The organism is Mycobacterium sp. MUNTM1 (assembly GCF_054660795.1).
Genome location: NZ_BAAGDE010000020.1, coordinates 57,672 through 98,044, shown reverse-complemented (window position 1 = coordinate 98,044; position 40,373 = coordinate 57,672). Strand labels below are relative to the sequence as shown.

At 64.1% G+C, this 40,373-nt stretch carries 37 protein-coding genes, 1 tRNA gene and 6 riboswitches (1 of these 44 only partly in view); of the genes, 23 read left to right on the top strand and 15 right to left on the bottom strand.

Going from position 1 to position 40,373, the window contains the following annotated elements:
• The first annotated feature begins 151 nt into the window (after positions 1 to 151).
• The 8 genes from ACYQ8K_RS13940 (at position 152) to ACYQ8K_RS13905 (ending at position 11,291) form a co-directional block, all read left to right on the top strand.
• Complete coding sequence (locus ACYQ8K_RS13940) at positions 152 to 1,258, top strand: AAA family ATPase (protein ID WP_036473621.1); 1,107 nt, start codon at positions 152 to 154, stop codon at positions 1,256 to 1,258.
• A complete protein-coding gene (locus ACYQ8K_RS13935; RefSeq protein ID WP_036473622.1) occupies positions 1,255 to 2,532 on the top strand; it encodes a vWA domain-containing protein in 1,278 nt (425 codons plus the stop codon). The genes ACYQ8K_RS13940 and ACYQ8K_RS13935 overlap by 4 nt, the downstream gene beginning before the upstream one ends.
• Before the next feature lie 193 nt (positions 2,533 to 2,725).
• Positions 2,726 to 3,943 carry a hypothetical protein gene (locus ACYQ8K_RS13930; RefSeq protein ID WP_036473623.1) on the top strand — a complete coding sequence of 406 codons (1,218 nt, stop codon included), beginning with the start codon at positions 2,726 to 2,728 and terminating at the stop codon, positions 3,941 to 3,943.
• Between the two features lies 1 nt (position 3,944).
• Positions 3,945 to 5,258, top strand: coding sequence for an AAA family ATPase (locus ACYQ8K_RS13925; RefSeq protein WP_036473624.1), 1,314 nt, complete (start codon positions 3,945 to 3,947; stop codon positions 5,256 to 5,258).
• 230 nt (positions 5,259 to 5,488) lie between these two features.
• Complete coding sequence (locus ACYQ8K_RS13920) at positions 5,489 to 7,216, top strand: TniQ family protein (RefSeq protein ID WP_459969811.1); 1,728 nt, start codon at positions 5,489 to 5,491, stop codon at positions 7,214 to 7,216.
• A 144-nt stretch (positions 7,217 to 7,360) separates the two neighbouring features.
• Positions 7,361 to 8,128: a TnsA-like heteromeric transposase endonuclease subunit gene (locus ACYQ8K_RS13915; RefSeq protein WP_459969809.1), complete on the top strand. Its 768-nt coding sequence runs from the start codon at positions 7,361 to 7,363 to the stop codon at positions 8,126 to 8,128.
• Positions 8,121 to 10,259, top strand: coding sequence for an integrase (locus ACYQ8K_RS13910; protein ID WP_459969807.1), 2,139 nt, complete (start codon positions 8,121 to 8,123; stop codon positions 10,257 to 10,259). Before ACYQ8K_RS13915 ends, ACYQ8K_RS13910 begins: the two co-directional genes overlap by 8 nt.
• A 3-nt stretch (positions 10,260 to 10,262) precedes the next feature.
• Positions 10,263 to 11,291 carry a TniB family NTP-binding protein gene (locus ACYQ8K_RS13905; protein WP_459969805.1) on the top strand — a complete coding sequence of 343 codons (1,029 nt, stop codon included), beginning with the start codon at positions 10,263 to 10,265 and terminating at the stop codon, positions 11,289 to 11,291.
• A gap of 227 nt (positions 11,292 to 11,518) precedes the next feature.
• Here the strand turns inward: ACYQ8K_RS13905 and ACYQ8K_RS13900 are convergent, their stop codons facing one another.
• The gene (locus ACYQ8K_RS13900) at positions 11,519 to 13,210 is read right to left on the bottom strand and encodes a TniQ family protein (protein WP_459969803.1); all 1,692 of its coding nucleotides are present in this window, start codon (positions 13,208 to 13,210) and stop codon (positions 11,519 to 11,521) included.
• A gap of 526 nt (positions 13,211 to 13,736) precedes the next feature.
• On the opposite strand from ACYQ8K_RS13900, the gene ACYQ8K_RS13895 reads away from it, so the two are divergent.
• Positions 13,737 to 13,997 (top strand): helix-turn-helix domain-containing protein, encoded by a 261-nt coding sequence (locus tag ACYQ8K_RS13895; protein ID WP_459969801.1) that lies wholly within the window; start codon positions 13,737 to 13,739, stop codon positions 13,995 to 13,997.
• A 640-nt stretch (positions 13,998 to 14,637) separates the two neighbouring features.
• Positions 14,638 to 14,862, top strand: coding sequence for a hypothetical protein (locus tag ACYQ8K_RS13890; protein WP_459969799.1), 225 nt, complete (start codon positions 14,638 to 14,640; stop codon positions 14,860 to 14,862).
• A gap of 91 nt (positions 14,863 to 14,953) precedes the next feature.
• Here ACYQ8K_RS13890 and ACYQ8K_RS13885 read toward each other — a convergent pair whose 3' ends face one another.
• On the bottom strand, positions 14,954 to 15,805 hold the full coding sequence (locus ACYQ8K_RS13885) for a hypothetical protein (protein WP_459969797.1): 852 nt from the start codon (positions 15,803 to 15,805) through the stop codon (positions 14,954 to 14,956).
• Between the two features lie 225 nt (positions 15,806 to 16,030).
• Here ACYQ8K_RS13885 and ACYQ8K_RS13880 point away from each other — a divergent pair, with 225 nt between their 5' ends.
• The 3 genes from ACYQ8K_RS13880 to ACYQ8K_RS13870 all read left to right on the top strand — a co-directional run bounded on the left by ACYQ8K_RS13880 (position 16,031) and on the right by ACYQ8K_RS13870 (position 18,261).
• Positions 16,031 to 17,428, top strand: coding sequence for an AAA family ATPase (locus tag ACYQ8K_RS13880; RefSeq protein ID WP_459969795.1), 1,398 nt, complete (start codon positions 16,031 to 16,033; stop codon positions 17,426 to 17,428).
• Positions 17,429 to 17,517: 89 nt separating this feature from the next.
• Positions 17,518 to 17,895 (top strand): DUF2188 domain-containing protein, encoded by a 378-nt coding sequence (locus tag ACYQ8K_RS13875; RefSeq protein WP_459969793.1) that lies wholly within the window; start codon positions 17,518 to 17,520, stop codon positions 17,893 to 17,895.
• A gap of 293 nt (positions 17,896 to 18,188) precedes the next feature.
• Positions 18,189 to 18,261 (top strand) — tRNA-Lys (locus ACYQ8K_RS13870).
• A 422-nt stretch (positions 18,262 to 18,683) separates the two neighbouring features.
• Here ACYQ8K_RS13870 and ACYQ8K_RS13865 read toward each other — a convergent pair.
• Positions 18,684 to 19,427: a hypothetical protein gene (locus tag ACYQ8K_RS13865; protein WP_459969791.1), complete on the bottom strand. Its 744-nt coding sequence runs from the start codon at positions 19,425 to 19,427 to the stop codon at positions 18,684 to 18,686.
• Positions 19,428 to 19,483: 56 nt separating this feature from the next.
• Between ACYQ8K_RS13865 and ACYQ8K_RS13860 the strand changes: the two genes are divergently transcribed.
• On the top strand, positions 19,484 to 20,071 hold the full coding sequence (locus ACYQ8K_RS13860; protein ID WP_459969789.1) for a helix-turn-helix domain-containing protein: 588 nt from the start codon (positions 19,484 to 19,486) through the stop codon (positions 20,069 to 20,071).
• A 425-nt stretch (positions 20,072 to 20,496) separates the two neighbouring features.
• On the opposite strand, the gene ACYQ8K_RS13855 is transcribed toward ACYQ8K_RS13860, so the two are convergent.
• Positions 20,497 to 20,826 (bottom strand): DUF3349 domain-containing protein, encoded by a 330-nt coding sequence (locus ACYQ8K_RS13855; RefSeq protein ID WP_459969787.1) that lies wholly within the window; start codon positions 20,824 to 20,826, stop codon positions 20,497 to 20,499.
• 239 nt (positions 20,827 to 21,065) lie between these two features.
• Positions 21,066 to 22,139, bottom strand: a complete 1,074-nt coding sequence (locus tag ACYQ8K_RS13850) for a DUF190 domain-containing protein (RefSeq protein WP_069401082.1) — start codon at positions 22,137 to 22,139, stop codon at positions 21,066 to 21,068.
• A gap of 211 nt (positions 22,140 to 22,350) precedes the next feature.
• Between ACYQ8K_RS13850 and eno the strand changes: the two genes are divergently transcribed.
• Positions 22,351 to 23,637 (top strand): phosphopyruvate hydratase, encoded by a 1,287-nt coding sequence (gene eno / locus ACYQ8K_RS13845; RefSeq protein WP_459969785.1) that lies wholly within the window; start codon positions 22,351 to 22,353, stop codon positions 23,635 to 23,637.
• Positions 23,638 to 23,647: 10 nt separating this feature from the next.
• Here the strand turns inward: eno and ACYQ8K_RS13840 are convergent, their stop codons facing one another.
• The 9 genes from ACYQ8K_RS13840 to ACYQ8K_RS13800 form a co-directional block, all read right to left on the bottom strand.
• Positions 23,648 to 25,573, bottom strand: a complete 1,926-nt coding sequence (locus tag ACYQ8K_RS13840) for a proton-conducting transporter transmembrane domain-containing protein (RefSeq protein ID WP_459969783.1) — start codon at positions 25,571 to 25,573, stop codon at positions 23,648 to 23,650.
• 101 nt (positions 25,574 to 25,674) lie between these two features.
• Positions 25,675 to 26,478, bottom strand: a complete 804-nt coding sequence (locus ACYQ8K_RS13835; RefSeq protein ID WP_459969781.1) for an NADH-quinone oxidoreductase subunit B family protein — start codon at positions 26,476 to 26,478, stop codon at positions 25,675 to 25,677.
• A complete protein-coding gene (locus tag ACYQ8K_RS13830; RefSeq protein ID WP_459969779.1) occupies positions 26,479 to 27,939 on the bottom strand; it encodes a hydrogenase large subunit in 1,461 nt (486 codons plus the stop codon).
• 56 nt (positions 27,940 to 27,995) lie between these two features.
• A complete protein-coding gene (locus tag ACYQ8K_RS13825) occupies positions 27,996 to 29,492 on the bottom strand; it encodes a proton-conducting transporter transmembrane domain-containing protein (protein WP_459969777.1) in 1,497 nt (498 codons plus the stop codon).
• A gap of 5 nt (positions 29,493 to 29,497) precedes the next feature.
• Positions 29,498 to 29,725 carry a hypothetical protein gene (locus tag ACYQ8K_RS13820; RefSeq protein ID WP_459969775.1) on the bottom strand — a complete coding sequence of 76 codons (228 nt, stop codon included), beginning with the start codon at positions 29,723 to 29,725 and terminating at the stop codon, positions 29,498 to 29,500.
• A 3-nt stretch (positions 29,726 to 29,728) separates the two neighbouring features.
• A complete protein-coding gene (locus tag ACYQ8K_RS13815; protein WP_069401089.1) occupies positions 29,729 to 30,412 on the bottom strand; it encodes a hydrogenase in 684 nt (227 codons plus the stop codon).
• Positions 30,412 to 31,332: a respiratory chain complex I subunit 1 family protein gene (locus ACYQ8K_RS13810; protein WP_232327095.1), complete on the bottom strand. Its 921-nt coding sequence runs from the start codon at positions 31,330 to 31,332 to the stop codon at positions 30,412 to 30,414. The genes ACYQ8K_RS13815 and ACYQ8K_RS13810 overlap by 1 nt, the downstream gene beginning before the upstream one ends.
• A 35-nt stretch (positions 31,333 to 31,367) precedes the next feature.
• A complete protein-coding gene (locus ACYQ8K_RS13805) occupies positions 31,368 to 31,826 on the bottom strand; it encodes an NUDIX hydrolase (protein ID WP_459969772.1) in 459 nt (152 codons plus the stop codon).
• Positions 31,827 to 31,887: 61 nt separating this feature from the next.
• Positions 31,888 to 31,964: riboswitch (Fluoride riboswitch) on the bottom strand.
• On the bottom strand, positions 31,964 to 32,839 hold the full coding sequence (locus ACYQ8K_RS13800; protein ID WP_459969770.1) for a metallophosphoesterase family protein: 876 nt from the start codon (positions 32,837 to 32,839) through the stop codon (positions 31,964 to 31,966). (Overlaps the previous riboswitch by 1 nt.)
• Positions 32,840 to 33,070: 231 nt before the next feature.
• A riboswitch (Fluoride riboswitch) is annotated at positions 33,071 to 33,144 on the top strand.
• Positions 33,145 to 33,170: 26 nt separating this feature from the next.
• Between ACYQ8K_RS13800 and ACYQ8K_RS13795 the strand changes: the two genes are divergently transcribed.
• Both ACYQ8K_RS13795 and ACYQ8K_RS13790 read left to right on the top strand, forming a co-directional pair.
• Positions 33,171 to 33,608 carry a universal stress protein gene (locus ACYQ8K_RS13795; RefSeq protein ID WP_069401091.1) on the top strand — a complete coding sequence of 146 codons (438 nt, stop codon included), beginning with the start codon at positions 33,171 to 33,173 and terminating at the stop codon, positions 33,606 to 33,608.
• On the top strand, positions 33,605 to 34,177 hold the full coding sequence (locus ACYQ8K_RS13790) for a histidine phosphatase family protein (RefSeq protein ID WP_459969768.1): 573 nt from the start codon (positions 33,605 to 33,607) through the stop codon (positions 34,175 to 34,177). Before ACYQ8K_RS13795 ends, ACYQ8K_RS13790 begins: the two co-directional genes overlap by 4 nt.
• On the opposite strand, the gene ACYQ8K_RS13785 is transcribed toward ACYQ8K_RS13790, so the two are convergent.
• Positions 34,156 to 34,494 (bottom strand): hypothetical protein, encoded by a 339-nt coding sequence (locus ACYQ8K_RS13785; RefSeq protein ID WP_459969766.1) that lies wholly within the window; start codon positions 34,492 to 34,494, stop codon positions 34,156 to 34,158. The genes ACYQ8K_RS13790 and ACYQ8K_RS13785 overlap by 22 nt on opposite strands.
• Positions 34,495 to 34,537: 43 nt before the next feature.
• A riboswitch (Fluoride riboswitch) is annotated at positions 34,538 to 34,599 on the bottom strand.
• 73 nt (positions 34,600 to 34,672) lie between these two features.
• A riboswitch (Fluoride riboswitch) is annotated at positions 34,673 to 34,733 on the top strand.
• Positions 34,734 to 35,197: 464 nt separating this feature from the next.
• On the opposite strand from ACYQ8K_RS13785, the gene ACYQ8K_RS13780 reads away from it, so the two are divergent.
• The 6 genes from ACYQ8K_RS13780 to ACYQ8K_RS13755 all read left to right on the top strand — a co-directional run.
• A complete protein-coding gene (locus ACYQ8K_RS13780; protein WP_069401093.1) occupies positions 35,198 to 35,497 on the top strand; it encodes a PE family protein in 300 nt (99 codons plus the stop codon).
• Positions 35,498 to 35,509: 12 nt separating this feature from the next.
• A complete protein-coding gene (locus ACYQ8K_RS13775; protein ID WP_459969764.1) occupies positions 35,510 to 36,202 on the top strand; it encodes a PPE family protein in 693 nt (230 codons plus the stop codon).
• Positions 36,203 to 36,219: 17 nt separating this feature from the next.
• Positions 36,220 to 36,281, top strand: a riboswitch (Fluoride riboswitch).
• A 549-nt stretch (positions 36,282 to 36,830) separates the two neighbouring features.
• Complete coding sequence (locus ACYQ8K_RS13770; protein ID WP_459969762.1) at positions 36,831 to 38,090, top strand: PPE family protein; 1,260 nt, start codon at positions 36,831 to 36,833, stop codon at positions 38,088 to 38,090.
• Between the two features lie 73 nt (positions 38,091 to 38,163).
• Complete coding sequence (locus ACYQ8K_RS13765; protein WP_459969760.1) at positions 38,164 to 39,570, top strand: PPE family protein; 1,407 nt, start codon at positions 38,164 to 38,166, stop codon at positions 39,568 to 39,570.
• 26 nt (positions 39,571 to 39,596) lie between these two features.
• Positions 39,597 to 39,923 (top strand): DUF732 domain-containing protein, encoded by a 327-nt coding sequence (locus ACYQ8K_RS13760; protein ID WP_459969758.1) that lies wholly within the window; start codon positions 39,597 to 39,599, stop codon positions 39,921 to 39,923.
• 51 nt (positions 39,924 to 39,974) lie between these two features.
• Positions 39,975 to 40,035: riboswitch (Fluoride riboswitch) on the top strand.
• Positions 40,036 to 40,067: 32 nt separating this feature from the next.
• Positions 40,068 to 40,373, top strand: partial view of a MutS-related protein gene (locus ACYQ8K_RS13755; protein WP_459969756.1) — the 5' portion only. Its footprint extends 1,227 nt past the window's final position; only the first 306 of its 1,533 coding nucleotides appear in the window; its start codon is at positions 40,068 to 40,070; its stop codon lies off the right edge, out of view.

The window sequence follows — 40,373 nt, the reverse complement described above, 5'->3', positions numbered from 1 at the left end:
AATCAGGAATCACCAAGATGTTCCGGTCGGTGGGCTCGCGCCGTCCGCGGACGCCCACTAAACCTAAATGTCGGTGGGTGCCGGTAGTGTTCTGTGATGTGAGGACAGGCCAGCAGGGCCAGTCCAATGCTCCCTAGGAGGGGATTCGGCTATGACCGATTTGGACACGACCGTCACGGTGATCGACGCTGCGGCCCGCGCTCATGTGCCGGTGCTGCTGTGGAGTGATCCAGGCATGGGCAAGAGTTCGGTGGTGCGGGCGTTGGCCGCTGCCGATGGCGTGCCAGTGGAGACGGTGATCGGATCGCAGCGTGAGCCAGTCGATATTGCCGGGTGGCCGGTAGTCACCGATGGGGCGGTGCAGACGCTCGCGCTGCCGGATTGGGCGCAGACGCTCATCGATGCCAGGGGCGGCTACCTGCTGCTCGACGAAATCAGCACGTGCAGTGCATCTGTGCAGGCCGCGATGTTGACGGTGGCGTTGGAGCGCATGGTGGGACGAACCAAGCTCCCCGATACGGTGCGAATTGTCGCAGCTGGGAACCCTCCGGACCGCAGCGCCGGTGGTGTCGATTTGACGCCGCCGATGGCGAATCGGTTCCTGCACATTGACTTTGAGCCGACTGCCGAGGAATGGCTGACCGGTATGCGGTCCTCGTTCGCTGCGCTGCCCGCCTCGCGCGGCATCGCCGCCGACGAACTGCGCCGCGCCGACGAGATTGGGGCCGTGTGCGCGTTCGTAGAGGCACGACCCGCGCTGCTGCACCAGTACCCCGACACCGACGAGGCTGCTGGGCGGGCGTGGCCGTCGCGGCGGTCCTGGGAGGCGATGGCGCGGGTGCTGGCGCATCTGCGCCGCGACGACACCGCCGCTATCAGCGCGGTCGCGCTGGGACTGGTCGGTGACGGCGCGGGCACTGAGTTCATGGAGTGGCGGGCCAGCATGGACTTGCCCGCTGTCGCGGACGTGATCGCAGACCCGAGCATCGTCGCCTGGGGGGCGGCCCGCCCCGATCAGGTGTGGGCGGTGCTGTCGGGTGTGGTGGCGTGGGCGTCGGGCAAGGGGACCAAGGATGCGTGGATGACCGCATGGGGGCCGCTGGTCGAGGCAGCAACCCATGGCGCTCCCGACGTGGCCGGGGCAGCGGCGCGCGCCCTGAGTGTGGCGATGCCTGCCGGTGCGAAGCCGCCAGCGGCGGCGCGCAAGTTCAAGGACGTGATGATCGCGGCGGGCCTTGACGTGGGGAGCGCGGCGTGACCGGGATTAGGGCGCTCTCCGCCGACGAGTGGCGGCGGCTGCGGCTGGCGCGGATGGCCGCGGTGGAGGCGATGCCGTACTTCGCGCGGGCACTGTTCGCGTTGTCGCCGGTGGCCGCGCCCGGTCTGGGCACTTTTGCCGTGGACCGGCACTGGCGTCTCTACCTGGACCCGATGATGCTGGGCACCGAGGACGGGTGGAGCATCCCGCTGGCCGGTGCGGTGCTGCTGCATGAGGTCGGGCACGTGCTGCGCGAACACGGTGGCCGCGCTGACACGGTGGATTCCCCGGTGGATCGAACCATGTGGAATGTCGCCGCCGACGCGGAAATCAACGACGACCTGATCGCAGCCGGTGTGGGATTGCCAGCCGGTGTGGTAACTCCCAGCGGGATCGGTTGCGAGGACGGGCACGCCGCCGAGGTCTACTACCGGCATTTGGTGCCGCCCGGTACACCCCGCAGCGGCAACGTCGCGACTGGTGAGGGAGGCGGTGACGGGGATGACGATGGTTACGGGTGCGGCTCTGGTGCCGGAGATGCGCCCGTACCCGGCGAACTGCCCGCCGCCGCCGACTTGGGCAGCGGCAAGGGGCTGTCCACCGCTGCCGCCGATCTGGTGAAGGTCGCTGTCGCCCGCGCAGTGCAGCAAGAGATGGCGCGCAGCCGAGCCGGTCGCGGCACCATACCTGCGGGCCTGGCTCGGTGGGCGGCTGCCCAACTCGCCCCGGCTGTGGTGCCGTGGCCCAAGGTGCTGCGCGCTGCGGTGCGCCGCGCCGTCGAGGACCAGGCGGGCCAGGTGCACCACTCCTGGCGGCGACCGAACCGGCGCGCACCCAAGGGCGTGCTCTTGCCGACGCTGCGAGCACCGAAGATCACCGTCGATCTGATCATCGACACGTCTATGTCCATGGGTGAGGACGATCTGGCTGCCGCTCTGTCGGAAACACGGGCGGTGCTGCGGCGCACCGGTTCCAAGGTGCGGGTGGTCTGCTGCGATGCAGCGGCCACCGTGCCGCGCGCGGTGCGGTCGATCAGCGACGTGACGTTGACCGGGGGCGGGGGCACCGATCTGCGGGTCGGTATCGATGCTGCGTTGTCTGCGCGGCCAGCGGGCAACGTGATCGTGGCGTTCACCGATGGCGGCACACCCTGGCCCGAACGTCGGCTGCCGGTGCCGTTGATCGTGGCCCTGATCGGCGCGCACGCCGCCGATACCACGCCTGCATGGGCCAAGACGGTGCGCGTCACCCCCGTAGCGGCGGTGGCGGCGTGAGCGGGCGGGCCGGGCCAGCCGACTTCGCGCAGTGGGCCAACGCGGTGCTGGCTGGCACCGGGTGGACCGTAGCCACCGTAAGCGAGGCTGCCCAGCGTCCCCGTGACGACCTGGCGACGGCGGCGCTGGCGGACGGGTTTGCCGCCGCCGCGCGCGGTCTGGCTGATGCCGGTGAGTGCCGGGACGGTGCGGCGTGAGCGCCGCGCTGTTTGACCTCGCGCTGCGGGTGGCTGCACGCGATGCCGGTGGGCCGGTGCCCCGGTTGCTGCATAACCCTGCCCCGGCGCGCGACGTGAAGGTGGCCGTCGCGGCGCGGCGCACTGGGCCGGTGGTGCATGTGCAGGCCGTGGGGCCGGATGGGCACTCGTACAGCGGCACCGGAGCCGATGGGCTGGCCGCGCTCGCCCGCGCCGCCGGGTGCGTGGCCGGTGACTTCTGCGGCGGGGCGACTGCCTTGGTCGATACGCCTGCCACGTTGCGAGCGCTGGCGGGTTTGGCACGCAGCTACGCCGACCCGGCGCGGTGCGCCGGCATCGACGTGGCGGCGGGATCGGCGCTGGCCGGTTGGTGGGTGGAGCGGGCCGCGCATCCCGGTACCTCGGCGGTGACCGACGTGCTGAGCACCAGCCGCGCGCGGTTCATGCTCGGTATGGCTCCCGGTGCCGATCACGCTGGCGCGTGGCGGGCGGCGCTGTCGGTGCCCAACGGCGTGAGCGGGTTGCACGACTGGCATCGCGCGGTGACCGGAGGTCTGCTGCTGCCGGGGCTGGATGCGCTGCGTGAGGACGACGACTGGCAGTTGGAGGTCATGCAGGAGGCGGTGCGCGAACAGCGCAGTTGGGACCGGCCCGAAACGCTGCACGTGGCGGCGGCGCGGTTGGCGAGCCGCTGCGATGCCGCCGATCTGTATGAGGCGGCGTTGCTGGCCGATCCGTTGTGGCGGGGGCGGGGTGTGCACACCGGGTTCGTCTGCCACGGCGAGACTGTCGTTGGGGCGGGCCAGCACGCCAACCGCGTCACCGTGCGCGCGGGGCGGCTGGATACGCGGTTGAAGGCGGGGGCCGCCGTCACCGGTTGGGCTGGGGAGCCGATGACGGCGATGCCGGATGCGGAGAACCGTTTCAGTGGTGAGGTTTTCGCCACCGCCGTGGGTGAGGACGGGGCATTGACGGTGACCATCGGTGGACTCCGCAAGACGGGGTACCGGCCTGCTGCGGGTGAGCCGGTGACGGTGATCCCTGCGCCGCCCTCGGTGTCCACGATTCGGTCGCGGCGCACGGCGGTGGCGCGGCTGTATAAGCGGCGGTTCTCCTGGCTGTCACAGGGGGCCACCCCGACCGCAAGCCGCCGCCCCGTTCCTCTGGCGGTGATGATCGCTGCCGCCGACGACATACAAGCACCGGAGAACTGAGATGCGTACGCTGCCTAGGCGATTCACCGCCGGTGACCCCGCGACCGCTAACGCGCCTGCTGGGGCACCGGCGGTGACCCCGGCGCTGCCCACCGCTGCGCCGATCACCGAGGACTGGCCGGGACGCGACCTGCTGGACACGCCGATGCTGGCGCGGGTGCTGCTGGCCGCGTGGGGCGGCGATGCTGCGGTCTGCGTTCCGGCTTGCCCCGGCGCGGGCAAGAGCCGCCTGGTGGCGCTGCTGGCCGGTGCACTGGCTCACCGCGTGGCGCTGCGTGTGGCGGTGGCTGCACAGACCCGCGAGCAAGCCGCCGAGCTGGCTCGGCGCATCGCCGCCGTCAGCGAGCGCGCTTCCCTGATCGTGTCGGGGGCTGGTAAGAAGCCGGTGATGGTGGACGGCATTCGCACGGTCGCGGGCCGCAGTGTGCGATGGGAACACTCGACAGGCGGGGAAATTCTGATCGGCACCGCCGCTCGCTGGCTCTACGTCGATCCCAACCTGGCCGGAGCCGATGTACTCTTGGTTGACGAGGCCTGGCAATGCACCTATGCCGACCTCGGCGCGCTGGGAAGCCTTGCACGGCAAGTGATTTGCGTTGGCGATCCCGGCCAGGTGGCACCCGTGGTGACCGGCTCGACCGAGAAGTGGGAAGGCCAAGCCACCGGGCCACACCAACCCGCCCCGGCTGCGCTGCTGGCCGCACACGGCGATGCCATCACCATGCACGAACTGACGAACTCCTGGCGACTTGGACCGCAGACCTGCGCGCTGTTGTCCCAGCATTTCTACCCGCAGATGCCGTTCACGTCGCGTCGTCCTGATGAGACCGTGATCGCACCGGACGGTACGGTGCTGCCCGAAATCGTCAGTCGTCCAACGGAAGCGCTGAATGGGCCGACCGACCCGGCGCTGCTGACCGCCTTGGCTGAGCGGGTGCGTGAACTGACCTGGCATGACTACCGGCGCGGCGGTGTGTGCGAGGCGTTGACCGCCCGCGACATTGCAGTGGTGGTGCCGCATGTCGCCCAAGCCGGTGCGGTGCGGGCGCTCTTGGCCGACATGCCCGATGTACTGGTCGACACCGTCAATGCGCTGCAAGGCCTAGAAAGGCCCGCCGTTGTGGCCTTGCACCCGATGGCGGGGTATCGCAACGCGGAATCGTTCGCCCTTGACGCGGGACGCATGTGCGTGACCCTGAGCCGTCACCGGGCGCACCTGACCATCCTCACCGACCCGGCTACCGCGCCAGTGTTGGACGCCACCGCCGACGATCCGCAAGCCGCTCACGCGCGGGCGGTGCTGGCCGCCATCTGACCCGGTGGCTGGCAAACCCCTCGAACCCCCACCCGGCACGGGGTCGGGTGGGGGTTCGATATCTGTTGAGGCGGAACGGGTCTTTTGTCGAGATGCAATGAAGATTGACAAGCGTGCAGTGATTGTTAAACAACAGCGTCAGTCGATCTGAGTGTCTGGCAGGCATAAGGACAGGTCAAGCCGCTAACTGCCGACTCGGCCTCAAGATCTTGTCAAAGTAGCTGCTCGAAATGAGAGTCGCGCGCCGCTGGCTTCCGCTTCAGGTGCAACCACTTAAGGGTGAATCGATCGATTCGTGGCTGGAGGCCAGTGCACGTGCAATGGGTGGCACCGTCGGAACTCTTGCGGCGGCCGCGAAGCTTCCGGCTACCGCGAAGCCGCCTTGGTTGACCTGCCTGCCGCCGGCGCAGGCGCAGTTGCTCGCGGCGGCCACTGGTGTACCGCCGGAGTCGTTCGAAGCGATGACGCTGAGCAAATACGACGGGACCGCCTTGCATATTGATGCGGACACGGAGCGCCTCAATCCAAAATTCCCCTTCGGAGCTCTGCCAAGGTCCCGGTTCTGCCCTGCATGCCTACGCGAAACGGGCGGTCGGTGGCAATTGCGCTGGCGCCTCGGTTGGTCCTTCGCGTGCCTGGAACACAATTGCATCCTCGTCGACCAATGTCCCGGCTGCGGAAGCTATCAGCGATCGACCCAGCACTACCGCCGCATCGAGCCTCCAGCCACCTGCCGTTGCGGCCTCCCACTGGGAACGGTTCCAGCGTTGCGGTGGACCGATAGACACGACTTTTCGTGGGCGCAAGAGGCGGTCAATGAGGTTATTGACGACGGCTACTATGATTTCGGAATTTTCGACGCGCACCCACGACTTTTGGAGGAGGTCCTGGGGGCTGTCAGAAGCCTTGCCAACAGGATCTTGAACTATTCGTCGACCCACAGCCTGACGATTCAGGGCATTGAGGATGACCTGACGGGCGAGCATACGGTAGGTTTCACGTCCTCACAGGCGCGAGAAACACTGAATAACAAAGCGCCGCTTCGTGCTCTGGATGTTGCCGTCGGTACCACATTGGCCTTGAAGGTGTTGCGGCACGCAAGCGTGGCCGACTGTGGGATGGCCGCACGATGGTTCATTGCAGGGCAGAACGCCACCAGCGGCCCAGCGGAAATCCGCTCATGCGTTCGAGATAGCGACATCGCCGCTGCCATCGTCTTGAAGGCGCGTAACGCCGATATGGGACCTGAACTCCAGCTGCGATACCGCACTGCAACGACGCTGCCGTGCGCACCGATCCCCGGTCAGAAGCGAATCCAGAAGAAGGCTGCCCGGCTGCCGGCGGCAATCTGGACGCGATGGGCGTCTGTGTTGCTATCCGGCCGTCGCAAGACTTTGGTACTCCGCGAGACATTGTCGTGCGCCACACTGCTCGTGGGTGCAACCATCAGGCCCGTTGCGGCAGTGCGCCTCCTGGGCGCCGTCGAGAGTCACAGCATTTTGAATCACAGGCTGTGGGTTTTGTGCGACTCAAACTACTGGGAGTCGATGCAGCAGGCGCTCGTCCGGTTAAGTGACTTCCTCGAGCAGGGCAGTGGCCGGATCAACTACGAGCGCCGCCGCCAGCTCGATTACTCCCTGTTGGTCAGCGATGACCTCTGGCAGCAACAGATGGAAGGCGATGCTGGCTCGCTGCCGACGGGGAGCTCGGTTGTGGCCGCGCATTGTTATTTGATTGAAAGGATAAGTGGGTCCCCGCGTCTCGCCCTTCAGTTCCACCCCGAGTTGGACTACTGGAGTTTGACAAAGCTCGTGACCGCTTTCACGGCGCACCTGACCGAGCCGACGGTGGCGGCGCTGGATCAGCGTGCACGGAGCTTCCTGGCGGAGCAGGGAGTCAGTGAACCGGTGTACTGGCACCCGCCTCTCAAACTTCTTGACGGACTTAACTTCTCATAGGTGGCACACAAAACCGTGAATGCACAGCAAATGCTGTGCACGAGTGAAAATGCGCGTAAAAGTTTCGAAAATCGACCCAGTAGCTACCTCCAAGATGCATATCGTGGCGCACCTGACCCTACGTCGAAGGTGGAGGTAAATCCGATGAGTCGCAACAATGCACGGCAAAATGGCCAAGGCGCAGCAGACGGCGTTGTGCAGCTTGAGTGGACACTGCGTTTCCGCGACGGTGTGGAAACCGTATGGCTATGGCAAGTCCAAGGTGCTCCACCACTGGACCTGCTCGCTCCGATCCGGACCCCTCGGTCGTCGGCGAGTCATCGCCATATCCCAGTGTCGGCTTACACATTTACCAATTCTGGTGTCGTACATCTGGAATCGGGGCTTGAGCACGACCTGGTTCGCATGCTAGACCGTGACTCCACCATCTTGCGGATAATTTCCCAACCGTTCCGGTTGTCATGGCATACCGAAGAACCGGTTACCCACTTCCCCGACCTATTGACTCAGCACATCGATGGGAGCGTCACCGTATGGGATGCCCGACCACAAGAAAAGCAGGACGACGACTTTCAGGCCAAGAGCGTCGTGACCCGCCGCGCCTGCCAGCGGGTTGGATGGCGCTACACGGTGTTCGCCGGAACAACCGTAACGGAACGAATGAACATGTTGTGGCTGCACGGATTTCGCCGCAGACCTCCATGGGCAACGCATTTCGAGGAACAGATACAGCAGCTGGCTGAATGTGGCGACACGACAGTGGGCTCGCTTCTTTCGGCAGATGACGGGACAGGCGAACTCAAAACGGTGGTCTGGCACATGATGTGGACGGGCGCATTGGACATCGACAGGACCGTGCCGTGGACGCTGCACACACCCGTTGTAGCGAGCAAGGAGCAGAGCCATGTCTAGTGGCCGTACCAACCTGGTCGAAGGAACACGCGTACTGACTAATCGAGGGTTCGCGGTCATCGACAAAGTCGAAGCAGCCAGCGTCATCTTGCAGTATGCCTACGGCGATACAACGAAAACCGGTTATGCGAACATTGATTCAATCCGCATCCTTGAGAACGGCGAAGCGTCAGCACTCTGCGAACCGCTTCGCCCACGGTGGGACGCCGTCAGCGACGAAGCCCGCGAGGCGGCGCTTTTCAAGTTGGGAATTGTTCAAGAGATCTTGACCGGTTACCGAGACGGCCACCCCGCTCTGGCACGTCCTGGTGAGCCGAGACCGCCGTTCGGTCCGAGTGGGGCTTCGGAGAGCCAGCGCTGCAGTGCGATGGCCATGGAATTGAATCTCGGGGCGCAACTCGATCGCAAACCGCCCCGTCGGATTCAGGACGAGGATTGCAGCACAGCGCATTACAGCCCGGTCACGATCAGAAGCTGGGTACGCGGGTTCAAAGAGCGTGGCCTGCTCGCCCTGATCGATGCACGAAGTACTCGCCAGAGCAAGTCCTGGGAGTTGATCGACGAGCGATACCGTCAGGTGGCCACCCAGATAGTGGACACCTTGGACGGGGACCGATCGACTATCTCTAATCAGGAGATCGATCGCCGAACCAGAGTTCGACTGAAGGAAAACGGGATTGAGGACTTCCAGGCGCCGCAAAGAATCACCGGCCAGTTCCTGGCTGCCCTCAAACGGGAGCGAGGAGCAACGACGCGTGCACAAAAGAGCCGGAAGCACCGCAAGGTTTCAGGCGCAAAACACTACCCGGCGATTCGCCCGGGCCAGGTGGTCGCCATCGACGTCACCCGCGCCGACAATCTCGTTTACGACACACTGACTGGCCGCGCATGCAGCGTGGAGATCATCACCGCCATCGATGTCGCGACCCGCGTGGTTCTCGCGCTACGCGTCGTTCCCAGAAGCGCCAATGGTATCGAGGCAGGGCTGCTGCTCTACGACATCTGCCGCCCTTTCTCATTGCTGGTCGAGGGTACGTCCATCAGTCAGTGGAGGTGGGCGGGCCTACCTGGGCAGCTCGATCTCCGCGGCGTGGCCGTACGGGTCGGCAAGCGCCTGCTGGCACCGGACTTCAGCACTCTGCAGGGCGAGCACGGCATCCCGTCCGTGTTACCGGATGCCATCCGCTGCGACCACGGATCAATCTTCGTCTCTCAACATTTCCGGGCGCTGCTGGCGACCCTGGGAATCGATCTGATGCTCAATCGCGGCGGCAAGGCCAACGACAACCCACATGTGGAACGTTGGCACGAAACCATTCAGCGTGGGTTGCAGCAGATCCCGGGATACAAGGGCCGCAACACCTCTGAGCGCGGCAGACTGGTTAGCGAGGAGCCCCTGTTGACCGCATCGCAGCTGCGGGATCACTTACGTCGTTTCGTCGCACTCGATTACCACCGCAGCGCGCATGAGGGCCTGATCCTGCCCGGTGAAGAGGAGGCAAGGATGTGCCCGCTCGAGATGTGGGATGCGATGACTGAACTCACTGGGAGAATCGATGTGCCGCAACAATCGGATCTGATCTACCAGTTCCTCCCAGTTCGGTGGGGGACCATTAGCCACGCCGGTGTGGAGTTCAAGAACCTGGTGTACGACTCGCTGAGAGTCTTTGAGCCCTATCGTTCGGTGCCAGTCGGGCAGTTCCGACCCGAAGACCGCGCGGCACCCTTCTTCTACGATCCGCAAGATCTCTCGCGGATCTGGTTTCGCGATCCCGCGACGAAGCGAGTCGAACCCATTGAATGGCGCGGCTCGGATCGCAGCGTCGCGCCCATGACCGCGGCGATCGTCGATGCCGCGTGTCGACGGATACGCCACCGAGGCGGCAACCTGGTCTTGAACGGCGATTCCGCCACGCGCCAGATCCTCGACGAACTCACCCAGATCACCGAGGCACCTGCAAAACCGAAACTGCGCAAAAAGCTCATCGCCGCCCGGTTGCGAGTGGAGCAGGCCAAGGCCGATCACGCCGAGGCGCAGCAGCATCAAGACCAGGTGCCGCCCCCGCGGTCACGCCCACGGCGGCCATCGCCGGCGCACGACGTGTGGCCCGAGCTTCCGGAAGGTGCCTAAACCGTGGATGCGCAGCTATGGCACGACTACTGCACGATGCAGCCACCAGCAGAGCCCCAACCGGTCACCGTGCGGCAGTGGAAGGTAATGACACGTCAGCAACGGGCAGCCCATATCGACCATTTGACCGAATGGCTGCAGAGCCTGTTTCTGCCCACAGGCGATGTGGTGGCGATCTACGACAGTTTCGACAACATTGTTCGAATCAATAAGTTGACTCCACCGGGTGCGAAGAGCCTGCCCGCGCTCTCAGGACCGAACTACGCCGGCAAGAGCACGATGATGATGCGCTGGGCGCGCGAGAAGTACCTAGCGTGGATTGCTGACGCTGAATTGGACCCCTATGGCCGGCCGATCATCCGCCCCGAACCCGGGTGGGAAGTTGATCTGGATCCCGTTGTGTGGATTGACCTTGACGCCGCTGCCCAGATCAAGGACGTCGACGCAGCAATCCTGGGGTTCTTCAACCTGTCGGCCGAGGGAGCAAAACGCGACATATCGATGGCGGCGATGGACGCGGTTCGACGACACCGAACACAGATCGTCATTATCGATGACGTTCACCTGCTCAAGACGAACTGGAAATCGGGACGCGACGTGCTCGACCACATCAAGCACCTCAATACACGTCTTGGTCAGATCGGCGTCACACTTGTTCTCATCGGCGCCGATCTCGAAGCCCGAGACCTAGTGCATGACCCACAAATCGCGGCCCGCCTGCGGCTGAATCGGTTCGGGCCGTACGAGATCGACGATCTCGACGCCGACCGGATCGGTTGGCAAGTGATCGTGCGCGATTTCGAGAAACTGCTGCTACCTCATCTGCCGCGAAGTCGGCCGAACGAGCTGCACACCAAGCTTGCGGCCGAGCTCTATCGCCGCACCCACGGCTACATCGGAGACCTCAAAGCGCTGCTCTGCGAAGCGACGATCGGGGCAATCACTGATGGCACCCACAGGATCCTGCTCCGGCATCTCAACGTCGTGACGTTGAGCAAACGTGCAGAGGAACAACGTCTGGTACCCAGCTGAAAAGCTGGGCAACGCCAGCACGAAAGTCACGGCGATGGTCCAGTGACGGCTGCGCCGATCGCACCTCCTCGTCAACCACGACTGGAGTAGCGCGCAATGGCTGGCGCACAGGGCATAGGGCGCGTATACCGGTGTGCGGACCCAGGTTGAACCTCGAACAGACGGGCAGCAGCCGCCCGCTGAGGCCCGAAGGCGAAGACGCGTACGCCACAGCGAGATTAACCCCGTCATCCGACAAGCTGATGCGGTGCCGACTGGTCGAGCACAAGGGAGCGCAGCGCAGCACGCGCCGGCTCCGGAAGGCGATCGCGGAACACGCGGTAGGTCGCCTTGACCCGCGGGGCAGGCGGCGCTGGCCAGGCGGGGCTGGCATCGAGAAGGCCTTGAGCCACCTCGCACCACATCCAGGTGATCGCGTAGGGCGACGAGGTGGGCCGCCGATGCGGTGTCGCCGTCGTCCGCCAAGTTTCGAACCAACCGCCGGGATCTCGGGTCAATGCGCGGACCCGATCCTCATGCTCGCGGAAATTGCGACTGCACGAGAGCATGCCCATCGCGGTGTTGACGGCGTCGGCGAATACTGTTGGAGAGACCCGCAATCGGGCGCTGGATGCGCGGGCGGCGCGGGCACCGACCACCGGAGCCAGACCGATGCTCACTGCGGCATCCGACCAATTGGCCACGTCGGCCACGAGTCTGACCATGCACAGTGACACATACAATCTGCCCGTCCACTCGTAGCCACCGAGCATCTCGTCAAAACATGCGTGATAAATGTCGGTGTCGATGAGCTGTGGAATGGCCGAGTCTTGAAGCAATTCACTGCGACGAACCTTCTGGAGACGTCGCCCGACGTGGTGGCGTTGCCTAACTGTGGCGTTGATGAGCCGCTCCATCGTCGGTGTGCGTGTCGTGCGATTCACCAACCACGCGCTTGGGCCGTTTTCCGCCTCGGCGATCAGACCCAGCCAAGGGCACAGGCTGGTAGCGGCGTCTTCAATGTGTGTTTGCTGAAGGATGCCGGTCGCTTCGGTGAGAACGTGCCCACGGATCACTGCACTCTGGGGTGGGCTGATTCCCCAGCGTGGACCGCGAAGGTTGGTTGTGCGTTCACGGGCTTCGGCGTGGAGGACCTCGGCCCAGTTCCTTACCTGCGGTCCGTCTGGCCGCGACAGCAGGTGAAGCAACAAGCTTGCGAGATGCCGGATTTCAGCCAGGAAGAGTCGAGGCTCAGCGCGCCTGCCTAACATCGGCACGGTCTCGCCCGCTAGCGCTTCCGCCAAGATTATTGCCGTGTTGAGCACTTGTGGTGGAGCTGACTCAGGAACATGTTCAAGCACCGATTGCCTGCATGGATTGCGTAGGCCGACAGGGTTCGCGCATAACTGTTGCGGGCCAGCCAGGGGGCGCAACGGCGAATAACGGTGAGTGCGAAATCGATGACCGCAACCAGTGCAGTGTGTCGTCAGGAAGACCCCGTGGCGAGGACACGTCGCGGCAAGAGGCAGTCGCCATTCCAACGCCCAGATGCCGTCCTCGGCCAGGCACAGGGGGCACGCCTGCGAGCCGAACTGAGGAAACCAGCCCTGTGTCACCACGTGTCGAAAGGTGTGCCGACGAAGGGGATCCAGCCCGTCGAGATACAGCGGCAACCCGTCGTCGAACCGCAGTAGCGTGGCATCGGCAACGGAAGCCCCATCGACGCCACTCAAGCTGGCGATCCTGCTGATGATCAAAGGATCCGGTTTGATCATCATGAAAGCCGCACTGGGGGAGCCGGAATGCTCAGCCGCGGTAAGAAGCCGCAGCACCTGAGGTGGCAATAATCCGTTGGCGATGGCGAGCCGTTCCAGGAAGCTATCAAGAGATTCTCGCTCGTCCAATGCTGGTCGACTCGGCAGCAGGCCTCGTGTAGCCACAGCAGGCCCTGCCTACGGTCCCAACCGCGCGGCACAGCCTCGGCACAAAGACCCACGGCGGCGCAGCTCAGCACCCACACCGACGACTGGTCCTGTCAAAACGCTGGGTCGGCATCTGGGCTTATCGGCCACCCATCGCAATGTACTACTAGTAGGGCATTAGGGCGAGTTGGGAGTGTGGCCCTAAGACGATGGACATCGGCGCGCCGGGTCGATCGCAAGCCCAAAGGCCACCTCGACCGCAAGTTGTTCGTCACCGCTAGCTGTTCCAGATAGAAGTTGAAGGCTTCCTGGGGCTTAAGGGCAACCTGGCTCGGCTGCCGCCCGCGCGGCCAAGGAGGGCCGGTCATCGCCAAGTGCCGCTGGCCGCGGCCATATCGGACAACCCTGCCGCGGCCGCACGACGGCGCCGCGTCCGCCGGGACGGCGTCGCGAGGGCGGGAAAAGACCTGATCACCACACCGCCCCACAGAATGCCCTACTAGCAGGGCTGACATCTACGCTTTCAGCGTGAGTACTGGATTGCGTGCCGACGCGCCCCAGTCAAAACGACCCCAAGCGCGTCGCTGCGTGGGAGCGCCGGCGTCGGATGGTCGGGACACGGATCCAAAGCTTGCGTATCGAACGCGGCTTAACTCAAGAACAACTGGCGCAGCTGTCGGGGGTGTCGCGCAACGTCTTGATGGATGTCGAGCACGGCCGCCGGGGAATACTGCATGAGCGGCTCTTCGACATCGCCAAGGCATTGGGCGTGCCGGCCGTCGATCTTCTCGAAGGCATTCGCTGAGAAGCGGTCAGCGATACGACCCGGCCAGGTTCGGCGAATGGCAGTGCAACGTGAACCGTTGGCCACGGAAAAAACGCCTTTTCTCTGTGTGGGTCGGGATGTGTGAACGGTTCAGTGTAACTTAGCCCCGTTCACGTGACGTTTTGCTGCCCGGTCGCATCGCTGCCCCAGTCCGATGTGAAACCCAAGCCGCGGGGGCGGGGCAGGCGTGTGATCCGCAAAACGGTTCTCGGCCAAATGCGCTTAGCGAGCGGTGTGGTTCCCGGGCGGTCAGAACGACACCTTCCTCTTGGGTCAACGAGGTCACTTCCGCCCAGCCGGGTTGAGGGCGAAATCGTCCTTCCGGTAGCTATAGTGCAGAGACGCTTACTAGCACTACTAGTAGGGTTTACGACGACGTGCGGAGGATCTTCCTGTTGCGGAGTGGGGCTCGACTCGGGGAAGACGCAAAAGGTGACCGTATCGGCGCGGCATTGGACAGCAGATGGTGAAAACGGCGAATCGTCGACGCAAAGCCGCGAGGCGCCCAGCACGTCAGCCTGGGTGGACTGGGGCGGGTTGCCAGGCTCACCCACAGCCTTGCGACGATCTCCGAGCCGTCGACGCGAACCTCGACAAACTGTTGATCGACCGTGGCTGGATGCTGGTTGAACGTAGTTGGGCAGGCGATGTCTATGACTGGCCGGCTTCCGCGGCGAATCGTAGCCACGAGGTGACCTATTTGATCGCTGCGGCGGACGACAGCCTGGACAGCGGCGCGCCATATCGGGTAGCGCTGATCGACGGAGAGTTAAGGGCTTACGACGACAAAGACTGCCTCGCTGCGGATCTCGACGGGATCGAGGCGCGGCGGTGCGGCTACTGATCCCGTCGATCTGGAGGATTTGACCTCGTTACGGTGGTTTCGGCGCGCAGCGACACGTCGTCGTCTTTGGCCCTGTCGCGCGGCCGCGCGGTCACCGGTTGGGCAGGCGGGTTCCACAGGCAGGACACCAGGTGACGTTGGTGCCGAGTAATGCTTCGATCGAGGACAGATCGTCGTGGTGCAGTGTGCAGGTTTGGCGGGTGAGGTGGACACGGATGGCCCCGACGATGAACTGTGCCCGCTCAACGGGCGTTGTGCCGTAGTCGTCGTCATCGGTTGTGCCGTGGGCGATTACGTCGCCTTCGTCTAGCTCTGTTTGCTTGTAGTGGATTGTGCCGTCGGTGTCGGTGCCGGCGATAGTGCGGGCGAAGCGGCCACTGGGTCGCAGGTCGAGTTCAATGCGCCACTCGCCGTGGCGCTCGCGGAAGTAGAAGCTTTGCCCGTCTACTTCGCCGTCCCACTGCTCGGGTGCCAAGCCGCCATGGTTACCTATGATGACACCCTGTTGGACCGTTAGCCAGGCTTGCAGGTCGGCTTCAGCGGCTTGCTCGTCGGCCCTGATCTGTTGGCCCTCAGGCGATTCCCAGAAGGCTTTGATGTTGTCGCGCCATTCCTCCCAGGCGCGGCGGCGATCCTCGCGGGTACGGGCGCAGATGCAGGCGAATCCGTAGTCGTGCAGGTCGGTTTCGGGCAGCCGTGGGTGACACGAGCACCGGCAGCGCTCGCCGCTGTCGATGTAGCGCCAGACAGTGAGCGCATCGAGGGCAACGTCGGCGAGCACGTCGGGGTCGGGGGCACCATGCAGGTCGAACACCGTCGTCAGGTGGTCGCGGTAGCGGCGGCGCGCCTCGGTGCGGGCACGCTCGAGCGCCTCCCGGTAGTCGTTGGCGCCGGGAACGTTGGAGAAGTCGGTGACATAGAGCTCCGCGGGTTCCTCATCCACGCCCTCGAGGATGGCATGAGCGCACCGTGGTGTCGCCTCAATTTCTCTAGGTCAGTGCAGCGGACCGACCATCAGCGAGTGCGGAGAGGGGGCGCAATGCGTTGCGTGTTGAGGGGGCTGCGCGGCAAGCTGACTCAAGGCTTGCTGGGAAACAATGTTGACTACAGACCCGCCAAGGTGCGATTCTGTTCGGCTGCTCTTTTCCCGATGATGACGAATGAGGCAATGAACCGAACAGAGGACGAACTGAGCGACCTGACCGCCGACCCGGTCCACCGGGCGGGGGCTCATCGGCGACCTATTACCGATGTCAACACGTGGCTGGAGAGCGTCGACGGTGGTGTGCGGCCCGCGCTGCGTGCCCTGGGCGAGCTGCTGGTCGGCGTCGCCGAGCACCACGGCGCCGAGAAACCGGAGAACGCCGACCAGTTCACCGCCCGATGCCTGGGAGTGGCGGGGTGCGGGCAACTGGTCGATGAGGAGCGCAGCCTTAACCCGTTGTCGTGGTTCACCTTCGCGCTGGCGCTGGCCGAGTGGATCGATGGGTATGCGCAGGCTTGTGAGGTCGGTCCCGGTGAGTATGCCGACCCGCCGAAGTGGACGCAGACCCGGATCGGAGGTCAGGATTACCGCCACCCGCTATGTTTGCGGGTGTATTTTCCCGCCGGGACGCTGCTCGATGATGCCGCGTGTGTGATCGCCCTGCAGGGACGGCAAAGCATGCTGCGGTCGGTCGGTGTGAGCGCCTACGTGGCGCCGGGTCACCAGGACCGCGCCCGCGTGCTGTTGGACCGGCTCGCTGAACGCGCCAACGATCTCAATCCCTACCGAGGCCACGCGGTGCGCGCCACCCACACCGCCGGACTGACCTTGACCGTCATCGACTTGCCCTCGACCGCAACCCGAGAGAACGTCATTGTCGCCGACCAGGTGTGGACTGAGATTGATCTCGGCGTCCGCGCGGTGCGCGACCGCCACGACCTGCTCAACGCCCACGGCCTGGGTGCGCGCCGTGGTGTGCTGCTGTGCGGTCCGCCCGGCACCGGGAAATCGGCCGTGAGCGCCGTCGTGGCCCAAGAGGTCGTCGGGCAATTCACTGTCATCTACGTCGAGGCCAAAGCTGGTACCCAGCTGCTCAGCGCCGTCGTGGAGGAAGCCCAGCACCTCGGCGGCCCAGTGCTGCTCGTGCTCGAAGACATTGACCTGTGGTGCAAAGACCGCAGTACCGGCGGTGCCGGGTTGTCGGAATTGTTGCAGGCCATGGACATCCAGCCCGACGCCCGCATCCTGACGCTGGCGTCCACCAACGACGCAGCCACTTTGGACCAGGCGGCCATCCGCACCGGGCGGTTCGACTCCATCGTCGAAGTCGGCTATCCGAACCCAACTGATTCCGCCCGGATTCTGGCGGCTTTGATCCGTGATCTGCCTGGCGGCCGCGCGGTCGACTGTGCGGGCGTGGTGGCGGCGCTTCCCGAGCGCACCAGCGGCAGCGACATCCGCGAGATCGTGCGCCGTGCCGTGCTCGCGGGCCACGACGGACGCGTCAGCACCGCAACGCTTTTGGCGGAGGTAGGCAACGGACGCTACCGTGCCGCGATACCGGAAGGGATGTACCTCTAGGGAAGCGAAGACCACATGTTCGCCGGATTCATTGACCCGCAGAAGCCACTGCGGCGGGTCGCGGTACCCGACACCCGAGCGAATCTGCGATGGCACTGCGGCCAGCGACAACATGCATGCCACTGTTAACGGCACCCAGGCGGGAGGCGCACGACGCCGCGCGAAGTTTTGCCGAACGCAGCAGGGGCGGCGAGGTGCGAGACCACCGCAAAGACCATAACCAGATTCGGAATACAGATACCATCGGAAAAACACCCGTACCCACCGAAGGGCTGAGTCTGGCGCCGGGGCAGCACCCCGGGGCTGCCAACCCGCGAGCTGCTGCCTCAAATCTAAAGAATCGGGGGGGCGATCAAATCCTGATTCGAAATCTCCTGCCCCCGTGGGTGTCACGTGTCGTCCTTGGTGATCGCGTGCGCCTAATTCAAGCAGGTAGGAACGAACCCCCAAGTCCGCGAATGGGATGAAGTAATTGCCACCCTGGGGCCCGCCCGAAGGTGTCTTTCGGCCGCGCCGCTCACCGGCTGACATCAGCGATGGCGCTGGGCAGCTACTTCGCGCCTCATAAACCAGTTAGCCGCCGACCGTCCCGCGCTGCAGCGTGGTATCGGCCGCTGCCCTTACCCGACATAGGCCAGTGTCCCCGCCAGCGGCAGAACCGAATCGGGTAAAATATCGAAGGTGGACTCACCGAACAAGAGTGGGAAGGAGCCTGAGATGCGCCAGCGAAAATCGCGCTGCCGCATGCGTAGTACTTCAGGCGTCCGTAGCTCAGTCGGCAGAGCAGCTTCCTTTTAAGTAGCGGGTTGGGGGTTCGATTCCCTCCGGGCGCACCGGCCGGTAACCAGACAGGCGACGCGAGAGGTCTCCTGCCGATAGCGTTCAGCATGGCTCATGCCATTGAAGAGCTGTGGGCGATCTGTCATCGATCGAAGCGCTGCTCGGCGCCGAGATCACCTGCTGTATGGCCTGTGGCACCCGCCAATCTACGGCGATGGCCGAGGGAGCGCCGATGTGCGTTTCCCGTCAGGTTTCGTCCCCTGTGGACGGTGCGCCATCTTGAGGTTGCTCAACTGATTTGGACTGCACCGATGATTATTAACGACTGTGATCATCGACGTGGGGCCAACAAAAATCAGCAGGAAAGCCCTACTGGTAGTACACGTGGGTGCGCGTGGTGAGCGCTTATCCAAAGGAGTTGGCAATAGGGTTGCAATCCCGCCGCGCAGGACGAGCAAAGTCGAATTCGTCGCACCTACTTGCCCTCCCCGGGGTGCCTAACACGTTTCGTCCCGGATCGACCGCGAAGCGCCCATCGCGGCATGTTGGCAGCAAGCTGGTAGTGCGTTACTGCTCGCAAGGCAGCGCTATGCAAGGCCGTCGCGTCGAAGCGACCCCACGGTGGTCGCTTCGCGGAGACACGTCGAGGACGCACACAGACCGTGGTTGGTAGGCGCAGGGCGATGATGTCGCCCTCGTCTAGCTCCTTTTCCCCGTATTGGGGTGTGCCGTCGCTGTTGGTGCCGGCCAGTGTGCGGGCGAAGTGGCCGCTGGGGCGAAGGTCGAGTTCGATGCGCCATTCGCCGTGGCGTTCGCGGAAGTAGAAGCTGTACCCGTCCACTTCGCCGTCCCAGTGTTCAGGGACCAAGCCGCCATGGCTGCTTACGATGACACCCAGTTGGAGCGTTAGCCAGGCTTGCAGGTCAGCTTCCGCGGCTTGCTCCTCGGCCCTGATGCGTTGGCCCTCCGGCGATTCCCAAAACGCTTTGATGTTGTTGCGCCATTCGTGCCAGGTGCGGCGGCGATCCTCGCGGGTGCGGGCACAGGGGCAGGCGAATCCGTCGTCGTGCAGGTCGGTTTCGGGTAGCCGCGGGTGACATGCGCACCGGCAGCGCTCGCCGCTGTCGACGTCGCGCCAGACGATGAGTAGGGCTGGACATGTAAATCCCAACCCGGGATTACGTACGAGGCTGTGACGGCTCAGGGAGGACCCGGACATGCATCGTCCGATCACATCCACGCACATCCCCGCATCGCCGCGCTACCCTGTGCAGGGTGGATGAGTCGACGGGTCGCGCGCTTGGTGCGCTGTTGGCTAAACATCAGATTGATCTGACCGTCGACGAGGTCCTGGACGAGCTGGACTCCGCCTTCGCGGCCATCCCCTGGGCAACCACCCTGTCGGCGACAGAAGTGGATTTCCTGCGCATGCGCGTCGAACCCCAGGCAACATCCGTGATCGACGCCTGGTCGGCCGATGACGAACGTCGGACCCGCGCCCGCATTGCAGTGCGCCAACTCAGCAGCGCGCTCGAAGGATCGGTCAGCATCAAGGAAGCCGCCGCGATGCTCGGCGTCGACCGCTCCCGGGTGGCGCTGCGCATCACTGGAAAAGCGTTATGGGCCTTCGATCTTCAAGGAAGCCGACGCATCCCGCGCTGGCAGTTCCTAGGTGACGAACTGCTTCCAGGCTTGAACGCGATCGTGCGCGCGATACCACGGGGCATCACCCCCACGGTTCTGGATATATTCATGCACACCCCGCAGCCCGACTTCGACGACCGCACCGCGATCGAGCACCTTGCCGCCGGCGGCGACCCGGCGTTAGTTGCCGGATTCATCGCCGACCTCGGGCGCTGGTGAACCTACGGCCCACCGAAGGCGCCACGAACGGGCCCCCCGAACACCGCAACAGGGAACCCACCACATTGCCGACTACACCGGCGCACTATGGCGGGTCCACCGCACCGAAGGTGAGCGCCTCAGCCGTGGAACAAGCTGCGCACCCAGATAGGGGCCGCGGCCGCCCGCGCGGTGGCACCTACACCCGGCTCCTGCTAGTCGGGAAGTGGCGAATGACGAGGTCCGGTCGGCGACATAGTTGGTCACTATCGGCACCGCGCCGCGATCACCTATGATTCCTCGATTAGCAAGCGTAGACGTCCGCTGCGCCGTTCCCGATCGTCAGATGGTGCCCTCTCTTAACAAAGTTCGTCCGCTTTTCAACCGCGTCTGTACAGGGCGATATTCCGTAAAGATTTTGCCGTCCCGCGACGGGAGCCGTCTCCTTAGTTATCTGGGTCGATGATTGGCCAGCCGATCTCGTCCAGCCGTCGCTCCACGCGGTCAAGGTCGGCCGGGGACGGTAGTTCGTCGGTGATTCGGGTAATCGCCGCGCCAATATCGGAAATCTCAACATTCAGCTCGTCGTCGCGGGCCACTAACTGGGTAACCACGGCGGTGACTTCGTCGTCGGATAACCGGCGCCGCAGCAACGCCAGCAGCGGGATGTAATCGGTCTGGGGGACGCCTCGCGGATAACCGCGCCGCACAAACGCCACTATCGTGGCTACCAAATCGCCGAGCCTCACGATGCGTCCCTGCCGCACCGTCGACACCGGCGAGAACCGTTAACATGGCCCAACCGTGTCACTGCGGTATCGGACGCGGGGCCGACACTCAGCGGTTTCCTTCTGTCTGCCCACAGCCGTCCCGACAGCACCTGAACCGCCTGCAGACTTCGACGACTAGGCACGAACGCGGCCGAGGATGGTGTGGAACTTGTGACCGCGTTCGCGACATCTGCGGGAGCGGATGGCATCGCATGCCACTGAATCGGTATGTCAACCATGGTGTCTCAATAGTCATGGCGGGCCATGGACGTGCCGTGGTTGTCGCCATCGGGTGGGACAACGGCGGGCACCATTTCGCTGGTCACCAAACCCTGCTCTCGCGTGAGTTCATCGACAACGTCGAAGGATTCGGCGATGTTGGTTGGGGAGTCGATGACAATGGTGACGACTGGAACGTGACGCGCGAGCGAAAAGAACTTGTCGCCGTGGGGTTCGTGATCGCCGTGAAAGCCCCAGATTCCACGTAACACGGTCGCTCCGTTAGACGTTCTGCGTTGTCGGAGTTGCTGGATAAGTGCACGGTGGATGGGCGCGCCGTCGTGTCGTGCCGCTTCGGAGGTGTAGATCATCAATTTCTGCCACAGCGGCAGACCATGCTCATCTGTTCCCGGCAGGGCGTGGGGTCGTTCCAGTAGTTCGCCGTCGCGCTTGCAGACGCGGACCCGTTCGATGGTGATGAGGGGCCGCCGCAATAGCCCTCCGAGTTCGGGCAGCACCCGCCCGATGAGCGGACCGGAGCCCACGGCGATGATCATCATCGGAACGTCGACGTTGCGGCCAAAGAATGCGGCGCGTTGTCGATGTCCGTGGGCGGTGCCGTCCACCCCGAGGAATACTGAGGCTCCCGCGAGGCGGCGCCGGTACATCAGGTCACAGATCGCGACGTAGGCGGGCATGCCGTAGACACGTTCTTTGCGGCCGACATAAATCGTCAGCTTGACAGCTTCATGCAGCTCGTCCGCGAGTTGCATGGATCCGATATCGTCGCGCAGCAGCCGGGCACGCTCAAGGGTGATCAGGCCGCGCTGTTTGAGGGACAATATCGGGTCGAGCAGTGATTCGATCTGGGCTCTGGTGTCCGCGGCGATGATCGCCACCGGCGGGTCCTCGGATAGGGTCAATGATTGGTCGGTTCTGAGGTGGTGTCGTGCCCCGAAGCCACCGATACCGCGTAACACGATGCTGGTCGCGATGCTCCGCTGTTCGTACAACTCGAGCATCTTTTCTGCAAGAAACCGGTCTCCGCTGCGCCGGCGCTCGTCGAAGTAGGCGCTAAGTTTGAGGGAGTCCTGGTCCATGCTTGCCCTTTCGTTGCCATGCAGGAGTTTTCCGCAAGACGTTGCAGGTCTGACGGATTTGAGAGCCGGGTATGCTATAAATTGGCAACGCAAGATGGCGGTGGGGCTCGCCATAATTGCACGTCGGGTCTCGGCGGCCAACGGTCCCTGCGGAACACATCGGTATTCGGCTGGCTAATTGCATGGCCGAATGTGACGCGGAGGAAGATACGTGGCCGTTCAATTTTCGTCGATATCTGCACTCGAAATCTTGGATTCCCGTGGACGGCCCACTCTTTCGGTGGCCGCGACGCTCTCTGATGGGCGTCGAGTGTGTGCCGGTGTGCCGTCCGGCGCCTCGACGGGTAGCCGCGAAGCTGTCGAATTGCGTGATCATGATGAGCGCTACGACGGCATGGGTGTGCGTCAAGCGGTGGCAAATGTCAACGGTCCCATCGCGGAATTGTTGGTGAGCCGGCCGTTCACCGCCTTGGAGCAAGTCGATCAGGCATTGCAGGCCCTGGACGGGACGCCCAACAAGTCGCGATTGGGCGCTAATGCGATTGTCGGCGTTTCGATGGCGGCGGCCAAGGCGTTCGCGCTCGAGGCGGGTCAATCGCTGTGGCGGTGGCTGACTCCTGCCGGGATGCATCCACGGCTGCCGGTGCCACATTTCAATGTCATCAATGGAGGTGCTCATGCGTTGAACGGCCTGGACTTTCAGGAGTTCATGATCGCACCGATTGGCGCACCGTCGTTTTCGGAAGCGATACGCGCCGGTGCCGAAGTGTATCGCCAGCTGCGTTCGACTTTGACTGCTCGCGGTTTGGCGGCGGGGCTGGGGGACGAGGGCGGTTTTGCCCCCGAGATCCGTTGTCCGGAAGACATTTTGGCGTTGCTGACCCAGGCGATTGGCGATGCCGGTTATACCGCCGGACGGGGTGGCGTCGCGATCGCCTTGGATCCGGCGGCGAGCGGTTTCTATCGCGATGATCGCTATCAGGTCAACGGCGAGTCGTTGTCCAGCCAGGATCTGATCGACCGCTATGCGGCCATGGTCGACCGTTACCCGATCTGGAGTATCGAGGACGGCATGGATGAGCGCGATTTCGGGGGTTGGCAGAAGTTGACGAGCGCGCTGGGCGCCAGGGTGCAGCTGGTCGGCGACGACAATTTGGTGACCAACCCGGATTTGATCGCCTTCGCGGTGCGCGCCGGGATCGGCAACGCTGCACTGATCAAGGTCAACCAGATCGGAACGGTGTCGGAAACCCTTGAAGCCCTTGCCCTGTGCAGGGAGGCGGGCTACGGCGCGATGATTTCGCATCGCTCGGGAGAAACTGGCGATGCGTTCATCGCCGATCTCGCGGTGGCCTCGGGGTGCGGTCAGATCAAATCTGGTGCACCCGCGCGGGGGGAACGCGTCGCCAAATACAATCGACTGTTGGAAATCGAAGCGGCTGCAGCGGAATTGCCCTTCGGGTTGACCGCTGTTCATCGTCTGACCCTGCGGGTCTGACTCATGTCGGTCATGATGTCGCGATCACGACGGCCAGAACGGCCAGCACCGCGATGAGCATGTAGGCCATGTACGCATCAAGGCGACCGGACTGCAGCTTCTTGCTCAGCCGTGACACAGCGAGCATGCCGCGGGTCACCGGGCGGTAGAAGTAACGCTCGACGACGTCGACCACATCGATGCGATAGGTGTAGCGGTGCGGTGAATTTTGGTGATTGTCGGGTTCGTCTTGGGCTTCCATAAGCGCGGTTCGTGTCAACAGCACGGTGGCCAACACGTTGCGCACCGGATTGGCGTAGCCGGAGGACGTGTAGCCCACACCGCGGTCGACCCCCGGCGATGCCGACGACCACGGCGCGACCGCCCGAACCCGCAAAAGATTGCGGCCGGCGAACGCCGTAGCGAACGCTGCGATGAGCACGGTCATCGCGGGCAGCACGATCCACAGCCAACTCGGAGATAATGCGGAGAACTTGGCGAATACGGGCTGCAGGACCCACGGGTCGCCGTTGGCGCCGGCGGCCTGATCACCCACAATCGGGCGCAAGCCGCGCGCGATCAAGCCCACCTGCAGCGGCGCCACAGCCGCAGCTCCCAGGCAGCCGACGATCAGGATAACCACGCCTAATCGGTAGCTCCACTGATGATCCACTCGGGCGGCTAAGGGGTCCAGGTGCGGCTCATCGATGCGGGCCGGACCGAATGCGGTGAGGGCAACGACCCGCACGAAAGTCACCCCGGCGATGCCAATGGTCAGAGCGATCAAAGCGCCGGTGGCCGCCGTGGACAGTTGCATCGCCAGACTCGTCACCCGGAACTGCTGCATCAGCGATTCCAGGGTGAACCATTCCGAGGCGAAACCCGCGGTCAGCGGCAACCCGGCCAGCGTCAACGAGCCGATGACGAGGCCGGTGCCGGCCCAGGGTAGGCGCCGCACGATGCCGCCGAGCCGGTCGAGCTCCGTCGTTGCGGTCGTGTGTTCAATGGTGGAGGTAGACACGAACATCAACGTCTTGCCCAAGGCGTGGGCCATCACCTGCGCGGTACCGGCCACCAGCCCGGCAGCGACCAGTTTGGGCTGTTGCGCAGCTGCACCTGCCAACGCCACGCCGAACCCGGCAGTGATCATGCCAGCGTTTTCCACACTGGACCACGAAATCAACGTCGCTAGGTCGGGATTGACCGCGGCGTGGGCGATACCCAAAATCGCGGTCAGACCGCCAATGAGCAGCACGACGCAAACCAGCCAAACCGATGGAGCGCCAAAGACGTGCAACGTGCGCCACATGCCGTAGAACCCGACGTTGACAGCACTACCGGCGATCACGGCCCGCGCGGGCCCAGGTGCCGCGAAATATCCCCGCGGCATCCAGATGTGGGCGGGTAAGAGACCGACTTTGATGCCGAACCCCATAAGCAGCAATGCGTAGGCGGTCTGGCCCGCAGCGCTGCGCGGGTCGACGGTGCCGGCGGTAAACGCAAAAGTATGGGTGTGTGCAGCGAGCAGTAGAGCACCGATGAAAAGTGCCGCGCCACTGGCCCGGCCAAAGATCACGGTGATGACCGAGCCACCGGCCCTGCCTGGTAAGTCGCGGTCGTAGCCCGATATCAGGTAAAACGCCACAGTCAGGAGCTCCCAGCCGAAGAGCAGAACGAATAAGTTGTCGGCTGTGATGATGATCGCGACTGCGCTCAACGCCACGGCGATCGCGGCGGGCAGTCGTGGACGGTGCTGATTGGCCGGGGCGGAGGCAGCGATCAGGGCCGGCACGGCAACCCCAAAGGACACAATGAGGAACAGTCCCGAGAGAGGGTCCACACGCAGTGCCGCGGGCCCAAACCCCGCCAACCCGTCGAGGCCGAGACGTTGTCGGTAGCCGGCCACCGCGCACGCGCCGGCGATCACCAAGACGACTGCGCCAGCGGTGTTAGCCATCCACGCCGCAGCAGCCAACCGCTCCCGCGTTCTGCGGCCCCGATCGCGCCCGGCGCAGGCGCTGATCAATGCTGCTGCGGCCAATAGCGCAAGCCCGGCGATCAGCATGATCCGCCCCGGACTGCGGGCCCCGGGACGCGACCCAACGCCAACAGGATGCCGTGCAGGATGCTGAATGGCGAGGCCGGTGCCCCCGGCACCCACACGTCGACGGGCACCACGTCGGAGATCCCCACGCCACCGGTGTAGCCGCCGCCGATCAATCCTCCACTGACCGCGTCGGTTCCGACAGCGACCACCACGATCGGGGTAGGCATCGCCTCAAGGGTCCGTCGCAACGGTTCAACCATTCCGGCGGCACCGATCCCGGTGACCAACAGGATGTCGGCGTGGCGAGGACTGGCGGTAAAGAAGATTCCTAACCGGTGCAGGTCGTAGACAGGATTGGTCAGGGCCTGGATCTCCCATTCGTCGCTGCCGTCGGAGCCGGTATCGATGTGACGCAGATGCACCGACCGCCGCAGCCGCCGCACCCGCTTGCTCAGAGCAGCTCGCAACTCGGCCAAAGCCTCGTCGCTCTCGTCGACATTGCCGACGACCAGCATCGTGCGGGCCAATCGTGCTGTGTCGGAGCCAGTTTCCCAGCCGAACCATTGGGGCGCCAGCTCGACGCAGCGCCCGCACACGATGCAGCGTCCGCGGTCCAGGCGTGGCTGGGGCTCAACCGAGATGGCGCCGGTGGGGCAATCCTCGGCAGCAGCCGCGGCCGCGGCCAACGATCCGCGGGCGGACCCATCTCCGATGACAGCTACAGCCGCGGGGAATTGATTGAAGTAGTCATCGGCACGTTTAGGCCACCGGCTGGTGATGATGCCGTTGCGTAATCCCCTCAATACCCATGGCATCTACATCGCCACCCCGGCATAGCACAGGCCGAAACTCGCTTCGATGAAGGGAAAGTCGGTGAAAATGTCACCACCGAACACGTCGTGGAACAGCAGCATGTTGTGTAAGGAGGCTGTTCGGGCAAAGCATCTGCCGATCGCACCGTCGCGGACTTCCAACCCATAGAGGACCTCACCTTGGGGCGCTTCGGCCCAGCCCAGCGCGAAGCCATCGACGACCTGGACCGGTACGATGACCGCGGAATCCGCAAGGGGCGCAAGCCGATCGCAGGTGCAACGAATCAATTCGGCTGAGGCATCGATCTCGCCCCATCGGACCCGCAACCGAGCCAAGGCGTCGCCTTGATCGTCGACGACGGCGGCGTCACCACCGGGTAACTCGGCGTAGCCGTCGTAGGAACGTTTGCGCGCATCATCGCCGCAGCCGGATCCGCGGCCCACCGGCCCCAGCGCCCCATGTGAGGCCGCCAGCGACGCATCCAGATGCCCGGTGCCGCGGAGCCGGTCAAGAAACGAGGCGTTGACCATCAGGGCATCGCGGTCACGACGGATCCTATGGATGATCGCCGCCAATCGCGTGGAAAGCTCAGCTGGTTCCAGCCGGGGTGGGGCGCTGATCCCGCCAACGCGCACGACGGAGCGACCAAACCTGTTGCCGCACAGGGCAGAGATCAATCGCATAATGCTTTCTTTGTGCCAGCCGAATCGCGCGAGGGGGACGGCTATGCCTGCGGCATCGCACAGCCGCGTCACCACCTCGAGATGGTTCGCGATGCGTTCGAGTTCGGCGTGGATCACCCGGACGAGCCGCGCCCGCCGCGGTGGGGTGGTGCCGGTGAGGTGTTCTGCGGCATGAGCAAAGGCCAGGGCGTGGGCCACCGACGAGACACCTTCAACGCGTTCGGCGACGAGAATCCCGTCGGCGAGAGGCAGCGTTTCAAAACGTTTGGCGATTCCGCGATGCTTGTAATGGGGTCGGATGTTGAGGTGAGGTATGTCCTCCCCGGGTGTCTCGATGAGAAATTCGATGGATTCATACACTCCGGATCGCACCGGACCCAGCGGCAGGGTAAAGACGCCTCCGCCGCCGACATCGACTGGTCCACGCGGTTCGGTGGCGCTGGAGTGGACGTGGCGATCCAGTGCCGCGTGGTTGATATAGCCGGGACGTGGCGACGGTTGTCCTGGTTGGCGGGCCAACAGTAGGGGGTCCAGGCGAGGGTGTCCGAGAGGCACCACGCCCGATAGGTCGTGCAGCGCGCGTTCATACCAAAACGCGGCCGGCACCTCCGGGGTCAGTGCCGGATAAGATGTTGTGCCCTCGGCATCCGGTGCCAGGCGCGTCCGAAGGCAGCTGACCCACGAACCACCGACCAGCAGGGCGTGCAATTGGGCCGTCTCCATATCGTGGGCGGCATAGACGCCGGCGAAGCGGTAGCCGGCGGCGACGTGGGCGATCACATCTTGACGCCACCGTTCCAGCGGCAGGTCGACCGCGTCGGTTGTGGTAGTCGAGATCATCGGGCACCGACGGCGAGTTCGGTGGCGCCATGATTGAGCAGGTTGACTAAATCCGAGGGCGGGGCCAGTCCCAGCACCAGCAGCGCTAGCACTCCCGCGACGACTGGGGCCACCATCCAGCGGCTGGGCTCACCGGGAAGCTGAACGATTTCCGCTTCGGCAGCATCAGCTACCCTGGGGCGAAACAGGATTCGAGTGGTCGCAAGGGTCAAACCGAGGAAAGCCAGTGTCACTAGGCACACGAGCGCCGCGGCGGCGATGTTGCGGGGGTGGGCGAATCCCCCGGCGATGATTTGGAATTCACTGCGGAACAGGCCGAAGGGCGGCATGGCCGATAATGCCAGTACGGCGATCAGAAACAGGGGACCTGACCAGGGTAAGACGCCGAGGCCATCGGCCATCCGCGCCAGTTCCTTGGTTCCGAATTTGCGCACTAGCACGCCGGCACCCATGAACGCGTTGCCCTTGGCCGCGGCGTGAGCCAGCACGTGCAGCAATACACCAGACAGGGCGATCGGCGCGCCGAAGCTCATGCCGATCGCCAATATCCCCATGTGTTCGACACTTGAATAGGCAAGCAGCCGTTTGATATCGCGCTGCTCCAGTAGATACAGCGCAGCCAACAGCAGGGAAAGCACCCCGAAAACTAAGAGCACCAGCTGCGGGAAGCGGGGTCCCAGCGCTGCGACGGTGATTTGGTAATAGCGCAGGATCGCATAAAAACTCACTGCCAGTAGTGACCCCGACAGCAGCGCCGACACCGGGGTGGGTGCCTCGGCATGCGCATCGGGCAGCCACGTGTGTACGGGGAAGAATCCCACTTTGGTGCCGTATCCCACCACCGCGAGCACGAACGCTAACCGCACCGGGGTCTGGGGTGAGTGGCCGGCGGCAGCGATTAGCGGGTCGAATGCCAGGTCGTAGGACTGTCCCAGCACCTGTGCACCCGCGTAATACATGAAGATGGTGGCCAGCAACCCAATCCCGAGGCCGGAGGAGGCGATCAGCACGTACTTCCATGCGGCTTCGGTGGCCCCTTCGGTGTCATCCAATGCGACCAATAGGGCCGAAATGACGGTCGTGATCTCGACTGCGATCCACAACAGTGCGAGACCGTTGACCAGCGGCGCGCAGATCATCGACCAGGCAAAAGCATTGAGGCCGATGTAGAACCGCGCGCTGTGGCGGGCAAATAGCGCTTGCTGCTCAACGGTCTCGGTACGGACTGCGCGTTCTTCGTGGGCGAGGTAGCCGACTGAATAGATCCCGACGGTGGCGTACAGGAAACAGGTGCCCAGCAGAAAGATCAGCGACAGCGAGTCGGCGCGCAGGTAGTGCAGCGCGGTGATGGTGTGGCCGACACCGGCCGGTACCAGCGCGGCGACGAGAATGAAGGTGGTGACACCGGTCACCGCGGTCACCGCTGCCGCGACGTGATGTGACGCGCGCAAACACACCAGCGTGGTGATCAACGGCAAGATCACCAGCAGCACAATGATTATCGGCATTGGCTATCCTCGGAGCGGTACCAAAAGCCGGGTTGGCATGTGCTTTGTTCACTGGAGCTCGCCGCGGCGATGCCGCCGGGCGCAGGTATGTTGGCCAGCAGGAACGCGCCGATGCCGATCAACCCGGCTACTGTCGCCGCGATGCAATGCGCGGTCTTAAGGCACACCAGGCTGGTGATCATCGCGGCGACGGCAACTATGACGAACAACATGGACATGGGTTATCCCCGCAGCTGGTCGAGTGTCTGGGTGGACAGGGATCGTGTTCGTCGGTGGTGGGTGCGCATCAGGACTCCGAAAACTACTACTGCCACTAATAAGTCGAACAGGAAGGCGACTTCGAGGATGAGTGGCATTCCGGCAGCGACCACCAGGCTGGCTAACGAGACACCGTTTTCCAGTGAGAAGAACCCGATCGCCTGGCTGACAACGTCGCGTCGAACGATCATCAAGATGAAGGCCACCAAGATCACGGCTACCGACAAGCTGAGTGCGGCGGTGGGTAGAACAGGGGAATGGATGCCCAGCACGCCGACGGCGAAGAACCCGAATGCCGCGACGGCGATGGAGATCAGCACCTCGTTGGCGACCCCGAGGGCGCCGCTGCCCGCGATTTCTTGGTTGGCTTCCCTCAACAGGCTGACCACCAGCAGTGGTACCACGATGACTTTCAGGAGCAGCGAAAGTACTGCCAGTGCATACAGTTCGGGAACGTCGCGTCCGAATGCGACGACGGCGGCAAGCACGCTCACGGCCAGCGACTGCCCGGCGTACAGGCGCACTTGCCCACGCAGCAGGGCGGCGCGCAGCATCCCGAACTCGAGCAGCAACACAACGAGCGCCACCGTGTTCGCGACGCCTTCGTATACGGTCGGAACGGACTCCGACGTTGCGAGCACAATCATCAGCCGCCTCCCAAGTACAGGGTGAAGACTGCCAGGATCGCCAACAGTAAAGCGGCCGAAACAAATTCAGTGATTTTGAACAATCGAAGCTTGGCGTAGCTGTTATCGATCACGGCGACGACGCAGCCCAACAGTGCGGCCTTGGCCAGCAACGCCAGGATGGCCAATCCGACTGCGGCCGGATCGGTGCTTGACGCCATCCCCCACGGGGCGACGAAGACATTGAGCAAGATCACATAGAGCACGAATTGTTTAGCGGCAGCACCCCAATGCAGCAGCGCCAGATCCGGCCCCGAATGCTCGAAGGGGCGTCCTGTTTCGATCATCCCGAATTCGGTGGTGCCGGTGTGTGTTTCGACAGGTATACGCGCGGTCTCGTAGAGGATCACCATGAACAGCGCTGCTGAGGCCAGTAGGTGGGCGGGGCGGACGATCTGATCGGGGCCGCTGCGGACGGTGGCTCCCAGGACGTAGGGTAGGTCGGTCGTGGTGATCAGCGCGACCGTGAACACCACGAGTAACACCACCGGTTCGGTGATGGCGGCGAAGGTCTTGGCACGACTCGACGCCAGCTGCGCGTAGGCGTCACCGGTTTCGGCGGCGGCCACCGCGACCAGGAAACTGGCGAAGGCCAGGATCAGCCCTCCGCCTTGGATGTCGCCCATGTATCCCAGCGGCAAGGCGTAGCTGGTGAGCACCGGGATCAGCATGGGCACGGTGAGATAGCAGGCCAAGGATGCCAGCGGCGCTAGCCGAAAGAAGGGTCCCGCGCCGTGCGGCGCCAGTGTCTCCTTACCGAAGAGCTTGTGCAGGTCGAAATACGGTTGCAGGATTCGTGGTCCGCGGCGGCCTTGAAGACGCGCTTCGAACCAGGCGATGAAGCCGCTAATGCCAGGTGCACCGCCAGCGACGGTGATCACTTGCAGCCCTTGAATGACCGGCAACGGCAGACTCGTCATGAGATGTCTGGCCCCGGGCGCCACAAGTTGCCCAGATAGCGGGCGTGTTTACCGTCCCCGCGCGATAGGTCCCGCAGGAAACCAGCGATGGGCGGGTGCAGTGCAATCTCTTTGAGGTCTTCCCAAGCTACCCACACCGGCCTGCGTCCGAGTTCACCCGCTAAGGGGGCCTCGGCATCGAACTGGTCTGCCAAGAAGACCAATTCGACAATCCGCCGGCAGCTATGGGGATCGTTAACTTCCAGAACGAACGCGCAGCCAACAGGCTGAATGTCTAGGCCGGTTTCTTCGCGGGTCTCTCGGCGTATGCAGGAGCCCATGCTCTCGTGCGGTCGAGGACGACCACCAGGCAGCACCCAATCACCCGTGTCGCGCTGCACAAGGAGGACCGCATCCCTACGGACGATTGCCGCGGCGCAACGCAATTCGACTAACGAGTCATCAGCCGATTTCATCGCACCGCCGAATACGCCGGGCTTGCGCGGCTAAAGACACAAATCACCTGCGACTCCTCAGCGGTTCGCAGGCGCCATCAGCCTTATGCGGCGGTTCGAAAGCAAAGCTTTCCGGCGGACTCCATCGCCGATGTCAGTTAACCAACGGCAATTCGGTTGGTCAAGTCGCGCCGGGCTGATCGGTCATGGTCTGCGCTGCTGAGCCGGTGCGCTCCTAGTTCGGCCAGATTGACCACCACCATGTTGTTGTCGATCGGGCCGCCGTTTTTGCCCAGACCGTCGACCACCGTGCGATACCCTTCGCCGTACAGTATCGATTGGTAGCGGTGGTGAAAGTGCCCGTGCCACAGCCGGGCCGGGCGTACCGCGTCGACCACCGAGCGCAACCGTACGCGGTAGAGCTCGGAACGACGCAGCTCTTGTGCCGGGAACCCGAATCGGTCCCGGGCGGCACCGGGAACCGTGATGCCCGCTGGACAGTCGTGACAGAACATGACATCGGCGGGCCCGCCGGCCGCGGCGTCACGAGCTTGCTGCGCGGTGAGCGACTCCTGCGCCCACCACGACCGTCCGGGTTGACGCAGGAAGCGGTCGATGGAATAAGCGCCGCCCAGCGCCAGGCATCGAGTCTGTGCCCACTGCCACCGAAATCCTCGCGGCAGGTGCACGATGCGGTTACGCAGATGACGAAGACCATCACCATCGACAGGCCAGCGGAACAACCGGTCGAAGTTCTCGTGGTTGCCATCGACGAAGGCCAAAACGATCCCCCAGCGATCCAACGCATCGTCTAGCGAATCGAGGTAGCGATCGGTGAAGTTGTAGCCGAAGTCTCCCAGATGCAGCAGCACCGTCGCGTGCCGCTTGGCCGCGTGCTCAATGGCGGCAACTCCGTAGGCGGTATCGGCGTGCCAGTCACCTGCGATCGCGATCCGCGACGGAGGAGCAAGGACCGAATGTGCCAGCACTTGGCTAGGCAGCGCTGGCAGCGACGGTAGTTGTGATCGAGTCATGGTCGGCTCCTGGGTCCACTTGCGATCCGCGCCATGCTTTAACACACCGCGCGAACGGCACCGGTCAAATCCCAGGGACCGTTGGCAACCGCCGGATATCTCGTGATTACCCTCAAAGCGATTGCGACATACGCGGGCCCCACCGCCTGCTCTGCAGTTCAGGCTACGCGCCTGTTTCGATCGAGGTCAACCGTATTGGTGGTGGCCCTCGCGGCGTCTGAGCGGCTAGCCTGATCGTGAGGCGATGGATCTCCGCCGGGGTATTGCACCCGAACCGCCAACCGGCTGATGGCTCCTGCGACGTCGTAAGCACCCGACGAGGAGCCCCGCTATGGCGTTGGTTGTCGGATATGATCGCCACCCTGCCAGCCGGGCCGCCTTGCTCTTTGCCGGGGGGCTGGCTCGCGCACTGGACATGCCGGTTCATGTTGTCCATGTGGTGGACAGGTCCGACAGCGCATTTACCGGCACGCCGGACGGCGCAGCCGATGCCGTCGAGCGGCGGCTCAGCGCCGAGCGCCAGCACGTCGGGCAGATCCTCGACGCGGCCTACGTGCGGTGGACCTACCATCTGTTGGACGGAGATCCGGTGGCGGCGATTCTTAAGACTGCAGATGACTGCGCGGCGACCCTGATTGCGGTTGGCCGGCCCCAACACGGCATCGGGCCTTCGGTGAGTCATCTTGTGACCGGCGCTGTGGCGCGAAATCTGTTGCGTCACAGTACCCGCCCGGTTGCTGTGGTCCCCGAGTTCGCGGATAGCCTGTGAACACCCTGAGCGTGACTCGCGTCTACCTGGCCCGGCATGGGCGCACCGCACTCAACGCTGATGGGCGTCTGCGCGGGCTCAGTGACCCTCCACTCGACGAGGTCGGTAGGGCCGAAGTCTCCCGACTCGCCAATGCGCTGGCTCCACGACGCCCCGCCACGGTGCTCTGCAGCCCTCTGCAACGAGCGGTGGCCACCGGGCAGGCTATCGGCGCCGCTGCGGACGCGCCGGTCACCATCGACGCCCGGCTCATCGACCGCGACTACGGGTCCGTCACTGGTCATCGGCGCGAAGAGGTCGAACGCCGTTACGGCAGTGTTGATTCCGCGCCCGGTGTGGAAAGCCGGGCGGCTCTCGCCGATCGCGCTCGGCGAGCGTTTTTCGAACTCGTGGGTGAATTCAGGCGCGGGCCGCTCGTGTTGGTCTCACACGACGCGTTCAATACCGCTCTACTGGCGCAGTTAGATCCGTCACTAGAGCACATCACGCAGCGCACGGCGTGCTGGAATCAGCTCAGCCTGATCGAGGGAGTATGGCAGGTGGACTGTTATGACGTTGTCGCGGAGTAACTCTGGCCGGTTGGGCCCCCCTGATTGAAGTAGGTCATCAGGATGTCTTCGGCGCGATGATATTGCAGTGAATCCACCCACAAGCGATGAATGGGCGCACGCGCCCGATAACCTGCGCGCCCGCCCGGAGTAGCCACGTACCCGCCGACGTCAGCGCTGGCAAGCGCAGCCAACACCGGAGCGATATCGTGGGCCTCCAAGTCGGCCAACTCTGCCCAGTAGCTCGCGAAGACTCCGTTGTCGGTGCCGCCCGGCGGTAGCCAGAACGCCATGTCCAACCGCGCCGGCTTGACGACGCGACGCAGCGGTGAGCTCACGATAACCCTTGAGATAATTGACGGGACATGTATTCTCCCAGCGCAGACCGCAGGGGCTATTGGCACTAGTCTGCGGTTTCGGCGAGCCCCACCGCCTTCTCCCATCATGGCCCGCTACGGGGCGATTCGCCACCGAATCTCAACGATGGTTGCGCTGAAGCTTGACCTGCCATTAATATCGCTGACAGGTGATGAGGCTCACCTTCAACCGCCATACGGCTAATGGCTTCTACCCACTGAGTAGGTCAGGGTAGAAGGCGGGGAAAATTGGCGTGGAGCCCGAACGTTGGTGAAGTCAGCGTCTGCCATTCATGGCATCAGCGCATCCGGTTGTGTCCTTCAGCAGTACATACGGTTGTCAGCAAGGGGAATGCGTACGCTTCAACCAGCTTGTTGCACTTGCTAAATCCTTGGCCCGCATTTCACGCCGGCCAGTTGGGTGCGGGCAGATCAACCGGACGCAAGACGCGAAGCTGCTCGAGCGATGAGTGCTCACACAGTGACGCACACCTTGGTGGGCTGTGCGACGGCCCGACGTCTTCAATTTGTCGGTTGTTGCCGACTGGGGCCAGAACTAGCTTAGGCGCAACGGGTTCGGCTACCGCGGCGCGGAAGCATCACTGGCCAGATCAGCCCGCGCGCCCCGTGTCCCAGGTGAATCATCCACGTGCGCAACCTCCGGTGACCAGGGAAAGGAAAATCCATGTCGTTTGTCACGACACAACCCGAAGAGCTGATTGCCGCAGCGGCCAAATTGGCGGGTCTGGGTTCGGCGCTGAGTGCCCAAAACGCCGCAGCTGCCCCGCCGACTACCGGAGTGATACCTGCTGCCGCAGACGAGGTATCGGCACTGACAGCGATGCAGTTCGCCGCCCACGCAACCATGTATCAGGCGATGAGCGCTCAAGCGCAGACAATCCACGAGTCATTCGTGTCGACGCTGACAACTAGCGCCGGCAGCTATGCGGCGACCGAAGCCGCCAACACTGTCGCCACCATGTGAGTAGGGAAGCCGATGCTGGGGTTCGAAGCGCTGCCTCCCGAAATCAACTCCACCAGAATGTATTCCGGCCCCGGTGCGGGCCCGCTCATCGCCGCCGCCACGGCGTGGGACACGCTGGCCCTCGAGCTATCGCCGGTCGCCGCTGGATACGGATCCATCATTACGGAACTGGCCGGCAGCCGGTGGCTGGGGCCAGCGTCGGTAGCAATGGCCGCCGCGGCGCTGCCCTACGCGGGCTGGCTACATGCCAGCGCGACCCAGGCCGAGCACACTGCCGCCCAGTGTAAAGAGGCCGCCGCAGCCTACGAACTCGCCTTCTCGATGACAATGCCGCCGCCTGTGATCGCCGCCAACCGTACTCTGTTGATGACGCTGGTCGCGATCAACTTCTTCGGACAAAACACCCCGGCGATCGCGACCACCGAATTGCACTACGTCGAAATGTGGATCCAAGACGTGGCTGCGATGTATGAATACGCAGGATCCCCAGCGGCGGCAAGCAGGTTGGCGTCATTCAGCCAGCCCCAGTTGACTACCGAACCAGCCGGTTTGGCCGCCCAACACGGCGCCGTCGTGCACGCCGCCAGCACTGCCGCAGGCAGTCATCAGCTGACCCTGTCACAACTCGTCTCCTGCAGCGTCAGCGATCTCGCGGCCAAGTCACGCACTCCACACGTCGTACCTCGCTCACCGGCGGCCGGATGAGACCAACATGAGGTAGCATTGACCCAGGCGATGAAGCTCGCCTCAACCGCCGCACCCGGCTAATGGCTTCTACCGCGCGAACGACTCACGGTAGAAGGCGGGTGGGGCAAATGGCATGTCAGGCAAGCGAGCTGACGTTTCGCTGCGGCGCAGAGATCGCCGCTGACGCTTCGGCGAACTCTGATCGACCGTTTCCTTCGCCCACCGTTCGCGACGATTCTCTGCACGGCGCGCCACGGCAGCCCCTACCCGCCGGACGATATCAATGCCATTGGGGCGCAGCCCCAAAGCCGCCGCGACCGTTGCCTAAGCAATACCTCGCCGACCGAGCTGTTCTAGCTGACGAAGCGAACATCCGGTCGCTCCAATGGATTTCTAGAGCATCGCCGATGGCCGCTGCAACCGCGGCCGCGTCCACCCCGACAAGCACCGGACTATTTGCCGGCGCGGCCCAGCCCTCAGCGCCGACCTCTCGCGCGGATCGCGGCGAGCGCCGCGGCGCGTCGGGCAATTACCGTGCAGGCCGGGGTCATTCACGAGCAGTATACGGCCGCATCGACGGCTCCCGTGTGAGCTCAGCTGCACATCCAGCCACCGACACGGCCTCGAGACATCAGGGAGGTTGTTGATGTTGGATTTCGGGGCGCTTCCGCCCGAGATCAACTCCGGGCGGATGTACGTCGGCGCGGGATCGGGACCGTTGCTGGCCGCTGCAGCGGCATGGGATGAATTGGCCGCGGAATTGCACAGCACAGGAGCGTCATACAACTCGACTATCCAGACCCTTTCGGCGGGCCCCTGGACGGGTCCGTCCTCGATCGCCATGGCGGCCGCGGCGGCCCCATATGTGGCGTGGATTCACACGACGGGCGCGCAAGCCGAGCAGGCGGGCGCGCAGGCGAAGATCGCCGCGGGCGCCTACGAGACGGCGTTCGCGGCCACCGTGCCGCCGCCAGTGATCGCGGCCAACCGCGCCCTGCTCGCAACCTTGGTCGCTACCAACATCCTGGGGCAAAACACCCCGGCGATCGCTGCCACTGAAGCCCACTACGGGGAGATGTGGGCGCAGGACGCCGCCGCCATGTACGCCTATGCGGCCTCCTCGGCCGCCGCGTCGCAGCTGACGCCATTCACCGAGCCGCCCAGGACTACCAACGAATCGGCCGCACCGACGCAAGCCGCCGCGGTCAGCCACAGCACCGCCCAGTCCAGTTCGAACACGGCCACGCAGGTATCCCAGCTCAGCAGCACGCTGCAGCCTGCGGTACAGGCCGCGACACCGGCGGCTGCTGATCCGTCATCAGGCAGTGGACTTACTGTGCCGCCGGTCATTACCAACTGGAACGAGTTTTGGTCGGTCGTTACCGGCGTGTACTCCCCGCAGTCGTGGTCCACCATTCCCGGCGGTCCATTCCTGTCGTTTGGGCAGGCGTACGCCTGGGGCCAGAACGGGCAGGGCGCCGCCGCGTATCTGGCCGGGCCGAAAGCCATCTCGGGGGCGTTGGCACCGCTGACCAGTGGCGCCGCTGTCAAGCCAATGCTGAGCTCGAGCATTGGCGCTGGACCGGTGTCGGGGGCGATGGGCAAAGCGGCCCTGGTCGGCAGCATGTCGGTGCCGCAGGGCTGGACTGAAGCGGCCCCGGCAATCAGGACACTGGCCCAGGTGTTCCCCACCAACGCGGCGGCCGCTCCTGCCGCCTCGCTGGCCGGCGAGGAGGGCGTCTTCAGCCAGATGGGGTTATCCAGCCTGGCCGGACGCGCCGTCGCCGCCAGCGCGACCCGTCCGGCGGGTGGCGCCGGCGCGGCGGGCAGTTCGCTGGGCGGCGTTGTGACCGACGCGGATCCGGCCGCGGCCACCATCATCGTGATCCCATGCGTCGAGGAGTGATTCCAATGACCAAATCCCCTGGCAGCCAACCGCTATCGGCTCATACGCCCGCCAGCAGGTAAGGGGTACGCCCATGTTTTATGGAGCCTTTCCGCCGGAGTTCAACTCGGGCCGGATGTATGCCGGCCCGGGCGCTGGGTCGCTGGTGGCCGCGGCCACGGCCTGGGAGAACCTGGCCACCGAGTTGCAGTCCACCGCGACGGCGTATTCGTCGGTGATCTCGAGCCTGTCCGCTGGGCCGTGGGTGGGCCCGTCCTCGATCGCTATGGCGGCCGCGGCCGCGCCCTACGTGGCCTGGATGCAGCAGACCGCGGCCCAGGCCTCCACATCAGCGCTCCGGGCCAGCGAGGCCGCGGCAGCCTATGAGACGGCATTCGCCGCGCACGTGCCGCCCCCGGTGATCGCCGAAAATCGGGCCTTGCTGGCCCAGCTGGTCGCGACCAACTTGTTCGGGCAGAACACCGCCGCGATTGCCGCGACTGAGGCGCAGTACAGCGACATGTGGGCCCAAGACGCCGAGGCGATGGACACCTACTTCGCGTCCTCTGCAAGCGCTTCCAACGGCTTGGACCAGTTCACCGATCCACCACAAACCACCAATGAGGCGGCCGCACCGATGCAGGCGGCCGCGGTGTCCAACGCCACCAGCACCGCGACCGGCGGCGTCACCAAGGCCGTGTCAGACGCGGCGACCACCACCTTGCCCTACAGCGGGCCGTTTTCCATCCCGGCAAACCTCGCCTACCTCTATCAAACGTTCATGACGGACCTGTTCAACACCGTCCCCGGAGGAGCCGACTTCTACACGGCCATGTACAACGCGGTAAAGGTGCCGCTGGGCCTGACCACGCAGTTCAACGACATCGGCTTGCTGATCAACTTCCCGCTCTCCCAATGGCTCAAGTTCGCCCCGCCCGCCGCCTACGGCGCGCTGCCCAAGGACGCGTTGGGAGCCGGGCTGGGCGGGTTGGGGTTTGGTCGCGGCACGCTATACAGCGCAGTCAGTCCGGCGGCAGGCTTTGGACGCGGCACTCTGGTCGGGGCGTTGACCGTCCCACCGAGCTGGGCTTCGGCCACGCCGGCGATCAGGACGGTGGCCGCCGCCTTGTCGGCCGCCGGGCCCGAAGCGATACCGGCGCGCGCCTTAGGCGAAGGCAGCCTGTTCAGTTCCATGGGTATGGCGGGGATGCTTGGAAGCGCCCTCGGCGCCGGCGGGCCCACGGTGGCGCGCGCCGGCGTCCGAAACCGCATGACGCCGATTAAAGATCTCAAAGACAAGCAATCACCAGAGCAGCTGAAGCGTCTGGTTGCGCAGATCTCGGAGAAACCCGAAACGGTGCAACACCACAACGTCGATCAAGAAGGTCTTGACGCGCTGCTCGAGCAGCTCGCGAGAAAGCCCGGCATCCACGCGGTACACCTGACAAAGAAAAACAAGTCCAAAACTCTGTCGGCTGACGCAGACACCCAGTCAGGTTAAGCGCGAGACGATTAGGAGTTTGACGAGTGATGAGATTGGTTCTGGCGCTACTAGGCGTTTCCGCCGTGATCGGCCTGGCCCCGCCGGTGTACGGCGATCCTATTCCTGAGCCGGACGGCGACGACGGGGCCTTCATCGCCGCGCTGCGCCAAGCCGGTTTCAGTTTCGCCAGCCCGGATGCGGCCGTCGGGGCGGGTAGAGCGGTGTGCTCGTGCTTGAACAATGGTGAGTCGGGCCTCGAGCTGGTCCACGATGTGAAAATCCACAATCCCGGAATGGATATGGAGCAGGCATCGAATTTCGCCTTGATCTCCGCGAAATTCTACTGCCCCCACCAACTCTCCAAAGCCTGAAGGCACAACCTGGCGCAACCACGAGCACCCCGCGCTGATCTCGGGTAGCATCGCGGTTACGGCGATGAAGCTCGCCGCAACCGCCGCGCCGGCTGATGGCTTCTACCAACGAATGACTCACGGTAGAAGGCGGGTGAGCGCACAATGGCGGGCTTTACCAGCATCCTTGATCCCGGCACTGGTGGTACGCGAAGCAGCTCCCCACCACCGGACCTCTTCACCGATCTGCACCTTGATCAGATCCTGGCCGCGGCGACGGCCGGATATGGCGACAGTGACATCGCAAGTACTTTCTGTGCACCCCTGCATGGCCTGCGCGCAGTGCAATACCGCCAGCAGGTGTTCACTGACCTCGAAGACGGACAAACACGCTCAGCGATACAGAAGTTTGTTGACGGCATGCGCGCGATGCGGGGTCGGCTCAACGTGGCCAGGAATGCCTGGCATCGG

What these genes read in the sequence shown, in the direction of transcription:
- ACYQ8K_RS13940 (WP_036473621.1), top strand. Translation starts at nt 152, where the DNA reads ATGACCGATTTGGACACGACCGTCACGGTGATCGACGCTGCGGCCCGC.
- ACYQ8K_RS13925 (WP_036473624.1), top strand. Translation starts at nt 3,945, where the DNA reads ATGCGTACGCTGCCTAGGCGATTCACCGCCGGTGACCCCGCGACCGCT.
- ACYQ8K_RS13920 (WP_459969811.1), top strand. Translation starts at nt 5,489, where the DNA reads ATGAGAGTCGCGCGCCGCTGGCTTCCGCTTCAGGTGCAACCACTTAAG.
- ACYQ8K_RS13915 (WP_459969809.1), top strand. Translation starts at nt 7,361, where the DNA reads ATGAGTCGCAACAATGCACGGCAAAATGGCCAAGGCGCAGCAGACGGC.
- ACYQ8K_RS13910 (WP_459969807.1), top strand. Translation starts at nt 8,121, where the DNA reads ATGTCTAGTGGCCGTACCAACCTGGTCGAAGGAACACGCGTACTGACT.
- ACYQ8K_RS13890 (WP_459969799.1), top strand. Translation starts at nt 14,638, where the DNA reads ATGCTGGTTGAACGTAGTTGGGCAGGCGATGTCTATGACTGGCCGGCT.
- ACYQ8K_RS13880 (WP_459969795.1), top strand. Translation starts at nt 16,031, where the DNA reads ATGAACCGAACAGAGGACGAACTGAGCGACCTGACCGCCGACCCGGTC.
- ACYQ8K_RS13875 (WP_459969793.1), top strand. Translation starts at nt 17,518, where the DNA reads ATGGCACTGCGGCCAGCGACAACATGCATGCCACTGTTAACGGCACCC.
- ACYQ8K_RS13865 (WP_459969791.1), bottom strand. Translation starts at nt 19,427, where the DNA reads ATGTCCGGGTCCTCCCTGAGCCGTCACAGCCTCGTACGTAATCCCGGG.
- ACYQ8K_RS13850 (WP_069401082.1), bottom strand. Translation starts at nt 22,139, where the DNA reads ATGGACCAGGACTCCCTCAAACTTAGCGCCTACTTCGACGAGCGCCGG.
- ACYQ8K_RS13840 (WP_459969783.1), bottom strand. Translation starts at nt 25,573, where the DNA reads ATGGCTAACACCGCTGGCGCAGTCGTCTTGGTGATCGCCGGCGCGTGC.
- ACYQ8K_RS13835 (WP_459969781.1), bottom strand. Translation starts at nt 26,478, where the DNA reads ATGCCATGGGTATTGAGGGGATTACGCAACGGCATCATCACCAGCCGG.
- ACYQ8K_RS13820 (WP_459969775.1), bottom strand. Translation starts at nt 29,725, where the DNA reads ATGTCCATGTTGTTCGTCATAGTTGCCGTCGCCGCGATGATCACCAGC.
- ACYQ8K_RS13815 (WP_069401089.1), bottom strand. Translation starts at nt 30,412, where the DNA reads ATGATTGTGCTCGCAACGTCGGAGTCCGTTCCGACCGTATACGAAGGC.
- ACYQ8K_RS13805 (WP_459969772.1), bottom strand. Translation starts at nt 31,826, where the DNA reads ATGAAATCGGCTGATGACTCGTTAGTCGAATTGCGTTGCGCCGCGGCA.
- ACYQ8K_RS13800 (WP_459969770.1), bottom strand. Translation starts at nt 32,839, where the DNA reads ATGACTCGATCACAACTACCGTCGCTGCCAGCGCTGCCTAGCCAAGTG.
- ACYQ8K_RS13795 (WP_069401091.1), top strand. Translation starts at nt 33,171, where the DNA reads ATGGCGTTGGTTGTCGGATATGATCGCCACCCTGCCAGCCGGGCCGCC.
- ACYQ8K_RS13780 (WP_069401093.1), top strand. Translation starts at nt 35,198, where the DNA reads ATGTCGTTTGTCACGACACAACCCGAAGAGCTGATTGCCGCAGCGGCC.
- ACYQ8K_RS13775 (WP_459969764.1), top strand. Translation starts at nt 35,510, where the DNA reads ATGCTGGGGTTCGAAGCGCTGCCTCCCGAAATCAACTCCACCAGAATG.
- ACYQ8K_RS13770 (WP_459969762.1), top strand. Translation starts at nt 36,831, where the DNA reads ATGTTGGATTTCGGGGCGCTTCCGCCCGAGATCAACTCCGGGCGGATG.
- ACYQ8K_RS13765 (WP_459969760.1), top strand. Translation starts at nt 38,164, where the DNA reads ATGTTTTATGGAGCCTTTCCGCCGGAGTTCAACTCGGGCCGGATGTAT.